General features: G+C 66.9%; 48 protein-coding genes (1 of these 48 running past the window's edge). 20 read left to right on the top strand and 28 right to left on the bottom strand.

What is annotated here, in order from left to right; all coding sequences use genetic code 11:
• Positions 1–243: magnesium chelatase domain-containing protein (locus ACYDAT_RS00760; RefSeq protein WP_461448209.1), on the bottom strand; the 243-nt coding region annotated here is incomplete at its 3' end.
• Positions 244–358: 115 nt separating this feature from the next.
• The gene (locus tag ACYDAT_RS00765; protein ID WP_461439994.1) at positions 359–619 is read right to left on the bottom strand and encodes an accessory factor UbiK family protein; all 261 of its coding nucleotides are present in this window, start codon (positions 617–619) and stop codon (positions 359–361) included.
• Here ACYDAT_RS00765 and ACYDAT_RS00770 point away from each other — a divergent pair.
• The 5 genes from ACYDAT_RS00770 to ACYDAT_RS00790 all read left to right on the top strand — a co-directional run bounded on the left by ACYDAT_RS00770 (position 609) and on the right by ACYDAT_RS00790 (position 5,438).
• Positions 609–785: a hypothetical protein gene (locus tag ACYDAT_RS00770; RefSeq protein WP_461439993.1), complete on the top strand. Its 177-nt coding sequence runs from the start codon at positions 609–611 to the stop codon at positions 783–785. The genes ACYDAT_RS00765 and ACYDAT_RS00770 overlap by 11 nt on opposite strands.
• A complete protein-coding gene (glnK, locus tag ACYDAT_RS00775; protein WP_461441290.1) occupies positions 782–1,120 on the top strand; it encodes a P-II family nitrogen regulator in 339 nt (112 codons plus the stop codon). The genes ACYDAT_RS00770 and glnK overlap by 4 nt, the downstream gene beginning before the upstream one ends.
• A 674-nt stretch (positions 1,121–1,794) precedes the next feature.
• Positions 1,795–2,280 carry a hypothetical protein gene (locus tag ACYDAT_RS00780; protein ID WP_461448210.1) on the top strand — a complete coding sequence of 162 codons (486 nt, stop codon included), beginning with the start codon at positions 1,795–1,797 and terminating at the stop codon, positions 2,278–2,280.
• A 291-nt stretch (positions 2,281–2,571) separates the two neighbouring features.
• On the top strand, positions 2,572–4,437 hold the full coding sequence (locus ACYDAT_RS00785) for a M1 family metallopeptidase (protein WP_461448211.1): 1,866 nt from the start codon (positions 2,572–2,574) through the stop codon (positions 4,435–4,437).
• Positions 4,434–5,438 carry an alpha/beta fold hydrolase gene (locus ACYDAT_RS00790; protein ID WP_461441287.1) on the top strand — a complete coding sequence of 335 codons (1,005 nt, stop codon included), beginning with the start codon at positions 4,434–4,436 and terminating at the stop codon, positions 5,436–5,438. Before ACYDAT_RS00785 ends, ACYDAT_RS00790 begins: the two co-directional genes overlap by 4 nt.
• A 13-nt stretch (positions 5,439–5,451) precedes the next feature.
• On the opposite strand, the gene ACYDAT_RS00795 is transcribed toward ACYDAT_RS00790, so the two are convergent.
• From ACYDAT_RS00795 to ttcA, 4 genes are all read right to left on the bottom strand, one after another.
• Positions 5,452–6,915 carry a YybH family protein gene (locus tag ACYDAT_RS00795; RefSeq protein ID WP_461448212.1) on the bottom strand — a complete coding sequence of 488 codons (1,464 nt, stop codon included), beginning with the start codon at positions 6,913–6,915 and terminating at the stop codon, positions 5,452–5,454.
• A 144-nt stretch (positions 6,916–7,059) separates the two neighbouring features.
• Positions 7,060–7,815, bottom strand: a complete 756-nt coding sequence (locus ACYDAT_RS00800; RefSeq protein WP_461448213.1) for a M48 family metallopeptidase — start codon at positions 7,813–7,815, stop codon at positions 7,060–7,062.
• 38 nt (positions 7,816–7,853) lie between these two features.
• Positions 7,854–8,771 carry a recombination-associated protein RdgC gene (locus ACYDAT_RS00805; RefSeq protein WP_461439325.1) on the bottom strand — a complete coding sequence of 306 codons (918 nt, stop codon included), beginning with the start codon at positions 8,769–8,771 and terminating at the stop codon, positions 7,854–7,856.
• Positions 8,772–8,831: 60 nt separating this feature from the next.
• A complete protein-coding gene (ttcA, locus tag ACYDAT_RS00810) occupies positions 8,832–9,701 on the bottom strand; it encodes a tRNA 2-thiocytidine(32) synthetase TtcA (protein WP_461439326.1) in 870 nt (289 codons plus the stop codon).
• An 83-nt stretch (positions 9,702–9,784) separates the two neighbouring features.
• Here ttcA and ACYDAT_RS00815 point away from each other — a divergent pair, with 83 nt between their 5' ends.
• The gene (locus ACYDAT_RS00815) at positions 9,785–9,991 is read left to right on the top strand and encodes a YdcH family protein (protein ID WP_461439327.1); all 207 of its coding nucleotides are present in this window, start codon (positions 9,785–9,787) and stop codon (positions 9,989–9,991) included.
• Between the two features lie 156 nt (positions 9,992–10,147).
• On the opposite strand, the gene ACYDAT_RS00820 is transcribed toward ACYDAT_RS00815, so the two are convergent.
• Together ACYDAT_RS00820 and ACYDAT_RS00825 are read right to left on the bottom strand one after the other, a co-directional pair.
• On the bottom strand, positions 10,148–10,708 hold the full coding sequence (locus ACYDAT_RS00820; protein WP_461439328.1) for a DUF4156 domain-containing protein: 561 nt from the start codon (positions 10,706–10,708) through the stop codon (positions 10,148–10,150).
• Between the two features lie 157 nt (positions 10,709–10,865).
• The gene (locus tag ACYDAT_RS00825; protein WP_461448214.1) at positions 10,866–13,748 is read right to left on the bottom strand and encodes a M16 family metallopeptidase; all 2,883 of its coding nucleotides are present in this window, start codon (positions 13,746–13,748) and stop codon (positions 10,866–10,868) included.
• Between the two features lie 211 nt (positions 13,749–13,959).
• Here ACYDAT_RS00825 and ACYDAT_RS00830 point away from each other — a divergent pair, with 211 nt between their 5' ends.
• The 4 genes from ACYDAT_RS00830 (at position 13,960) to ACYDAT_RS00845 (ending at position 18,462) form a co-directional block, all read left to right on the top strand.
• Positions 13,960–14,655 carry an SDR family oxidoreductase gene (locus tag ACYDAT_RS00830; RefSeq protein ID WP_461439330.1) on the top strand — a complete coding sequence of 232 codons (696 nt, stop codon included), beginning with the start codon at positions 13,960–13,962 and terminating at the stop codon, positions 14,653–14,655.
• Between the two features lie 73 nt (positions 14,656–14,728).
• Entirely contained in the window at positions 14,729–14,872 is a 144-nt protein-coding gene (locus ACYDAT_RS00835) for a hypothetical protein (RefSeq protein ID WP_461441282.1), read from the top strand.
• Between the two features lie 68 nt (positions 14,873–14,940).
• Entirely contained in the window at positions 14,941–16,473 is a 1,533-nt protein-coding gene (gpmI, locus tag ACYDAT_RS00840; protein ID WP_461439331.1) for a 2,3-bisphosphoglycerate-independent phosphoglycerate mutase, read from the top strand.
• A 114-nt stretch (positions 16,474–16,587) separates the two neighbouring features.
• Positions 16,588–18,462, top strand: coding sequence for an autotransporter domain-containing protein (locus tag ACYDAT_RS00845; protein WP_461439332.1), 1,875 nt, complete (start codon positions 16,588–16,590; stop codon positions 18,460–18,462).
• A 93-nt stretch (positions 18,463–18,555) separates the two neighbouring features.
• Here ACYDAT_RS00845 and ACYDAT_RS00850 read toward each other — a convergent pair whose 3' ends face one another.
• The 3 genes from ACYDAT_RS00850 to ACYDAT_RS00860 form a co-directional block, all read right to left on the bottom strand.
• The gene (locus ACYDAT_RS00850) at positions 18,556–19,377 is read right to left on the bottom strand and encodes a YbaY family lipoprotein (RefSeq protein ID WP_461439333.1); all 822 of its coding nucleotides are present in this window, start codon (positions 19,375–19,377) and stop codon (positions 18,556–18,558) included.
• Positions 19,378–19,519: 142 nt separating this feature from the next.
• The gene (gene folE / locus ACYDAT_RS00855) at positions 19,520–20,128 is read right to left on the bottom strand and encodes a GTP cyclohydrolase I FolE (RefSeq protein ID WP_461439334.1); all 609 of its coding nucleotides are present in this window, start codon (positions 20,126–20,128) and stop codon (positions 19,520–19,522) included.
• A gap of 194 nt (positions 20,129–20,322) precedes the next feature.
• Complete coding sequence (locus tag ACYDAT_RS00860; protein ID WP_461439335.1) at positions 20,323–21,795, bottom strand: DNA recombination protein RmuC; 1,473 nt, start codon at positions 21,793–21,795, stop codon at positions 20,323–20,325.
• A gap of 109 nt (positions 21,796–21,904) precedes the next feature.
• Between ACYDAT_RS00860 and ACYDAT_RS00865 the strand changes: the two genes are divergently transcribed.
• Together ACYDAT_RS00865 and ACYDAT_RS00870 are read left to right on the top strand one after the other, a co-directional pair.
• Positions 21,905–24,958 carry a WD40/YVTN/BNR-like repeat-containing protein gene (locus ACYDAT_RS00865; RefSeq protein WP_461448215.1) on the top strand — a complete coding sequence of 1,018 codons (3,054 nt, stop codon included), beginning with the start codon at positions 21,905–21,907 and terminating at the stop codon, positions 24,956–24,958.
• A gap of 101 nt (positions 24,959–25,059) precedes the next feature.
• A complete protein-coding gene (locus ACYDAT_RS00870) occupies positions 25,060–25,755 on the top strand; it encodes a rhomboid family intramembrane serine protease (RefSeq protein WP_461448216.1) in 696 nt (231 codons plus the stop codon).
• Positions 25,756–25,761: 6 nt separating this feature from the next.
• Here ACYDAT_RS00870 and ACYDAT_RS00875 read toward each other — a convergent pair whose 3' ends face one another.
• Positions 25,762–26,571, bottom strand: coding sequence for a BPSS1780 family membrane protein (locus ACYDAT_RS00875; protein ID WP_461448217.1), 810 nt, complete (start codon positions 26,569–26,571; stop codon positions 25,762–25,764).
• 101 nt (positions 26,572–26,672) lie between these two features.
• Positions 26,673–27,416, bottom strand: coding sequence for a glutamine amidotransferase (locus ACYDAT_RS00880; protein WP_461448218.1), 744 nt, complete (start codon positions 27,414–27,416; stop codon positions 26,673–26,675).
• Positions 27,417–27,511: 95 nt separating this feature from the next.
• Between ACYDAT_RS00880 and ACYDAT_RS00885 the strand changes: the two genes are divergently transcribed.
• Complete coding sequence (locus ACYDAT_RS00885; RefSeq protein WP_461448219.1) at positions 27,512–29,071, top strand: tetratricopeptide repeat-containing sulfotransferase family protein; 1,560 nt, start codon at positions 27,512–27,514, stop codon at positions 29,069–29,071.
• A gap of 150 nt (positions 29,072–29,221) precedes the next feature.
• Here ACYDAT_RS00885 and ACYDAT_RS00890 read toward each other — a convergent pair whose 3' ends face one another.
• The 4 genes from ACYDAT_RS00890 to glyQ all read right to left on the bottom strand — a co-directional run bounded on the left by ACYDAT_RS00890 (position 29,222) and on the right by glyQ (position 36,373).
• Positions 29,222–31,990 (bottom strand): TonB-dependent receptor domain-containing protein, encoded by a 2,769-nt coding sequence (locus tag ACYDAT_RS00890; protein ID WP_461448269.1) that lies wholly within the window; start codon positions 31,988–31,990, stop codon positions 29,222–29,224.
• Positions 31,991–32,260: 270 nt separating this feature from the next.
• On the bottom strand, positions 32,261–33,013 hold the full coding sequence (locus tag ACYDAT_RS00895) for an SDR family oxidoreductase (RefSeq protein ID WP_461448220.1): 753 nt from the start codon (positions 33,011–33,013) through the stop codon (positions 32,261–32,263).
• 62 nt (positions 33,014–33,075) lie between these two features.
• A complete protein-coding gene (gene glyS, locus ACYDAT_RS00900) occupies positions 33,076–35,259 on the bottom strand; it encodes a glycine--tRNA ligase subunit beta (RefSeq protein ID WP_461448221.1) in 2,184 nt (727 codons plus the stop codon).
• Between the two features lie 196 nt (positions 35,260–35,455).
• Complete coding sequence (glyQ, locus tag ACYDAT_RS00905) at positions 35,456–36,373, bottom strand: glycine--tRNA ligase subunit alpha (RefSeq protein ID WP_461439637.1); 918 nt, start codon at positions 36,371–36,373, stop codon at positions 35,456–35,458.
• 60 nt (positions 36,374–36,433) lie between these two features.
• On the opposite strand from glyQ, the gene ACYDAT_RS00910 reads away from it, so the two are divergent.
• The 3 genes from ACYDAT_RS00910 to ACYDAT_RS00920 are packed head-to-tail and all read left to right on the top strand — an operon-like array spanning position 36,434 to position 42,610.
• The gene (locus tag ACYDAT_RS00910; RefSeq protein ID WP_461448222.1) at positions 36,434–38,236 is read left to right on the top strand and encodes a GspE/PulE family protein; all 1,803 of its coding nucleotides are present in this window, start codon (positions 36,434–36,436) and stop codon (positions 38,234–38,236) included.
• 7 nt (positions 38,237–38,243) lie between these two features.
• Complete coding sequence (locus tag ACYDAT_RS00915; RefSeq protein WP_461448223.1) at positions 38,244–41,735, top strand: DNA methyltransferase; 3,492 nt, start codon at positions 38,244–38,246, stop codon at positions 41,733–41,735.
• On the top strand, positions 41,732–42,610 hold the full coding sequence (locus ACYDAT_RS00920; RefSeq protein ID WP_461440640.1) for a hypothetical protein: 879 nt from the start codon (positions 41,732–41,734) through the stop codon (positions 42,608–42,610). Before ACYDAT_RS00915 ends, ACYDAT_RS00920 begins: the two co-directional genes overlap by 4 nt.
• A gap of 64 nt (positions 42,611–42,674) precedes the next feature.
• Here the strand turns inward: ACYDAT_RS00920 and ACYDAT_RS00925 are convergent, their stop codons facing one another.
• The 7 genes from ACYDAT_RS00925 to aroE form a co-directional block, all read right to left on the bottom strand.
• Complete coding sequence (locus tag ACYDAT_RS00925; protein WP_461448224.1) at positions 42,675–43,094, bottom strand: hypothetical protein; 420 nt, start codon at positions 43,092–43,094, stop codon at positions 42,675–42,677.
• A 10-nt stretch (positions 43,095–43,104) separates the two neighbouring features.
• Positions 43,105–43,671, bottom strand: a complete 567-nt coding sequence (locus tag ACYDAT_RS00930) for a Panacea domain-containing protein (protein WP_461448225.1) — start codon at positions 43,669–43,671, stop codon at positions 43,105–43,107.
• A 337-nt stretch (positions 43,672–44,008) separates the two neighbouring features.
• Positions 44,009–44,395, bottom strand: coding sequence for a hypothetical protein (locus ACYDAT_RS00935; RefSeq protein WP_461440482.1), 387 nt, complete (start codon positions 44,393–44,395; stop codon positions 44,009–44,011).
• Positions 44,396–44,701: 306 nt separating this feature from the next.
• Positions 44,702–44,893 (bottom strand): hypothetical protein, encoded by a 192-nt coding sequence (locus tag ACYDAT_RS00940; protein WP_461448226.1) that lies wholly within the window; start codon positions 44,891–44,893, stop codon positions 44,702–44,704.
• Complete coding sequence (locus ACYDAT_RS00945) at positions 44,890–45,042, bottom strand: hypothetical protein (RefSeq protein ID WP_461440484.1); 153 nt, start codon at positions 45,040–45,042, stop codon at positions 44,890–44,892. The genes ACYDAT_RS00940 and ACYDAT_RS00945 overlap by 4 nt, the downstream gene beginning before the upstream one ends.
• 49 nt (positions 45,043–45,091) lie before the next feature.
• Entirely contained in the window at positions 45,092–45,346 is a 255-nt protein-coding gene (locus tag ACYDAT_RS00950) for a YkgJ family cysteine cluster protein (protein WP_461440485.1), read from the bottom strand.
• A gap of 10 nt (positions 45,347–45,356) precedes the next feature.
• Positions 45,357–46,196 (bottom strand): shikimate dehydrogenase, encoded by an 840-nt coding sequence (gene aroE, locus ACYDAT_RS00955; protein WP_461441271.1) that lies wholly within the window; start codon positions 46,194–46,196, stop codon positions 45,357–45,359.
• Positions 46,197–46,503: 307 nt separating this feature from the next.
• On the opposite strand from aroE, the gene ACYDAT_RS00960 reads away from it, so the two are divergent.
• On the top strand, positions 46,504–46,770 hold the full coding sequence (locus tag ACYDAT_RS00960) for a hypothetical protein (protein WP_461440487.1): 267 nt from the start codon (positions 46,504–46,506) through the stop codon (positions 46,768–46,770).
• 27 nt (positions 46,771–46,797) lie between these two features.
• On the opposite strand, the gene ACYDAT_RS00965 is transcribed toward ACYDAT_RS00960, so the two are convergent.
• Positions 46,798–47,427: a hypothetical protein gene (locus tag ACYDAT_RS00965; protein ID WP_461440488.1), complete on the bottom strand. Its 630-nt coding sequence runs from the start codon at positions 47,425–47,427 to the stop codon at positions 46,798–46,800.
• 252 nt (positions 47,428–47,679) lie between these two features.
• Between ACYDAT_RS00965 and ACYDAT_RS00970 the strand changes: the two genes are divergently transcribed.
• Together ACYDAT_RS00970 and ACYDAT_RS00975 are read left to right on the top strand one after the other, a co-directional pair.
• Positions 47,680–48,501: a hypothetical protein gene (locus tag ACYDAT_RS00970; protein ID WP_461448227.1), complete on the top strand. Its 822-nt coding sequence runs from the start codon at positions 47,680–47,682 to the stop codon at positions 48,499–48,501.
• A 160-nt stretch (positions 48,502–48,661) separates the two neighbouring features.
• The gene (locus tag ACYDAT_RS00975) at positions 48,662–49,246 is read left to right on the top strand and encodes a methyltransferase family protein (protein ID WP_461448228.1); all 585 of its coding nucleotides are present in this window, start codon (positions 48,662–48,664) and stop codon (positions 49,244–49,246) included.
• Between the two features lie 128 nt (positions 49,247–49,374).
• On the opposite strand, the gene ACYDAT_RS00980 is transcribed toward ACYDAT_RS00975, so the two are convergent.
• The 3 genes from ACYDAT_RS00980 to ACYDAT_RS00990 all read right to left on the bottom strand — a co-directional run bounded on the left by ACYDAT_RS00980 (position 49,375) and on the right by ACYDAT_RS00990 (position 55,396).
• Positions 49,375–50,502 (bottom strand): hypothetical protein, encoded by a 1,128-nt coding sequence (locus ACYDAT_RS00980; RefSeq protein ID WP_461448229.1) that lies wholly within the window; start codon positions 50,500–50,502, stop codon positions 49,375–49,377.
• A 265-nt stretch (positions 50,503–50,767) separates the two neighbouring features.
• Positions 50,768–54,004, bottom strand: coding sequence for a VPS10 domain-containing protein (locus ACYDAT_RS00985; RefSeq protein ID WP_461448230.1), 3,237 nt, complete (start codon positions 54,002–54,004; stop codon positions 50,768–50,770).
• Between the two features lie 108 nt (positions 54,005–54,112).
• Complete coding sequence (locus tag ACYDAT_RS00990) at positions 54,113–55,396, bottom strand: acetyl-CoA C-acetyltransferase (RefSeq protein WP_461440416.1); 1,284 nt, start codon at positions 55,394–55,396, stop codon at positions 54,113–54,115.
• Positions 55,397–55,700: 304 nt separating this feature from the next.
• Here ACYDAT_RS00990 and dnaG point away from each other — a divergent pair, with 304 nt between their 5' ends.
• Positions 55,701–57,212, top strand: partial view of a DNA primase gene (dnaG, locus tag ACYDAT_RS00995; protein WP_461441265.1) — the 5' portion only. The gene runs 207 nt beyond the window's last position; only the first 1,512 of its 1,719 coding nucleotides appear in the window; it begins with the start codon at positions 55,701–55,703; its stop codon lies off the right edge, out of view.

A 57,212-nucleotide genomic window follows, 5' to 3' on the forward strand; every position in this document is an offset into this window, starting at 1 on the left:
CAATGTTGTTGTCACCTTGGGCAGATCGGCCGGCGCCAGATTCACCGTCACGCGGCGCGCCGGATATTCGAACAGCGTGGCCTGGATGGCGACACGCACGCGATCGCGCGCTTCGCGCACCGCGGCTTCGGGCAGGCCGACGATGGAAGTGCCGGGCAGGCCGCCGGAAAGATGTACCTCGACCATCACCTGCGGGGCCGAGACGCCTTCCTGGGCGCGGGTGAGGGTGACGGCGAGACTCATGCAGCACTCAAAAATATTTCGCTCCAGGTGTATCGGGGCGAGGTGACGGACCCCGGCGCGTCCAGGGAAACGCCGGGCGCAGCGCGGCCTGCGCGTGCGCCGGGCAGGGCCATGCTCAGCGCGCCGGACGCTCGCCGGCGAGCTGCTCCAGCGCGGCCAGGCGTTGTTCCATCTCGGCCAGTTGCGTGTGCGTGCGCTGCAGCAGCAGGCGCTGCACGTCGAACTCCTCGCGCGTGACCAGGTTGATGCGCGCCAGCCCGGCCTGCAGCACCTCGCGCGCGTTGGCGGCGAAATCGGCACGCGCCTGCTGCAGATCGGGTGGCAGCAGGCCGGCCAGACGCTGCGCGATGCTATCGATGTTTTGCGTGTCCCACATAGGTCTCACCTCGTTGCCCGGCAGTGTGCCCGGCTGCGCGCAAGAGTACGCGCAGTGCACACCGTGGGGATTTTCCTACAGCGCGCGCCGCGCCGTGGCCGGCGCGCCGGCGCAGCCTGCCGCGCAATGGCAGAATGGCCCGGTCCAACAGGAAGCGCCGCCATGAAGCTAGTTACCGCCATCATCAAACCGTTCAAGCTCGACGACGTGCGCGAGGCGCTGGCCGAGGTCGGCGTGCAGGGCATCACCGTCACCGAGGTCAAGGGCTTCGGCCGCCAGAAGGGCCACACCGAGCTGTACCGCGGCGCCGAGTACGTGGTCGATTTCCTGCCCAAGATCAAGCTGGAAGTGGCGGTCACCGATGATCTGGTCGAACGCGTGATCGAGGCCATCCAGCACAGCGCGCGCACCGGCAAGATCGGCGACGGCAAGATCTTCGTCAGCAACCTCGAGCAGGTCATCCGCATCCGCACCGGCGAGCTGGACGGCGACGCGCTGTAACGCCATGAAGTCGTTTAGTCAGCGTGTGGGGCTAAGGAAACTCTGATTTTCCCTGTGGTCAAAGCGAAGCCTCCACGGACTAAATGATGTTCTATCGACAAAGCATCTAATTAGTACGTCCGATTTCAACAATTAGCACAGGAGACAGGGCGATGGCGCTCGGAAGATGCACGGCTCTTTTGGGGTTTGTGCTTGCTGGCATGAGTGGTCTAGCTGCATGCCGAACTCTCATAAAATACAATACATCGATTACGCTATGCGGTACGCTTGGTAAAGGCTCGTATTGGTCTGATTATGGGCATGAGCGTGCTCACTAGTCGAGTTATTTCAAGATGCACCTTAATAATCCGATCGACATAGAACCAGACATAAAACAAAAAACTGTATTTGCTCCGAAATTGCATGATGTCGTAATAGTGGGAGTGGCGACCCAAGTGAGCGGTATTGCTGGTAAAATCCAGGCCGGTTGGATGAAGGATGTCTGTCTTAGTGGTTATCTTTACCCCATACTTGCCGGCAGATGGAGTCAATACGTTTCAGAGAAAGTTTTCTTTAGGGTTCGTCAAGTTAGTGCTGCGCCATCCAAACCGCACTCCGATTAGTCAATGCGTAGCCAGTGCCGTTGCGTATGCAGCCATGATACATGAGCACCGCCAGACATATCGGAGAGACCGGTGAAAACGTTCAAATTTGCGACATGTTTTATCTTCCTTTGTGCTGTTACAGGGATGACCCAAGCCCATGCTTCGGTCGGTTCAAAATTTTGGGACAGCCGCGCGCCGGAATTGGCATACCGTGACAAAAACACATGCTTGGTAGGCAAGATTGAAACCGGGCGTGCTGGCTACGGGAACAAAATCGAAAAATATCTTTATTTGCATACCGCCACACCCTACAACTTCGTGCCTGGCGGGAAGAGTCTTTTTGATCAGCAGTCCGAACTCTTCACCGGGCACCAATATGACTTCTCGATAGTCTCAAAGCGCACTGTGCTGATATACCAAGCCGAAAGCTTGATTGGTAGAAATGTGCGAATTACCGGGCCGGTTTACATACCGATAACAGGCAGCCAAATCATGCCAACTTTCCTTCAAATTTCTACATCCAAAATTAGCTTGGCAACTCCTTCTGAGTTGATATCCGGAAGTTGCGATAGTTAAGGAAACTCTGATTTGATTGCTCGATGAGCTGCAAATTTGACTGTGGGAGCGGTTTCAAGATCCAGGTGCAAGAGGGTTAATGCATGGTGCCGAGCTTGGCCTCGGCGAGTCGTAGATGCTGGTTGTAGACCTGCAACGGCGTGTGGAATCCATACCGCTGGTGCAGGCCGGATGCCTGCTGGCCCTGATGCAATCTGTCCCATCCACCGCCCGCGCGAATGACCTTTGCCGCATGTGCGTCCCGTGCACGCAGCGCATAATCGCGCGCTGATTCATCGCACGAGATGCCCAATGCGTTTGTCCGCCCTGCTCGCGCTGGTCGCGATCGCGCTGCCGTATTCGGTGGCCGAGGCCGCGCAAGATCCGTATTCCTATGCCGAGCCGGACCGGGTGCGCGTGCGCCATGTCGATCTGGACCTGGCGCTGGATTTTCCGGCGCGGGCGATCGCCGGCACGGTGACGCTGGAGTTGGACTGGCGCGACGCGCAGGCACTGACGCTGAATCTGGACACGCGCGATCTGGCCATCGAGCGCGTCGAGGCGCTGGATGACGTCGGCCATGCGCAGGCGCTGCGCTACACGCTGGCCGCGCCCGACGCCGAGCTGGGCAGCAGGCTCAACATCGCCACGCCGACGCAGCTGGCGCGCGTGCGCATTGCCTATCGCACCGCGCCCGCGGCCAGCGGCCTGCAGTGGCTGGACAAGGCGCAGACCGCCGACAGGCACGCGCCGTTTCTGTTTTCGCAGTCGCAGTCGATCCACGCGCGCTCGTGGATTCCGCTGCAGGACACGCCCGCGGTGCGCTTCAGCTACGCGGCGCGCGTGCGCGCGGCGCAGGGCATCACGGTGCTGATGAGCGCGCTGCGCCGGTCGGCGCAAGGCGACGTGCAAAGCTTCAGCCAGCCGCACCCCATCCCCAGCTATCTGATGGCCATCGCGGCGGGTGCGCTGGCCGAGCAGGCCACGTCCCCGCGCACGGCGGTGTGGGCCGAGCCCTCGCAGGTGCGGACGGCGGCGCGCGAGTTCGGCGATATCGAGCAGATGATGCGGACCACCGAGCATCTGTACGGTGCGTATCGCTGGGGCCGCTACGACATGCTGGTGCTGCCGCCGAGCTTTCCCTTCGGCGGCATGGAAAACCCCGAGATGACCTTCCTCACGCCGACGGTGATCGCCGGCGACAAGTCGCTGGTGTCGGTGGTGGCGCACGAGCTGGCGCATTCATGGTCGGGCAATCTGGTGACCAGCGCGACCTGGCGCGACATCTGGCTCAACGAGGGTTTCACCACGTATGTGGAAAACCGCATCGTCGAGGCGGTATATGGCAAGACCCAGGCCGATGAGGAGTTCGTGGTCGCCGCCGGCGAACTCAAGCACAAGATGCAATCGCTGTCGGAAAACCAGCAGCGCCTGGCACCGGCGCCGCGCGAGGTCGGCGCCGACGACGCGCTGACCGACGTGGCCTATGTCAAGGGTGCGTGGTTTCTGCGCTTTCTCGAAGCGCGTTTTGGGCGTACGGTGTTCGACGCTTACCTGCGCGGCTATTTCGATCACTTCGCCTTTCAGAGCATCACCACCGAGCAGATGCTCGATTACTTGCGCGCGAACCTGATCGAAAAACATCCGGGCAAGGCGAGCTGGGACGAGATCGAACAGTGGGTGTACGCGCCGGGTCTGCCGGCCACCGCCACCCTGCCCGCGGTGCCGGCCTTCGTCGCCATCGACGTGGCGCGCGCGCGTTTCCTCGATGGATCGCTGGTCGCCGCCGCGCTGCCGGCCACGGGTTGGAACACGCACGAGTGGCTGTACTTTCTCGATCATCTGCCCGAGGCGCCCACGCTGGCCCAGGTGCAGGCGCTGGATGCGGCGTGGCAGCTCACGCAAAGCGCCAATGCCGAGATCGGCATGCGCTGGCTGCCGCGCGCGATTCGCGCCGGCGACAGCACCGTGTGGCCGGCGGCGCGCGCCACCATGCTGCGCATCGGCCGCATGAAACTCACCCTGCCGATTTATCGCGCCTTCGCCGCCACGCCCGCGGGCCTGGCCTACGCCGAGGCCGCGTTCAAGGCGCACAAGGCCGAGTATCACCCGCTGACCCGGCAGGCTATCGAAAAGGTGCTGCGCAAGGCGCACGCGCAACCGGAAGCGATCCGATGACTTCCGCGCCGATGGCATCCGCGCCACGCCCCGGTTTCAAGTCCATGTTCCTGCGCCGCCTGCGCGCGCTCGGCGTGCTGATCGTGCTGCTGCTGCTGGTGCTGCTTGGGCTGTACCTGTTCGCGCCGCAGTGGCTGCTGCGCGCCGGTTACACCCTGCAGGCGTGGGACGCCAACCTCAGCAGCCGCAGCATCGATGTGCATGGCGTGCGCTGGGTGTATTACGCAGGCGGTCACGGGCCCACGCTGGTGCTGCTGCATGGCTTCGGCGGCTCGCGCCAGAATTGGGTGCCGACGGCCAAGTATCTGGCGCACGACTTTCACGTGATCATCCCCGATCTGCCGGGCTACGGCAGTTCCTCGGCGGTGCCGGCGAGCGCGGGCGGCATCCACGGCGAGGCGCGGCTGCTCGCCGGTTTTGTCGATGCGCTGCGTTTGCAGCACTTCGGCCTGGTTGGGCACTCGCTGGGTGGTGCCATCGCCGGCGTGTATGCCGCGGCGCATCCGCAGCAGGTGTTCGGGCTGGCGCTGGTGGACTCGGCCGGATTGCCGTATCCGCTGACGCCGTTCGCCAGGTCGATGTTGGCCGGCCACGACCCGTTCGTGTTCGACGATCGCGCCGGCTTGCGCAAGCTGCTGGCGCTGGTGTTCGTGCATCCGCCGTATCTGCTGCCGCGCCTGGCCGATGTGCTGGTCGCCGAAAACAAATCCCGGCGCGCGTTTCTCGAAGGCGTGTTCGCGCGCCTGCGCACGCCCGCGGATGCCACCGCGCTGGTGCCGGTGCTGCCCAAGCTGACCATGCCGGTGCTGGGCCTGTGGTGCAAGCACGATCAGGTGGTTCCGCCCAGCGCCATGGCGGCGCTGCGCAAGGGCCTCAGCGCCACGCCGCAGATCAGCATGACCCAGCTTTCCGGTTGCAATCACATGCCCAATGTCGAGCAGCCGCAGGAAACCGCGCAGGTGCTGACGCAGTTTTATCTGCTGCCGGCGACCGGCGGCTGAGCGCGGGCGGAACTCATTCGCTGCGCGCCGCTGACGCGGGCGATGTGGTGGCGGCCAGCCGGCGTAGGCCGACGATGCGCCAGTTGCCATGCTCGCTTTGCATGTCCAGCGCCAGCGCGCCGCGATATAGCGCGGGCGTGGCGGCGCCATGCTCCAGCACGCGTGCCTCGTAGCGCAACAGCACCCGCGCACGGGTGGCGCTGGCGGGTGCGATGCGTACCTCGCTGAGATGCAAACTGCGCGATTCGCTGCCGGCGAACAGGCGCGTGTAGGTCTCGCGCAACGCGGCGAAATCGCGCGTGCCATCGCGCACCTGCGGTGCAAACAAGGCCATGAAGGCGGACAGGTCGCCGCGCGCGTAGCTGTCACTGAACGTGCGCAGCAGACGGGCGATGGCGGTCGTGTCGGCAGCGGGCGCCGGCGACGTCGTGGTTACCGGCTGGGGTACTGACGTACGTTGCGGCGCCGGTGTTGCCGCTGACGGGATCGGCAATCGCAAGCTCGGTAACGCGGGTCGCGGCATGAGCAGCGGCGCGGCGCGCACTCGCGCACGCACGGAGAACGTTTGTCGCAACGGCGGCCATGCCACCGCCAGTGGCGCGATCATCGATGCCTCCGGTACAACCATGGCCAGCGGCTGCGGCATGGGCGCGGTTTGCACGCGCATGGCCGGCATGCTGATTCCTTGCGCAAGCGCAGGCATGACGATGTGCATGCGCGGTGGCGGCAACGGCAGCGCGGCGGGCCACGCCAAGGCTGGCGCAACCGCGGCAGGCGCCATGCGCAGCGGTGCGGCGTGCCATTGCCGCGACAGCCACAGCAGGCCCAGCGCCAGCGCCACGCCGATCAGTGCCAGAACGAACAAGCGCAGTGCACGCGTGCCGGTATGCGTCGGTCGCAGCGCCGCACGCGCCTGCTGCACGCGTCCTGGCTGTAGCGCCGGCGGTGGCGTGCGCGCATTGTATTCGCCGGTCGGCGGTTGCTGCCGCAAGTCCTGCTGCGCGCGCCGCACTTGCGCAATGTGCAGCGCAACCAGCGGATTCTGCGCGCGCGTGCGCGCCAGCCACAGCAACATCAGTCGCGCGTGCTCGCGAACCTGGCGAGCGTCAGCACTCGCATGCAGGCCGAGCACGCGCCAGGCGCTGGCAGCCGGCACGAACAACACCTGCACGAGGTAAAAATCCAGCGCCGATTGCAGCGTTTGCGGCGGTGTGCGCAATACGGCGGCGACCTCGCTCAACTCCGCCGTACCGGCCGCGCAGTGCAGCAGCAGATCGAACTCGGCGTTCGGCAGCGCGGCGCGGCGCAGCGCCGCGGCGTGTTGTGGCTGCTGGTAGAGCTCCAGCGCCAGACGCAGCGTGTGCAGGGTTTCCGATTGCAAGGCACGCACACTCGCGGGCAGATCAGTGTCCGCGGCAGCGGGCGCAGGCGTAGCGGTGCGCTTGTGCGGCAGCTCTGGCTGAACCAATGCGTTCATGTGGCGGGGTGCCAACGGATGCGGCAGGTGACTACGCTAGTGCGCGTGCAGACGAAAAGCCACGATGCGCGCAGCCTGACACATATTCGAGCCACTCGCCGCGGCTGCGCGGCGCGGCCGCGGCCCGATATAGGCCGCGTTCGTTCAGCCGCGCGCCGCTGTGCCGATCAGGCGCATCAGCTCCAGCTTGAGCTGCGCGCCGTGTTCGCGCAGCCACGCGCGCTGCTGCGCGAAGTCGCGATCCAGCGTCTGCACCTGCGTCCAGAAACGCGCGCTGTGGTTGCGCACGCGCAGATGCGCCAGTTCGTGCGCGACCACATAGCGCGCCACCGCCGGCGGCGCCAGCGCCAGCGCCAGATCGAGGGTGATGCGGTCGCGCGTATCCAGGCTGCCCCACAGGCTTTTCAGCGGGCGCACCTGCAGCGCGCTCGGCGCCAAACCCAGATGCGGCACCAGCGTGTGCAACGCCCGCGCCGCATCGCGTCGCAGTTCGGCCTCCAGAAACCCGCGCAAGAGGCCTTGCGCCAGCGCCAGTGGACGCGCGCTGTGCGCCGGCAACTGCAACTGCACGCTGCCGGCACCGTGCGCCAGCGCGGGAAAGCGGCCCTCGCGCCAGCGCAGGTGCAGGCTTTCGCCGCGCAAGTGCAATTGATCCGGATGGCCGACGCGCAGCGCCGGCACGATTTCGTCGAGGTGCAGCTCACTGAGCTTTTGCCGCAGCCACGCGGCGTGCTGGCGCACGAAGGCCTGCGCCTGCGCCGGCTGCGTGCCCGGTGGCCAGGTCAGGCGCGCGCCGTTGATATCGACGCTCAGGCGCAGGCGCCGCGCGCGCGGATGCACCGCGCGGCGCAAGCGCAACATGCCGCCGGGCGCGGCCACCTCGAACCAATCTTGCTGCATTGCCGGCATCGCTATCTCCGCGTCCCGGCGCAGGGCGCTCAGGCGTCCTGCGGCCGGGGCAAGCCGAACCATGTGTCCAGTTTGTCGAACAGGCGCCGAAGTTCAAGTGCCATCAGCGTAAATTGTGCATCCAGCTCGGCCTCGGCCGAGTCCAGCGGCTGCTGATTGAGCTCTTCCTGGATCACATCGAGGAATTTCAGCTTGCGCAGCACCAGATCCTCGCCCAGCACGAAGGCGATGCGGCCATCGAACACCAGACCGAGTTGCGCTACCTGCTTGCCGGCGCGCAGGTGTTCCTGCATCTCGTCGGCATCCAGTGCCTGGCGCCGGCAGCGCGCGATGGCGCCGGTGTTGCCGCTGGCCTCGCGCAGCTCGCATTCGTCGCCCAGCTCCAGACCCTCGGGCGGGCGCTTGGCGGTGAGCCATTCGGTCATCAGCAGACGCGGCGCGCGCTCCGCCGCCAGCGGTAGCGCCGGAAAACTGCCCAGCGCCTCGCGCAGGCCGCTGATCGCGGTTTCGGCGGCCTTGCGGCTGGTGGTGTCCAGCGCCACCCAGCCCTGCGCCAGATCGAGATAGCCGGGCAGCTGCGAGGGCCGTGCGAAGGCACGTGGCAGCAGTTCGTCGAACAGCTCCTGCTTCATGCGTTTGCGCTCGCGCCCGCCCACCGGCCGGCCCAGTTCCTCGGTGCGCGCCTGGATACGTCGCCCCAGCTCGGCGTTGATCACCGCCGCCGGCAGCAGTTTGTCCTCGTTGCCGGCGCTGAACAGCACGCAGCCCTGCAGCGCGCGCGTGAGCGCGCCTTGCGGCCGCCCCAGCGGTGACACGAAACCATGCGTGGCCAGCTCCAGCGGCCCGCAGGGGCGCAGGCGGTGCGCGCCCAGCGCGGTTTCCAGCTCGCCGAGCGTGGCGGCGACCGCGGGGGAGAAACGAAACAGGCTGAGATTGCGAAACAACATGCGTGGGGTCCGAAGGAATGGGAAATGCAGCCGCGCCAGCGGCTGCGCGATGCGGCGCGCTCAGGCCGAGGCTTCGGCCAGCTCGTAGGGCACGCCGGCCAGCCAGGCGTGGGCGTCGGGCGCAGGCGTGTTGCCGCGCGCGCCCAGCGCAGCGAAGTCGAACAAATTGTGATCGGCCAGCTGCGAGGGTACGACATTGCCCAGCGCGCGGAAGATCGTCTCCAGACGCCCCGGATATTCGCGCTCCCAGGTGTCCATCAACGCGCGCACCTGCTTGCGCTGCAGGTTCTCCTGCGAACCGCACAGGCTGCACGGGATGATCGGGAACGCGCGCAGTGCGGCGTACTCGGCGATCTCGGCCTCGGCGACGTAGGCTAGCGGCCGGATCACGATGTGCTGGCCGTCGTCCGAGCGCAGCTTGGGTGGCATGGCCTTGAGGTTGCCCTGAAAAAACAGGTTCAGGAAAAACGTGGCGATGATGTCGTCGCGATGGTGCCCCAGCGCGATCTTGTTGAAGCCCGCCGCGCTGGCGTGTTGGTAAATCGCGCCGCGGCGCAGGCGCGAGCACAGGCTGCACAGCGTCTTGCCCGCGGGCACCACGCGCTTGACCACGCTGTAGGTGTCCTGCTCCAGCACAGTGAACGGCACGCCGCGCGCGGCCAGGTAATCGGGCAGCACGTGCGCGGGAAAGCCCGGCTGCTTCTGGTCCAGGCTCACCGCGACCAGCTCGAACGTGACCGGCGCGCGCGCCTGCAGCGACAGCAGCACATCCAGCAGCGTGTGTGAATCCTTGCCTCCGGACAGGCATACCATCACCCGGTCGCCGTCCTCGATCATGTTGAAATCAGCGATCGCCTGGCCGACTTGATGGCGCAGGCGCTTGGCCAGACGCTGGCTCTCATGCTCGCGTTTGCGGGGATCGTTGGACATGCGAGGGCGCGGCTGGCCACAGCGAAAGGCCGTGCATTCTAGCGCCTCGCCGCGGCGCTACACTGCGGCGAAGACCCGATACCATGCACTACGACGATCCTTCCGCCATCGCCCGCGAACTGATTGCGCTGCGCACCGAGCATCGCGACATCGATGTGCTGATCGCGCGCCTGCAGGCCGATCCGCACGCCGACCAGTTCGCGCTGGCACGCATGAAAAAGCGCAAGCTGCGGCTCAAGGACATGATCGGCTATCTGGAAAACAAGCTGATTCCGGATCTCGATGCCTGAACTGAGCGGGGACTCGGGACTCGGGACAAAGCGTTGCGCGACGTCACAATGTCCTCGTCATCCCCGGGCGCGCGCAGCGCGAGCCGGGGATTCAGTGGCCTTGTCGTGCACGGCGCTGGATGCCTGCCGACGCGGGCATGACGATGCCCAACCCGGCTACCGGTCCTGCGCTGGTGCGCCCACGCTGCTGCCCGCGGCAGGCCAGGGCGCGGTGGCGGGCGTGGCCGGGTTGGCCGGCTGTGCGGGCACGGTTTCGATCTGCAGCGGCTCGGCGCGCAGCGGCGCGGTTTGCGCGGGGCCGGTCGGCGGCAGCGGCGCGGATTGGGCCGCGGGTGTTGCGGGCACGGCAGCGGGTGCACCCGCGCCCACATCGCGCGGCAGCTTGCCGGAGCAGCGGTAAGCGCCCCACGGCTGCTGGCCGTTGACCGGCGGCCCCAGCGGCTTGACGGTATTCGCGCCGAGGCCGGCGCCGGCGTTGCGCGCCAGCACTTCCAGCTCGTCACGCACGGTGAGATTGTCGCGCGCGAAGGGACCGACGTGGTTGGTGACCGACACCGTCGCCGTGCCCACCTGCGTGCAGCCGGCGACGCTGTCGACGTAGGCGGCGACCACGCCGTGAGCGGCGGGTGTGAGGTGCACGTTGAAGCTGGCGCAGCCGGCCAGCAACAGTGTGGCGGCGAGGGTCGCGGCGAGGGACAGCAGGGGTATGGCGCGCATGACGGTTTCCGGGCAGGGGCGGGATACGGCGCGGGCATGACGCAGCCGTGGTATGGCCGCGCGGGCCCGAACAGGCGTGCAAAAATTCGGGCGGAAAGCTCCGCCCGACAAGCATAGCGACTGCACCGGCACCGCGACATGCGCGGCGACACAACGTTCAGCGCAGGATCGCGCCTTCGCTGTCGATCACCCGCACCTCGCCGAGGTTCAATGCGCGGATCGGCTGCTCGATCTTGCCCAGATCACCGACCACGACCCAGGTGTAGTGCGCCGGTCGCACCACCGCGCGCGCGGCGGCCTGCACCTGCGCATCGTCGAGCGCCTCGATGCGCGTGCGCAGTTGTTGCACGTAGTCATCGGGGCGCCCGTATTGCACGATGCCCTCGACCGCGGCCAGCACCGCGCGCGCGCTTTCGTAGGTGCCGGGCAGCTTGCGCACTTCACTTTGCTTGACCTTGGCGATTTCCTCGCGGCTGGGCGGCTGCGCGCCGATCAGCGCCTGCGACTCGCGCAGGATCTCGGCCACCGATTCGGCGGTCTTGTCGGTCTGCACCGGCGCGTAGGCCAGGAACGGACGCTGGCCTTGCGCGTCGCGCAATAGCGTTCCGGCGCCGTAGGCCCAGTGCTTGTCCTCGCGCAGGTTCATGTTCAAACGCGAGGTGAAGCTGCCGCCGAACACCTCGTTCATGGCGCGAATCGCCAGATAGTCGGGGCTGGCGGTGGGCGGCGCCAGCAGGCCGGCGAGGATCAGCGACTGCGGCGCGCCGGGGCGATCCATTAGCAGCACGCGCACGCGCGGCGCGGCGGGTACCTCGGGCACGCTGACCTGCAGGCGCGGCGTGGCCGGCGCCTGCCAGCGGCCGAACGCCGCCTCGAGCTGCGGCAGGATCTCGGCCAGCGTGGTGTCGCCGGCGATCAGAATCTGCGCGTTGTCCGGGCGCACCACGGCGGCGTGATACGCGCGCAAGTCCGCGGCGCTGAGCGCCTTCACCGCGGCCTCGCTGCCGGTGCCACTGAACGGGATCGCGTACGCATGTCCGGCGCCGTACAGCAGCGGCGGCAAGATGCGCAACGCCAGTCCGGTCGGCTGCGCCTTTTCTTGCGCGATGCCAGCCAGCCACTGCTGGCGCACGCGCTCGATGTCGGCAGCGCGGAAAGCAGGCTGCTGCACCACCTCGGCCAGTAGCGCCAGCGCGGGCTGCAACTGGTCCTTCAGCGCCGACAGATAAGCCGTGGAGCCATCCAGGCTGGCGCCGGTGCCGAGCTCCGCGCCCAGTTGTTCGAGGCGCCGCGCGATGGCGATTGAATCCAGCGTGGCGGTGCCCTCGTCGAGCATGGCCATGGTGAAGCTGGCGCGGCCAGGCTTGGCCGCGGCCGGATCGCTGGCGTAGCCGCCGCGAAACATCAGCTCGACATTGACCACGGGTACTGCGTGGCGCGCGGCCAGCACGACAGGAATGCCGTTGCTGAGCGTGGCGCGCTGCAAGGCAGGGAAGTCCAGATCGGGGAAGCGCGCGACTCCAGGAACGCCGGACTTGCGTGCGACGCTGCTGGCCACGACGCTCCAGTGCGCCGCGGCATCGGCCTTGGGCGCCGGCGCGCCGGCCGTTGCCGACAGGCCTGTTTGCAGTCGCGCGTAAGCGGCATCGCTGGCGGCGGCGTCACTGCCCGACGCAACCACCAGGGTGAAATCGCCCTGCCCCAACCAGCGTTGTGCCGCGGAGCGCACGCTCTGCGACGTGGCCGCGTGCATCACCGCGAAATCCTCGACGTAGGCCACCGGGTTGTTGCGGTACACCTGACCCTCGGCCAGCACCGTGGCCTTGCCGCCGAAGCCGCCGACTTTCTCGATGCCGCGGATGAAATCGGCACGCGCCCCGGTGCGTGCACGCGCCAGTTCGTCGGCATCGGGGCCAGTGGCGAGAAATTTGCGCAGCTCGTCATCCAGCGCGGCCTCGACCTTGGCCGGGTCGGCACCCTTGCGCACGCTGGCTTGCAGCATGACCATCGAGGCCAGTTCGAACGGCATCACCGACATGCTCACGCTGTCGACGAGCTGGTCCTGGTACACCAGCCGCTGATATAGGCGCGAGGTCTTGCCGCTGCCCAGCACGGTGGTCGCAAGGTCGAGCTGCGTGGCGTCGGCGTCGGTCAGACCGGGCGCGTTCCATTCGCGGTAGATGCGCGTCTGCGGCACCTTGTCGGGAAACACCGCGCGTGTGGACGCCGTGCGCGCCGCCGTCCACGGCTGCGGCCGGCTCAGGCCCGGGCCAGGATTGATGTCGCCGAAATAGCGCAGCACTTTTTCGCGCGCCTGCTCGGGAGTGATGTCGCCAGCCAGCACCACGGTGGCGTTGGCCGCGCCGTAGTACTCGCGAAACCAGTTCTTGACGTCGTCCAGCGTGGCGGCGTTGAGATCGGTCATCGAGCCGATGGTGGTGTGGTGGTAAGGGTGGTTGGCCGGGAAGGCATTGGCCTGCAGCACGGTGAACACGCGGCCATAGGGCTGGTTCTCGCCCTGGCGCTTCTCGTTTTGCGCCACGCCGCGCTGCTCGTCGAGCTGCGCCTGGCCGATCGCGCCAAGCAGATGACCCATGCGATCGGATTCCATCCACAGCGCCATGTCCACCGCGGTGCTCGGCACGGTCTGGAAGTAATTGGTGCGATCCAGCCAGGTGGTGCCGTTCTGGTCGGTGGCGCCGGCCAACTCGTACGGACGGAAGTATTCGTCGTCGTGATTCTCGGAGCCCTGGAACATCAAATGCTCGAACAGATGCGCGAAACCGCTGCGTGCAGCCGGTTCGTTCTTGGAGCCGACGTGGTACCAGACGCTCACCGCCACCACCGGCGCCTTGTGGTCCTCGTGCACGACTAGGGTCAGGCCATTGGGCAGCACGTAGCGCGTGTAAGCGAGGCTTGGCACTACGGCATGGACGGGCGCCACGGCGGTGGCGGGGTGGTCGCGTTCGGTCTGGGCGTGGGCGTGACCGACTCCGCCCAGCAGCAGGGCGACGACGAGCAGTCGATGAAGGCGAAGCATGCATCTCTCCTGACAAGGCCGCGACGGCGCTGGGCGGATGACGGCGCGCATTTCCGCTGCGCCGCGCCGGTGAACACCATGCCCTCGCGCGCTACCGTGCTGCATGTGCCACAGGATGGGTGCCGGAAGTCGGGGTACGCGCGGTGCCCACGCTCGCGCGTCCGCCGCCGCTGGCCTAGCATGGGCCGCATCCACCCACGAGGACACGCCGATGCGCAGCGCACTGATCACCGGCGCCAATCGCGGTCTCGGCCTTGAGTTCGCCACCCAGTTGCTGGATGCCGGCTGGCAGGTGACCGCGTGTTGCCGCGCGCCGCAGCAGGCGCAGGAGCTGCACGCGCTGGCCGCGCGCCACGCCGGGCGCATCGAGGTACAGGCGCTGGCGGTGGACGATGCCGTGGCGCTGGCTGATCTGCCTGCGCGCCTGGGCGCGCTGCGGCATCTGGACTTGCTGATCAACAACGCCGGCGTGCTGGTGTCGGGCGAGCGCTTCGGCAACGTGCGCAGCGACGATCTGGCGCGCAGCTTCGCCATCAACGCCAGCGCGCCGCTGCTGTTGACCCAGGCGCTGGCACCGCTGCTGGAGCATGCGCACGCGGCCAAGGTGCTGTGCATCAGCTCGCAGTTGGGCTCGATCGCGCAGGCCAGCACGTTTCGCACGGTCAGCTACGCGATGAGCAAGGCCGCGTTGGACATGGCGGCGCGGCGCCTGGCCGCGGAACTGGGACCGCGCGGCATTACCGTGCTGGTGATGCATCCCGGCTGGGTGCGCACCGATATGGGCGGCGCCAGCGCGCCGCTGTTGCCGCGGGCCGCCGTGACCGGCATGCTCGCGGTGCTGGCGCGCGCCACGCCGGCGCAGGGTGGACACTTTTACGCTTACGACGGCACCGAGCTGCCGTGGTGAGCGCGCGCTGCAGGCGCGGGGCATTGGACGTGCGATCACGCGGGCTTGGCGATGCGCGCGCGAGGCTCGGGCCATGCGCCTGATCGCCCGCCGCCGCCGCCGCCGCGCAACCCGAAGCGCTGCGCGGTCTGTCAGCGATGCCCATGATCGCGCCGGCGCGCTGCGCTATCGCGAGCAGCGCATCACTAGGCGTGAACACGGCCACCGCGCTGATTGAAAAGCGCTCGGCCCAAAGCATTTGCGCCTGCTAGCATCGCGCCTCCACTTGCTGCCGCGCGCGTCGCCATGAGTCCAGTTCCCAAGCCCGTGCTGTTGCTGATTCTGGATGGCTGGGGCGCGCGCGAAGAGCGCGCCGACAACGCCATCGCCTTGGCGCATACGCCGCACTGGGATGCGCTGCTGGCGCAGCATGCGCACACGCTGATCGACACCCACGGTCTCGCCGTGGGCCTGCCTGCGGGGCAGATGGGCAACTCCGAGGTCGGGCACATGAACATCGGTGCCGGGCGCGTGGTATACCAAGATCTGACGCGCATCGATCGCGCCATCGGCGATGGCAGCTTCGCGCGCAATCCGGCGTTGCTGCAGGCTTGCGCCGCGGCCAAGGCCGGTAGCGGCACACTGCATGTGCTCGGCTTGCTCAGCCCGGGCGGTGTGCACAGCCACGAGGAACACCTCTTCGCCATGCTGCGTCTGGCGCATGCGCAGGGCGTGGCGCACATCGTCATGCACGCGTTTCTGGATGGTCGCGATACGCCGCCGCGCAGCGCGCGACCGTCGCTGCAAAAACTGCAGGCGCTGTGCGATGCCACCCCCGGCGCGTGCATCGGCAGCGTCGGCGGGCGCTACTGGGCGATGGATCGCGACCAGCGCTGGGAGCGCGTGCAGCGCGCCTGGCAGGCCATCGTCGCCACCGAGGGCGTGCATGCCGACAGCGCGTTGGCCGCGCTCGATCAGGCCTGGGCGCGCGGTGAGAACGACGAGTTCGTGGCGCCCACGGTTATCGGCGCCGCGCCGGGCGTGGGTGACGGCGACGCGGTGGTGTTCATGAACTACCGCGCCGACCGTGCGCGCCAGATCAGCCGTGCCTTCGTCGATCCGACTTTCAGCGGCTTCACCATCGCCGCGCGGCCAAAGCTCGCGGCCTTCATCACCCTCACCGAGTACGCGCAGGATCTGCCGGTGAGCTCTGTGGCCTATGCGCCGGACGATTTGCGCGACGGTCTTGGCGAAACGCTGGCCAGGCAGGGCCTGACGCAACTACGCATCGCCGAGACGGAAAAATACGCGCACGTGACGTTTTTCTTTTCCGGCGGCCGCGAGCAGCCCTACCCCGGCGAGTCGCGCATTCTGGTGCCCAGCCCCAAGGTGGCCACGTATGACTTGCAGCCGGAAATGAGCCTGCCGGAACTGACCGATAAACTGCTACAGGCGATCGTCGGCGGGCAGTTCGATTTCATCGTGTGCAACATCGCCAACGGTGACATGGTCGGGCACAGCGGCAAGCTGGACGCCGCGATATGCGCCGCCGAGGCTGTCGACGCGGCGTTGGGGCGCATCGTTCCGGCCATCGAGCAAGCCCACGGCGCGCTGCTGATCAGCGCCGATCACGGCAACCTCGAACAAATGCGCGATGCGCACGGCCAGCCGCATACCCAGCACACCGTCGGCCCGGTGCCGCTGGTTTACGTCGGCGCGCAGCGCTACATGCTGCGCCACGGCGCGTTGTGCGATCTGGCGCCCACCGTGCTGGCGCTGCTGCGTCTGCCGCAGCCGACAGCCATGACCGGCCACAGTCTGCTGGCATCTGCCGACTGAATCCGGTGGCGCCCGCCCGCGGCGCAGCATGCGCAAGCGTACGGATTGCAGTACCGTGGCGCCCCGGCTGCGACCGACGCGCCGACAGAACATCCCACGCACAAGGAGCCCCGCATGCTTCGTACCCGCAATCTGGCCGCAGCCGTCGGCCTCGCCCTGGCCCTCAGCGCCGGCGCCGCACAGGCCTCTCCCTTCAGCAAGATCTTCGTGTTCGGCGATAGCCTCAGCGACGATGGCAACCTGTCACTGGCGATGTCGGGCGGCACCGTACAGAACAGCTTCACCACCAATCCCGGTCAGGTCACCCTGCAGGATGTGGCCAAGTACTACGGCTACGGCTTGACGCCTTCGCTGCTGGGGGGCACCGACTTTGCCTGGGGTGGTGCCGGCCTTCTCAACAACTCACCCGGCACGCCGAGCACGGTGCCGCTGCTGACCGCGCAGTTGCAGCAATACCTCACCGCCAGCGGCGGCAAGGCCGATCCCACCGCACTGTATTCGGTGTGGGGTGGCGCCAACGACATTTTCTACAACGCCTACGTCGCCGGTATCGGCGGACAAACCGCGCAGCAGGCGCAGCTCAACATCATCGCCGCGGCGCAAACCGAAGGTGGCATGCTGGCCACGCTGAAGAGCGCTGGCGCGCAATACATCCTGGTGTTCAACCTGCCCAATATCGGCGCCACGCCCTCGGCGGCGGCGCAAGGGCCGGCGGCGCAGCAGGCGCTGACCGGGCTGACACTGACTTTCAACAACACGCTCGATCAGGCCATCCAACAAGTCAATCCGGGCGTCAACATCATCCCGGTGAACGTGTACGGCGTGCTCAACGAGCTGCTGGCCAACCCGGCGCTGTATGGCTTCACCAACGTCACCACGCCGGCCTGCGGCATCACCGCCAGCGCCGTGCAGTGCGGCCCGGCTGGCTCCGGCGCGCCCTACACCTACGCGCCGGGCACGCAGAACACGTATCTGTTCGCCGATGGCGTGCATCCGACCACCGCCGGCTACGCACTGCTGGGGCAGTACGTCGAGTCGATCATCAATGCGCCGGCGCAGATGTCGCTGCTGCCGCAGGCGCCGCTGGCAGCCTACGCCGCGCACCAGCGCGCGCTGCGCGATGAAATGCTGGTCGACAGCCTCGGCGAGGCGCGCAAGGGCGTGCATTTCTTCGCCAATTTCGATTACGGCCACCAGACCTACGACGCCACCGCCAACACCGCGCGCAGCACCAGCAACAACAATGTGCTGACCATCGGCGCCAACGCCGCGGCCAACCGGAACTTCTCCGTGGGCATGGCCATCGGCGCGGCCCAGCTCAACACCGGCGGCGTCGGCGCGGTCAATTTCAAGACCCAGGATCTGTTGTTCAGCGGTTTTGCCAACGCGCGTTTCGGCGCGGCCTACCTGAGCGGCGACGCCAGCGTCGGCCAGTTGTCGTATACCAACATCACGCGCTACATCCCGCTGGGTCCGGCGCTGCGCGTGGAAAACGCCAAGACCAGCGGTTCGCAGCTGGCGGGCACGTTGGAAGGTGGCTACTGGTTTGATTGGGGCAATATGCGCACCGGGCCGTTCGCGCAACTGGGTTATCAGCGCATCAGCGTCGGTCAATTCAACGAGAGCAGCGGCGATGCCAGCGCGATGTGGTTCGGCAAGCAGGTGCTCAAGTCCGCCACGGCGGAGTTGGGCTGGCAACTGACCGGCCGCACCGCGTTGGGCGGTGTGCCGCTGCAACCGTTCGCGCGCGTGTCCTACGAGCACGATTCGGATGCACAGACGCGGCTGGTGAGCGCGGGCCTGACCACCATGCCCGGCACCTTTGCCCTGCCTGGCTTCATCCCGGGCAAGAACTGGGTCAACGCCAGCCTGGGGCTGAGCGCGCACTTCTCGTCCAGCCTGACTGGCTTTGCCAGCTACACCGGCATGTTTTCCAACAGCAGCCAGAAGCTCAACAGCATCGATCTGGGCGTGAGCATGACGTTTTGAGTTCAACCCGGCCGGCGGCGGTGCGCGCCGGCCCACGGCCCACGAAAAGCCGTCCGCGAGGACGGCTTTTCGTGGTGCGCCGATTGACTGTGCTTACTTTCTGCCGCCGGCCCGCTTCAGCATCGACTCGGCGTCTGCATACAGGCCTCGCGCGTCGGACCCATCGAGCCGGGTCGTCGTGCCGTTTGCGCTGCGCTCGTGCAATACCAGGGCGCCCTCGGCATCCCAGCCGGCGCGCTCGACCAGATTGGGTTTCTGCCCGCGCGCGGCGCTGCGCGATTGCACCACGACCCATGGCTTGTCGTTGCGGTAGGCGATTTCGGTACTGGTGAAGCCCTTGTTGCCGGCGTCCTCGAGTTCGCGCACGAACACCACCTTGCCACCCGTGTCGCGGAACACCTGCCAGCCGCGCGACATGCCGACTTTGCTCTGATCGCCTTGCGTGTACTTGAGCCCGCCGATGCGTGCCTTGAGCGCCTCGTAGCCGGCCAGCGCCTGCTCGCCGGCTGTCGGCAGCGGCTTCAGTTGCACGCTGATCTGTGCGGCGTTGCCACGTGTCAGCACCGGGTACTGAATCGGGGTGACGTACTTGCGCTGCGTATCGCTCATGCTGGCGCTGAGCACGTACAGATCGCTGCCATTGATCGCACCGGCCGCGAACGGCAGGCTGAAATCAACGGGCAGCGCGGTGACGGTCTGCGACTTGCTGGTGACCACCACGTTGGGTTGTTTGCTGACATCCACCAGTTCGAGCTTGAGATCGCCCTGGCCATCCAGCGCGGTGGTACCGAGCATGCTCACCGTGCCGCTGACCGCCGTGGGCGCGGCTGCGACCGTGGGCGTGGACGAGGAGCCGCTGCAGCCAGCGGCAAGCAAGATAGCCGCGATCAGCAGCGGCAAGGCATAGCGACGCATGGGAAACCTCTCTGGACATGAAAAAGGCCTTCCCGCGCTTGGCTCGCGGGGGCCACAAGTCAATCACTATAGCGCCCCGCGCGCGTGCTTGAAAACAAACGAAATTTTGACATCGCGATGCCGTGCGCGCCGTGCGCGCGACTCACGCGCCGCGCTTGCTGCCATCGATATCGACGAAGCGCAGGAACTCCAGGCGCGTGCTCGGGTTGTCGCGAAACGCGCCGCGCATGGTGCTGGTGACCATCGACACGCCGCGCTTGCGCACGCCGCGCGTGGTCATGCACTGGTGCTGCGCATCGACCACCACGGCCACGCCGCGCGGCGTCAGCACCGACTCGATGCAATCGGCAATTTCGGCGGTGAGTTTCTCCTGCACCTGGAAGCGCCGTGCGTAGGCATCGACCACGCGCGCCAGCTTGGAGATGCCCACCACGCGCCCGTTGGGCAGATAGCCCACGTGGGCACGCCCGATGATCGGCGCCATGTGGTGTTCGCAGTGGCTCTCGAAGGCGATGTCGCGCAGCACGATCAGCTCGTCGTAGCCGGCGACTTCCTCAAAAGTACGCTCCAGATAAGCCTTGGGGTCTTCGGCGTAACCCGAGAACCAGTCGCCATAGGCCTTGACCACGCGCTTGGGAGTTTCGATCAGGCCTTCGCGCGTGGGATCCTCGCCGGCCCAGCGCAGCAAGGTGCGCACGGCTTCCTCGGCGTGGGCGCGGGTGACGCCGTTGTGTTCGTCGTTGCCATGCATGGGCTTGCTCCACTGGCTTGAATCGAGAGTCTAAAGAGGTTTGGGCGCTGGCCACGCGTTGCACCGCGCCAGCGCGGCGGGTGTTGCCGTGCTGCCCACCATGCCCGTGGCGCTGACCAGGGTCCATGACCACGGCCAGATCATGGACCCTGGCGCATCATGGCCGCGTCATGCCGCGCGCTGCGTGTGCGTGCTCAGATCACCGTGGGCCCATCGCCGGCTTGCTCGGCATCGGCGGCATCCGCATCAAGGTTATCGCCATCAATGCCGAGCAGCGCGTGGCTGTCGCCGGGTTCGAGTGATTCGACGTCGCGCAATTTGCGCGTGATGGCACGGCTGCGCACGCCGGTCTTGTCGATCTCGGCGCTGGCCTGTTCCAGCCGTTTCCTGACGGTTTCCAGCACCGCGCTGAACTTGCCGAACTCGGTCTTGACCGCGCCCAGGATTTTCCATACCTCGCTGCTGCGCTTGGCGATGGCCAGGGTGCGGAAACCCATCTGCAGGCTGTTGAGCAGCGCGCTGAGCGTGGTGGGCCCGGCCACGGTGACGCGATGTTCGCGTTGCAGCGTCTCGAACAGTCCTGGGCGGCGGATGACTTCAGCATAGAGGCCTTCGGTCGGCAGGTAGAGCACGGCGAAATCGGTAGTGTGCGGTGGCGATACGTACTTGCCGTGGATGCGCTTGGCTTCCTCGCGCACGCGGGTTTCCAGCGCGCGGCCGGCGGCGTGGGCGGCCTCGGCGTCGGCGGCTTCCTGCGCGTCGAGCAGGCGCTGGTAATCCTCCACCGGAAACTTCGCGTCGATCGGCAGGTAGACATGCTCGCCTGCGCCCTGGCCGGGCATGCGGATGGCGAACTCGACGCGGTCGTTGCTGCCGGGCACGGTGACCACGTTGGAATCGTACTGCTCGGCTGCAAGCATGTCCTCCAGCAGCGCGCCCAGTTGCACTTCACCGAAGATGCCGCGCCGCTTCACATTGCCCAGCACGCGCTTGAGATCGCCCACGCCGGTGGCCAGTTCGCGCATCTCGCCGAGTCCTCGCTGCACGGCCTCCAGGCGTTCGGAAACCAGCGTGAAGGACTGGCCCAGGCGCTGTTCCAGCGTGGCCTGCAATTTTTCATCGACCGTGGCGCGCATCTGTTCGAGCTTGGCGTTGTTGTCGTCCTGCAGCGCCTTGAGGCGCGTCTCCAGCGTGGCGCGCAGCTCGCCCAGGCGTTGCTCGCCGGATTGCAGCAAGGCTTGCAATTCGACGCTGAGGCGCGCGCCGAGCTGCTGCTGCGCGACAGCTTGCTCGGCACGCGAATTGCGCGCCTCCTCGCCGAGCGTCTCGCGCAGCGTGGTCTGACTGCGCTGCAGGCGCTCATCCATTTGCCCCAGCCGCGTGGCGAAGGATTCCAGACGCAGATGCTGCTGCTGCGCCAGTGCAACGCCCTGTTCCTGCTGCTGCGCCTGCGCGCGCGCCAGCGCCTCGGACTGCTCGCGCCGCGCCGTGCGCAATTCTTCTCGCAGCGCGGCCTCGAGCCGTGCCAGCGTCTCGCGCTGCTCGTTCCAGCGCGCTTCACCCGCGGGATCGCGGCGCGCGCGCCGGCTCAGCAGCAGCGCCAGCAGCAGACCCAGCGCCAATAGCGCCAGCAGCACGCTTATCCACAGACCAGGATTCATTGCCATCTCCGCGCTCACTGCCGCCGCCAGTGCGCAGTTTAGGCTTTTGCCGATCGCAAACCTTGCGACGTCGCGGCGCTGCTAGGCTGATGCACGGGTCCATCGGGGGAATCTCATGCACAGCGCATCCGCAGTATTTTTGCTCGCAGCCTTGGGTTTGGTCACGGCGCCAGCGCTGGCGCGCCAGGCGGGTGCGTCGCCGCCGGATACCGTGCAGCGCGAAGCCGCCTGGCAGCAGCACGAACACATGGCGCAGGACTCGCTGTTCCGCGCCATGCACTGGAACAGCATCGGCCCGGTGGCGCAGGGTGGGCGCGTGGTGGCGCTGGCCGGCATGCCTGGTCAGCCGTATACGTTCTACGTGGCGTATGCCACCGGCGGGGTGTGGAAAACCACCGACAATGGCCAACACTTCACGCCCATCGGCGCCGGCTTGCCGACCGAAGTGATCGGCGCGATCGCGGTCGATCACGAGCATCCGCAAACCTTGTGGATAGGCACCGGCGAGGCCAACTCCTCGCGCTCGTCGTTCGGCGGCATGGGCGTGTTTCGCTCCGACGATGGCGGCAAGACCTTTCGCGCCGCGGGGCTGGCCAGCTCCGACCGCATCGCGCGCATCGTGATCGATCCCAAGGACAGCGACACGGTGTACGTGGCCGCGCTGGGCAAGCTCTATTCCACGGGCGGCGAGCGCGGCGTGTACCGCACGCGCGATGGCGGCAAGACCTGGCAACGCGTGCTGGCCGGCAGCACGCCGTGGACCGGGGCCATCGATCTGGCCATGGACCCGCGCGATCCCGACGTGCTCTACGCCGCGCTGTGGGACCGCCAGCGCAGCACCTGGAATTTTCGCGGCAACGGCCCCGGCTCGGGCCTGTGGAAAAGCAGCGACGGCGGCGATCATTGGACGCAACTGACGCGGGGCTTCCCCACGGGTAGCGAGGTTGGTCGCATCGGCATCGCCATCGCCGCCAGCAACCCGGACATCGTTTACGCCAGCGTGGATGACTGGGGTACGCTGCCGCCAGATCAGCGCGCGCTGGGTGACGCGCCGCTGTCCCCGGCGCGCCTCGCCAGCATGAGCAAGGCCGAGTTCCTGCGCCAGTCGCCGGATGCCATCGAGGCCTTCATCCGCGCCAACGATCTGCCCACCGATCTGACTGCCGAAAAACTCAGCGCCATGATCCGCGCCGGCAAGCTCAGCATGGAGCAACTGCGCGCGCGGCTGAAAGAGGCCGAAGCCGACCTGTTCGATACGGACCACATCGGCCTGGAGGTGTACCGTTCCAACGATGCCGGCGCGCACTGGGCACGCACCAACGAAAAGCCGCTGCGCGAGGTGTATTACACCTACGGTTACTACTTCGGCCAGGTCCGCGTCGCGCCCGATGATGCGCAGCGTGTGTATGTGCAGGGCATGCCGATGATCGTCTCCGACGATGGCGGCAAGACCTGGGCCGGGCTCAACGCGCCGAACATGCACGTGGACTACCACGACCTGCTGATCGACCCGGCGTTTCCGCGGCGCATGCTGGCGGCCACCGACGGCGGTCCCTACATCACGTACGACGGCGGCAGGCACTGGCAGGCGCTCAACGCGCAGGCCGTGGGACAGTTTTATTCGGTCAGCTATGACTTCGCCAAACCGTTCAACGTCTACGGTGGCCTGCAGGACAATGGCGTGATGATGGGTCCGTCCACGGCCGATCCAAACAATCCCGACGGCGACGGCTGGAAAGCCATCAACGGCGGCGATGGCATGGATGTACAGCCCGATCCGCGCGACAACGGCGTGGTGTATTCCGGCTACCAGTTCGGCTGGTACCAGCGCAGCGGGCCGCACGGCGTGCACGAGGTGCGCCCGCGCGCGCCGCTGGATGCGCCGCCGCTGCGCTTCAACTGGACCACGCCGATCGAGCTGTCACCACAGCAGCCGGATGTGCTGTATTTCGGCGCCAACTTTCTGTATCGCTCGTTGGATCGCGGCACACACTGGCAGGCGCTGGGGCCGGATCTCGCGCCCACGACAAAACACGGCAACGTCCCCTACGGCACCATCACCACGCTGGCCGAGTCCCCATTGCGCTTCGGTGTGCTGTGGGTGGGCACCGATACCGGTAAGGTGTGGACCAGCAACGACGGCGGCGTGCACTGGCGCGAGGTCGATGCGCAATTGCCCCGGCGCTGGGTCAGCCGCGTGGAGCCTTCGCACTTCGACGTGCGGCGCGCCTACGTGGCGCTCAACGGCTACCGCGACGACGACAGCAAGGCCTACCTGTATCGCACCGACGATGACGGCGCGCGCTGGACCGATATCGCGCGCGGCCTGCCCGCCGAGGCGATCCACGTGGTGCGCGAAGATCCGCACAACGCCGATGTGCTGTACGTGGGCACCGATCGCGGCGTATACGTGTCACTGGATCGCGGCGCGCACTGGCAATCGCTGCAGGCCAACCTGCCCACGGTGCCGGTGCACGATCTGGCCATCCAGCCGCGCGATCGCGTGCTCATCGCTGGTACCCACGGGCGCAGCGTGTGGACGCTCGACGTGCTGCCGATCGAGGATCTCACCGCGAGCCTGATGGCGCAGCCGCTGCACCTGTTCGCGGTCGCCGACATCAAGGCCGGGCGCGACTGGTGGCGGCGCGGCTCGCCGTGGTTCGACGAGCGTCGCGACGAACCACAACTGAGCGGCAGCTTCTGGGCGCGCAGCGCCGGCAGCGCCACGTTCACCGTGCTCGACGATGCCGGATTGCCGATCCAGCACTGGAGCGCGCCGGCCGTGCACGGCATGAACCTGTGGCGGTGGAATCTGTTGATGGACGGCAAGCTCGCGCTGGCGGCGGAAAATGCGCGGCTGGCGCGCGAACACCTCGCCCCGGCCACGGCCAACTGGTCGGCCATGCCCGTGCGCCAGGCGCTCGAACTCGGTCAACCACTGCGCCTGATGCCCGGCAAGTACACGCTGCGCGTGCAACTGGGCGATGCGCTCAGCACCTCGGCGTTCGAGGTGAAACCGCCGCCGCCGTTCAAGCCGCGTGTAACCCCACCGTGGACGCCGCGCACGCGTGATTTCTGGACGCGGCGCGCGCCCGGCCATGGCGATTCCGGCGTGGATGCCGCCGCGGCAGCGGAGCATCAGCGCGAAGCCGCGGGGGCTGGCCAGTGACACAGGCTTGGCAAATTCGTCCGGCACATGGATGTGCGCGCTCACATGCATACTGCCACTCGAGGCCCGGTTTTGCAGACTGATCAGGAGCCACGCGCGTCATGCTGATCCGCCTCGAATCGCGGCACCGACGGCTGGGGCCGCGCTGGGCCACGCTGCTGTTGACGCTGATCTGCGTGCTGGTGTACGCGGCGCTGACCCTGCAAGCGCCCGGGCAGCGGCTGGCGCTGCTGCTGGATTGGGGCAGTATTCCGCGAACCCTGCTGCAGCCGCCACCGGGTCCGTGGTGGCGGGTGCAGGGCAATGCCGCGCTGCATTTGTTGACCGCGCTGTTCATGCACGCCGATGTGCCGCATCTGGTCGGCAACATGGCGTTTCTGCTGATTTTCGGCTTGCCGGTGGAGCGCGCCATCGGCTCGCTGCGCCTGCTGCTGCTGTTCCTGATCGGCGGCATGCTGGCCAACTTCGCCGGCGCGCTCAGCCTGCCGCAGGCGGTGATGCCGATCATCGGCGCCAGCGGCGCGGTGTCCACGATCGTCGGCGCTTACCTCGTGCTGTTTCCGCGCGCGCATCTGGGCGTGGTGCTGCCGCTGGGCGCGTACCTGGAATTTCTGCGCGTGCCCGCGGCGCTGCTGATCGGATTGTGGGTGCTGCTGCAAGTCGTGTTCAGCCGTCTCGGACCCAGCTTCGGCGCCATCGCCTGGTGGGCGCATCTGGCCGGCTTCGCCTGCGGCCTGCTGGCCGGGCTGGCGCTGCGCCCGCAGGCGCGCGCGCGCCTGCGGCGCAGTTTGCGCTGAAATCGGTTACATCTCGGCGTGCACCATGCCGGTGGCGCTGGGCGGTGGCGGCGTGGCCTCCGCGAACACATCGCGCCAGGCCACGTACATGAGCACAGCGAAGTAGCTGTAGCTGAGCGCCATGAACAACACCAGCAACGCCAGGCGCCACCAGCCGCCCAGCGCGGCACCTGCGGCGACCAGCGCGGTCAGCAACACGCTGATCGCCAGCGCCAGCGCGATCAGCCCCAGCAGCATCAGCGCGAGGGCGCCGAGGTTGTGCCACACCGCGCGCAGGCTCTGGCCCATGGCGGCAAAACCGCCTTGCTGGCGCAGGATCACTTGCGGCACCGCGAAAAATGTCAGGGCGGTATTCAACAGTGCGCCGGCGAGCACGATCACCAGCAGCGGCAGTGCGTGCGCGCGCAGCAGCGCAAGCATGGCGGTCGGATCGGATTGCAGCGCCTGCAGTTTGGCCGGGTTATCACCGTGCGTGCCCAGCACGATGCTGGAAAATGCGATTGCGACCAGAAACAACAAGCCGAATTGTGGCAGGCACAACGCCACCAGGCTGGGCAGGCGATGGCTGCCATCGAAGCCCTTGAACAGCATGCCAGGGCCGGGGCGCGTGCCTTGCGCCGCCTGCGCCGCGGCATAGACGATGCCGGCCAGCAGCGCGGGACCCAGCAGCAGGATCACGATGGTGCCCAGGTAGGGGATCTGCGAGATCAGCACCAGCAGCAGGCCCAGCATGAAAAACACCGTGAAGTGACGGCCGAACAGGCGCAGCGCCGTGGCGATCCACTGGATGCCTTGCGAGGCGGTAACTTTGCGCATGTGCAGACACACTCGATGATGCCGCTCGCTGCGGCGGAGGGATGCTAGCACCGGCCCCCGGCGCGTCCGCGCGCTGGAGCCGGGTCGATGTACGCAGGTCGTCAAGCGGCCTGGCGCGCCATGGCCGCAATCTCGGTGCGGCACAAGCGTCCGAAGCCGCGCAGCAGGCGTCGCGCCCACGGTGTGGGGCGCACCTCATGCAGCAACGCATCGAGGTCGTAACCCTCGGCGCGCAAATCCGCGGCACGGCGCATGATCAACGCGCGCATCACCGCGGTGCTGAACTCGGGATGGAATTGCGTGCTGAACGCACGTGCGCCGTAGGCCAGGATGTGGTGCGCATCGTGCGCCGAGCGCGCCAGTACGCGCGCGGTGCGCGGTGCCTCCAGCACCGATTGCCGGTGCGTGGTGTGCGCGGGGAAATGCGCGGGCAGGGGCGCCAGCGCGCGCAGCGCGGCGTCCGCCGCCAGCAGTTCGATCGTTTGCGTGCCGATCTCGCGGCCCTGGGGGTGGTAGTCCACGCGCCCGCCCAGCGCGTGCGCCAGCAGGTGATGGCCATAACACACGCCGAACAGCGGCAGGTCCGCGTCCACGGCCGCACGCAGCCAGCCTGCGGTGCGCTCGCTCCAGTCGCTGCGTGCGCTGACCATGGCCGCCGAGCCGGTGATCACCGCGCCGGCGATATCGCGTGGCGCTGGCAATGGCTCATCACGATCGACCTGCACCACCCGCGCTTGCGCACGCGGCCAGCGCAGGGCGTGCAGAAACCAGTCGGCGTAGTCGCCGTGGCGCGCGCGAATTTCAGGCGGCGGCGTGCCAGTCGACACGATCATCAGTGGGCGCATGCAAGATCCTTCACCCACGGCTGCCGCGGGCAATGCGGCGCATTGTAGCCAGCGCTTCCGGCACAATCCCAACCTGGCCTGACTCCGGCACCTTCATGCATACCCAACGTCTGTGGCTGCGCGCCCAGCAACACATCGCCGATGGTCATCTCGACGCTGCGGCCAGCAATCTGCAGGCGCTGCTCGAACGCGAACCGCGCAACGCGCAGGCACGCATGCTGCTGTCCAGCGTGGCGCTGGGGCGGGGCCAGTTGCGGCAGGGTTGCGCCGAGGCGGTCGCAGCGGCGCAGGCGCTGCCGGACGATGCGGAGATGGTCGCCACCGTGGCCATGTGCCTGTTTCGCGTCGGCGAAACCGTGGCCACGCGGCAATGCATGCAGCATCCGGCCATCGCCAGAACGCGCGACGGCGCAGCGCTGGCGCGTCTGGCGCACGTGTGGCAGATGCTGGGCGAGCACGCTTCAGCGCTGGCGCTGATGGATCGCGCCAGGGCGCTGGGCTTCGACAATCCCGAGTTTCGCTACTTCCGCGCGCTGCAATTGCAGTTCAACGGTCGCCTGCACGAGGCCGAGCGCGAAATCGAGGATTGCCTGCGACTAGGCCCCACGCACGGCCGCGCCTCGCTCACGCTGGCGCGTCTGCACCGGCAGAGCGCGCAACACCACCATCTCGATTACATCGCGCGGCAATTGTCGCGCGTCGAGCCGGGCAGCGAGGATCACGCCGCGTTCGAGTTCGCGCGCTACAAGGAGCTGGAAGACCTCGGGCGCTTCGACGAGGCATGGTCGGCGCTGCTGCGCGGCAACGCCATCATGGCCGCGCGCAATCCGCACGATGCCACGCTGGAACAGCGCCTGTTCGCGCGCCTGCAGCAGCACTGCACACCGGCATTTCTTGCCGAGCTGGCCAGCGACAACGACACTACGCCGCAACCGATTTTCGTGCTCGGCCTGCCGCGCTCAGGCACCACGTTGCTGGAGCGCTTGCTGGGCAAGCACACAGCCATCGCCGTGCCTGGCGAGCTGCCGGATTTTCCGCGCCAGTTGCGCTGGTGCGCCGATGTGCACGGCGTCAGTCTGCTGGACGAGCGCGTGCTGGATCGGCTCGATGTCATCGACTACGCGCAACTGGGCCAGCGCTATCTCGCGCAAACGCAGTGGCACGCTGGCGCGCAGCCGCGTTACGTCGACAAGCTGCCGTCCAACTACATGCTGGCCGGGCTGATCCACAAGGCGCTGCCGCGCGCGCCGATCCTGCACTTGGTGCGCGCGCCGCTGGACGTGTGTTTCTCCAACTACCGCGCGCTGTTCGGCGATGCGCACAACTACAGTTACAGCCTCGATGACATGGCCGCGCACTACCATCGCTATCGCGCGCTGATGGCGCACTGGCACGCCGCCATGCCGGGGGTGATTCTTGATGTCGATTACGCCGTGCTGGTCAACGACACCGAGGCCGTGATGCGTCGCGTGCTGGCGCATTGCGGCCTGCCCTTCGATGCCGCCTGCACCGAGTCCACCGGCGCCAACGCGCCGGTGTCCACGCTCAGCAGCGCGCAAGTGCGCGAGCCCATCCACCGCCGCGGTGTGGATGCATGGCGCCGCTATGAATCGCAGCTCGCGCCGCTGCGTGCGGCGCTGGCTGATCTGCTGTAACGCGGGTGCGACCTCGAAGTACGGCGCCGACTCGGCTGCCGCGTGATGACCCAGCGCCTTCAGAATTCGTCATTGCCGAGCGCTGGCATAGCGCACCAAAAAAGCCGGCCCCCACGGGCCGGCTGTATACGATCGCGATGTTGCTTGGAATTACTTCTTGCCGGCGCCGAAGCGCACGTTGAACTCCAGCCAGTAGGCCCGGCCGAACGCGTTGTAGTTGAACACGTTGTAGTAAGGCCAGCCGATCCATGTGTTGTCGCGCGGTGGCATCGAGTTGCGGATGTTGTTGACGATGAACCCGACGCGTGCGTTCTCGCCGATGCGGTACTCAATGCTGCCGTTGTAAAGAATCCACGGTGCGACCGTGCCGGCACCCTTGGCCGCGTACCCCGTGGTGTTGACCTGGGCGGTGTAGTTGGGCGTTGCCCCATAACGGATGCCGTAGAGCGTGCTGGTCCAGTTGCCGATATCCCAGGTCAGATTGCTGCTGAAGATCGACTTGTACTCGCTGGAGTAATAGGGGTTGCGCAGCAGATCGATATCCGGGTCGCCCGCATACTGCTGGTAGGTGTGCTTGAGCGTCACGTTGTATTGCGCCCCCAGGCCGAAATCACCCCAGCGCCCCGCGTCCCAGCGGTAATTGGCCGAGGCCACGATGCCGGCGACCATCTCCTTGGAGACATTGATCGGCTTCACCGTGATGCCCAGCAGGTTGTACGGCAACGGACCGGTCGCCGGCGCGCGCTGCACCTGCGAAATAGCCGCCTGGCAGGTGGGCGAGTTGATATCAAGCTGGCCCAGCAGGCAGGCCGAGTCGTCTTTCATCAACTGGTCCACGCTCTGGTAACTGACTTCATTGTCGATCTTGATGTTGTAGTAATCAGCTTTGAAATCGAGCTTGCTGGTTGGCGACCACACCACGCCAAAACCATAGGACTTGGCGGTGATCGACTTGAGGTCCGGATTGCCCAACTGCGTGCCTTTGTACTGCACGCCCGTATAGGTGCACTGGTCGATCGGGACACCTGGTTCGAGCACCGCGCAGCGATAGTAGTCGGTGGTGGTGCTGTAAAAGCCGCTGGGGCCGATGAATGCGTAGCCGAGATCTGGCGCGCGGAACGCCGTGGCGAAGTTGCCGCGGAACAGCAACGATTCGATCGGCCGGAACTCGAGGCCCACCTTGTAGGTGGCCTTGCTGTCCGCGCCGCCATTGATATTCTTGTAATGATCGTAGCGGCCGGACAGGTCGGCGGTGAGCATGCTGAAGATCGGCACCTTGAACTCCAGCGCGGCGGCGTAGTTGTCGCGCTTGCCCGCACCCGAGGAGCCCGTGATGCCCCAGAAGTCACCAGCCACCAAACGTGGATCGGCTGGCAGGCTCCACGATGAATTGCCTGCCTGCAGCACGCCCGCCACGCCCACCGGCCCCGCCGGCAGATCGAACAGGTTGGTGTTGGTCACCTGCAGATTGAGGTTCTGGGTGTAGGTTTCGGATTGGGTATTGATCACCCCGGTGAAGCTCTGGTACTGCGCCGGCGTGACGCCCTGGTAGAACTTGCTGTAGTCAGGTGCATACACCGGATAGCCATAGTACGTGCCAAGGTTCGGGCCGAGGAATTGGCTCTCGAAAAAGGCATCGACCTTGGCGCCCAGGGTGCGGCGTTGCTGGCTGGAAAGGTTGTACTGCGAGCGCGCGAAATAGGCGTCGTAGGCCCAGTCGGACTGGCCCACGGTGCCGCGCACACCTCCGCTAAAGCTGTAGGCCCGCGACCACAAACGCTCCGCGCTGACATCCAGCCCGCCCATTTCCTCGGGCGCGAAGGTCTGCTGCACGAGATCAAAGCTGCCGGTATTGGCGTTGACGAAATAGTTGCCGGTGTTGGCGCCCCACCAGGTGTAGCTCGGTCCGGCGTAAGTCTTGCTCTTGACGAAGGAATACAACAGGGTGCCGTAGACTTGCGTCGTATCGTTGATGCGGTAATCGGCGTTCAAGTAGCCGCTGTAGGACGTGCTCGGATTTTGCAAGGTGGCGTAGCCGACACTCTCCTTGCTGCCGCAGTAGTAACCGGCGCCTTTCCGGTACTGGTAGCTCATGGTGCCGCCGAACTGATTGGCGATGGGTGCGCAGGGGTTGGCCCCGGCCAGGCTCACCGGATCCACATACGGTGGATGCGCTCCGTAGCGCAACACCAGATAGTTGCGTGGTGAATAGCGCGCGTTGGGGTTGGGATTGCTGTTGGTGCTACTCGAGATCGGCCGCTGGAAGCCCCAGATCGGCTGGGTGTCGCTGATCTGCAGGCCATACACCATGTTGAGCTTGTCGGTGTTGTAGCCACCGACCAACTGCAGGCGCTGGTTGCTACCGCCGCCATCCGAGGTGCCGCCGGCGCGATAGTCCAGCGTGACGCCCTCGACGTGTTGCTTGAGCACGATGTTGACCACGCCGGCGATGGCCGAGGAACCGTAGATCGAGGACTGGTTGCCGGGCAGGATGTCGATGTGATCGACCATCGCCATCGGCACCGTGGACAGATCAACGAAGTTGGACTGGCCGTTGTACAGCAGCGGGTAGTCCGCCATCGGCCTGCCGTTGATCAGGAACAACGTGAACCCCGGCGACAGTCCCAGCAGGCTGATGGTCTTGGCGCCGGGCGTAAATCCGGCCGAGAACTGACTGTCCTGCACCGCGCCGGTGGCCAGTGGCTGCGCGCGCAGGGCGTCGTAGACGTTGCTGAAACCTTCGCGCTGCATCTGCGCCGCGGTGATGGTGATCACCGGCGAGGCGGTTTCGATCTGTGCCTGCGGGATCAGCGAGCCGGTGACGACAACCTTGTCGAGCTGCTTGCCTTCCTTGCGCGCGCTCTCGATTTCCCGGTCCTGCTTCTGCGCGTCCTGATCCTGCGCCAGCGCCGAACCCATCGGCATGAACAAAGCGGTGGCGATGGCCGCCACGAGGAACTTGTGCTTCATGGTGATCCCCTTCGAATACAGTTTTGGCAACGGCGCCGCCGCCACCCCCATTCGCAACGCGGCTCCCCTCTGGCTGCGAAGCAAGCTCGTATCACACGAACATTACGTAACCGTAAAGTCACCGGAATAGTACTGTCAAGGCCCTTTGGTAATGGCCTTGTTTACGGGTTACATGGATGCGCGTAGGCCGTCGTGTTCATCGCGCGCTGATGGAGCGCATCAAAGATGCGTGCTGCGCCCACCATCGACCGGCAGCACGCTGCCGGTGACATAGCGCGCGCTGGCCAGATAGCGCACGGCTTGCGCGACATCGGCGGGGCTGCCGATATGACCCAGCGCGGTGCCGCGTGCGAGCAGGGCATCGGTTTCGCCGCGCTGCGGATCCTCGGCCCACAGCACCGTGCCCGGCGCCACGGCATTGACGCGGATACCCTCGCTGCCGAACGCGCGCGCCAGCGCCTGCACCAGCATGGCACCGGCGGCGCGGCTGATGCTGTAGGCCTCGTAGCCGGGCAGCGGGTGCTGCGCGTACACATCCAGGATCACCACGACGGCGGCATCGCCGCGTGCATTCACCGCCGCGGCCAGCAACGGTCGCAGACGCAGGGCCAGGTCCCAGCTGGCGACGAGGTTTACCTCGAGGAATGCGCGTAGCTCGGCATTGCGCAGCTCCGGCGCGGCGGCGAGGTCACTGCGCGCATAGCGCGAGGCGTTGCACACCAGCAGATCCAGCGGCCCCGTGCCCAGCGCATCGGCCAGTCGCGCGCGCGCGGACTCATCGCCCAGTTCACCGGTGAGGATCTGCGCGCTGTGTGCGCGTGTCGTGTTGAACTGCGCGGCCAGCGCCTCGGCGTCGGCGTGCGAACGCCGCGCATGCAACAGCAATTCGTGGTCGGTATGCAACTGGCGCGCGATCTCGGCGCCGACGCGGCGCGTGGCGCCGGTGATCAGGGCTCGTGGCGGAGTATCCATGGACATCCCTGCACTGGGCTATGCGCCGAGAGTATGGCGCGACAGCGGAAGTCCGGCGTGTGCTACAGCCGCGAAAAGTCGGCAACGGTAGCGAAGACACGCTGGAACTCGGCAAGAATTGCCAAACGGTTCCGGCGGATTGCAGGATCTTCGACGACTATCATCACCCGCTCGAAATAGTCGTCGATGGCTGCGAGCAGACTCGACGGATCAAACGGCGCGAAAAACGCCGGAACCAACTGGAACAGATCCACACGGGCCGGAATCGCAAGAGCTTCACCATAGTCGTGTCTGCGGACGGCTTGGTCGATTCTGTCGCGAGCGATTTGCAGCGCGAGCACCATGGTTTTCTCGGAAGGCACCTGAATCAGTGATTGGTCAATGTTTGCGGCTGGGGACTCGCCGAGTTCAGTCTGCTTGCGCAGGATGTTGCCAACGCGCTTGTTGGCCGCGACCAGCGCGGCGCATTCCGGTATCCGGGTGAAGGCAGCCAGCGCGCGCAGCCGGCGGTCGAAGTCCACCAGGCTGGATGGCGCCACCGCCAGCACCGCCTCGAACACACCGGCGGCGATGCCCTGCTCGGCGTAGTAGCCGCGCAGGCGCTCGACGATGAAGCGCTCGATCTCCTCGGCCAGCGCCGCGCGGCGCGCGCCAGCATCCAGCGCCGTCGCAATCTTGGCCGCCTTCAGACCCGCGGCCAGCGCCGCCTCGGGGATGGCATCCAGCGCCTCCAGCAGCAGGCCGCGCGTATCCAGTTGCAGGCCGCCCTCGATCAGCGTGCGCGCCAGGCCCAGCGCGGCGCGGCGCAGGGCATACGGATCCTTGGCGCCGCCGGGTTTGCTGCCGATGGCGAACAATCCGGCCAGCGTGTCGGCGCGCTCGGCCACGGCCAGCACGCGGCCCAGCGTGCTGCTGGCGATGGCGTCGCCTGCGCCGCGCGGCATGTACACCTCGTCCAGCGCGCGCGCGATCTCGGGCGACTCATCCTGCGCCAGCGCGTAGGTGCGGCCCATGATGCCCTGCAGCTCGGGGAACTCGCCGACCATGCGCGTGAGCAGATCGCACTTGGCCAGACTGGCGGCCTGCGCGGCCTGCGCGGCATCGGCGCCGACGCGGTTGGCGATGACGCGCGCCAGTTCGGCGACACGCAGGCTCTTGTCCCACAGGCTGCCCAGCGCGGGCTGGTCCACGACCGCGGCCAGAGCTTTCTGATGCGTAGCCAGCGGGGTTTTCAAATCCTCGTCGAAGAAAAACTTCGCATCGGCGAAGCGCGGGCGAATCACGCGCTCGTAGCCGTGGCGGATCTGCGTCTCGTCCCGACTTTCGATATTGGCCACGCCGATGAAGCGCGGCAGCAGGTGGCCATGACCATCGAGCAGTGGCACGAATTTCTGGTTGGCGACCATGGTGCTGATCAGCACTTCCTGCGGCACCGCCAGGAAGGCTTCGTCGAAACTGCAGCCGATGGCTACAGGCCACTCGGTGAGATTGGCGATCTGATCGAGTAGCGCGTCATCCATCTGCGGCATGCCGCCGAGCTGCGCCGCCACGCGCGCCACATCGCCGCGGATGTGTTCACGGCGCGCGCCCGGATCGGCGATCACCTTGGCCGCGCGCAGCGCCTCCGCGTAGGCATCGGCGTCGGTGATCCACACCGGTTTGTCGGCCATGAAGCGGTGTCCGCGCGAATGCCGCGTGCCGCGGATGCCGAACAGCTCGGCCTCGATCACCTGATCGCCATGCAGAACCACCAACCAGTGCAGCGGGCGCACGAAGCTCCATGCGTGATTGCCCCAGCGCATCGGTTTGGCGATGGGCAAGGCCTTGATGGCTTCGGCGAGGATTTCCGGCAGCAACACCGCCAGCGGCTGGCCGACGCGTTGCGTCACGTGCACAAAGCGTTCGCCCTTGTCGGTGACCTCGCGCGTCAGCGCCGCGACATCCACGCCCTGCTTGGCGGCGAAACCGCGCAGCGCTGGCGTGGGCAGGCCCTCGGCATCCAGCGCCGCGGCCAGCGCCGGCCCCAGCGCGCGCGATTCGCCATCGGCCTGCTGCGCGGCCACCGCCGGCAGATGCACCGCCAGTCGCCGCGGCGTGCAGTAGTGCCGCGCGTCGCCCAGCGCGAAGCCACGCGCCGACAACCCGGCGTGCACGGCCGCGGCCAGTGCGCGCGCCAGCGTATCCACCGCGCCGATCGGCAGTTCCTCGGTGCCCAGTTCGATCAGCAGGGGTTGGGCGTTACTCATGGGCGCAAACACTCAGTAAAAGCTGTGCGCAGCGGCGTGCGCATGCGCACTCGCGCTGCGTGTACCCTCACCCGCCCCCGCGGGGCACCCTCTCCCGGTGGGAGCGGGGCCGCAGGATTATTCCCCACCGGGAGACGACCAACGGAAGTCTCCAAGGGAGGGGCAGGGGTGAGGGTTCGGTTCGCCGCGCGCGTATTCATGCGGAGTGCTCGTTGCCAACTGCCGCGCGCTGCAGCCCCGGAAAGCCAAGCCTTGCGCGCTGTGCCACATATTCATTCGCGACAAGCCACGCCAGCGCGCGCACGCGCAAAATGGTGCGCTGACGCTCGCTCACGCTGATCGCGCGACGCGCATCCAGCAGATTAAAGCTGTGGCTGGCCTTGCACACCTGCTCGTAGGCCGGCAGCGGCAGGCCCAGCACGATGAGATTTTTCGCCTCGGCCTCGCAGGCATCGAAGCGATGGCGCAGCTCGTCCACATCGGCGTGCTCGAAGTTGTAGGCGCTCTGCTCGACCTCGTTCTGGTGGAACACATCGCCATAGGTCACGGTGCCATGCGGCGCCACCGTCCACACCAGATCGAACACGTTGTCCACGTTTTGCAGGTACATGCCCAGGCGTTCCAGCCCGTAGGTGATCTCGCCCAGCACAGGCCGGCATTCGAGGCCGCCGGCCTGTTGGAAGTAGGTGAACTGGGTCACTTCCATGCCGTTGAGCCACACCTCCCAGCCCAGACCCCAGGCGCCCAGCGTGGGCGATTCCCAGTTGTCCTCGACGAAGCGCAGATCATGCACCAGCGGGTCGATGCCCAGCGCCTTGAGCGAGCCGATGTAGCGCTCGAGGATGTCGTCCGGGTTGGGCTTCATCACGACTTGATACTGGTAGTAGTGCTGCAGGCGGTTGGGGTTCTCGCCATAGCGGCCGTCGGCGGGCCGACGCGAGGGCTGCACATAGGCCGCCGCCCAGGGCTCCGGCCCCAGCGCGCGCAGGAACGTGGCCGGATGAAACGTGCCGGCGCCGACCTCGGTATCGAACGGCTGGATCAGCACGCAGCCCTGCTCCGCCCAGTAGCGGTTGAGGGTCTGGATGACATCCTGGAAACTGAGGCCCGACATGGCGGCTCCGGAGGCGCGCGCAAAGCGGGCTAGTATACGGAGCGACTGCACGAGGTGTTGATGGCCACGCAACCGAACGCACCGATGTTGCTGGGACGACGCGGACGTCTGGAGCTGGACGAGGTGCTGGCGGCGTTGATCGTCGACGGTCGCATCAGCGCCGAGGACGCCAAGCTGCTGCGCCAGAAGGCGCGTCCGCAGCGCGCGGTGCGCAATGTCATCGACGTGCATCCGCTGGTGCTGATCGCCAACGCCGAGATGCTCGATCGCAGCGAGCCGGTGCGCCCGCTGAGCCTGGAGCGACTCACGCAGTGGCTGGCGGACAAGGCCGGGCTGGCGTATCTGAAGATCGACCCGACCAAGATCGACGTCGCGCAAGTCACGCAAATCGTCAGTCAGGCCTACGCGCAGCGCCACCGCATCCTGCCGGTGAAGGTCACGCCCGAGGCCGTGCACTTCGCCAGCGCCGAGCCGTTCGAGGCCGCCTGGGCCAAGGATCTGGCGCCGATGCTGCGCCGCGACATCGTGCGCGTGGTCGCCAACCCGATCGAGATCAACCGCTATCTGGCGCAGTTCTACGGCGTGCAGCGCTCGGTGCAGATGGCGCGCGATGGCGCCGAGAACAGCCCCGCCACGCTGTTCAACTTCGAGCAACTGGTCGAGCTGGGCAAGGGCGGCGAGATCGGCGCCGACGACCGCCACGTGGTCAACATCGTCGACTGGCTGTTGCAGTACGCCTTCGAGCAACGCGCCTCGGATATCCACCTGGAGCCGCGCCGCGACAGCGGCCGCATCCGCTTTCGCATCGATGGCGTGCTGCACGGCGTGTTCGAGCTGCCGCCGGCGGTGCAGAACGCGGTGACCGCGCGCATCAAGATCCTCGCGCGCATGGACGTGGCCGAGCGCCGTCGCCCGCAGGACGGACGCATCAAGACGCGCTCGGCCGGCGGCCGCGAGGTGGAGCTGCGCATCTCGGTGATGCCCACCGCCTTCGGCGAGAAGGCGGTGATGCGCATCTTCGATCCCGACATCGTGGTGCGCAGCTACGCCGAGCTGGGCTTCGACCCGCACGAGGAACAACTGTGGCGCACGCTGGTCGAGCGCCCGCACGGCGTGGTGCTAGTCACCGGCCCCACCGGCTCGGGCAAGACCACCACGCTGTATTCCACGCTCAAGCAATTGGCGCGGCCCGAGTTGAACGTGTGCACCATCGAGGACCCGATCGAGATGGTCGCGGCCGAGCTCAACCAGATGCAGGTGCAGCCGGCCATCGATCTGGATTTCGCCGCCGGCGTGCGCACCCTGCTGCGCCAGGACCCGGACATCATCATGGTCGGCGAGATCCGCGACCTGGAAACCGCGCAGATGGCGGTGCAGGCCGCGCTCACCGGACATCTGGTGCTGTCGACCTTGCACACCAACGACGCGCCCAGCGCGATCACGCGCCTGCTCGATCTGGGCGTGCCGCATTACCTGATCCAGTCCACGCTGGCCGGCGTGGTCGCGCAACGCCTGCTGCGCACGCTGTGCCCGCACTGCAAGCGCGAGGATACGCTGGATGTCGATGTCTGGCAGGCGCTCACGCGCGGCCACAGCATGGCGCTGCCGACGCGCGTGTTCGTGCCGGTCGGCTGCATCGAATGCCGCCACACCGGCTACCGCGGGCGTATCGCGGTGTACGAAATGCTGCGCCTTGGCCCCAGCCTGCGTCCTCTGGTGGGCGCCAGTTTCGATTGCGCGCGGCTCACCCAGCAGGCCGAACGCGAAGGCATGCGTCCGCTGCGCATGGCCGGCGCCAGCGCCGTCGCGCGCGGCATCACCGCGCTGGACGAGGTGCTCACCGTGCTGCCGCTGGCCGAGTGAGGCGCGCGTGCCGCTGAGCTGGAACGAAATCAAGGACCGCGCCCTGCGCTTCGCGCGCGAATGGGCGCTGGAATCCTCCGAGGACGCCGAGGCCAAGAGCTTCTGGGACGGCTTCTTCGAGGTGTTCGGCGTGTCGCGCCGCCGCGTCGCCAGCTTCGAGCGGCGGGTGAAGAAGATCGACGGCAAGAACGGCTACATCGACCTGCTGTGGAAAGGCGTGCTGCTGATCGAGCACAAGTCGCGCGGCAAGGATCTGGACCGCGCCTCGGCGCAGGCGCGCGATTACTTCCACGGCCTGACCGAAGCGGAACTGCCCAAGTACCTGCTGGTGTCGGACTTCGCGCGCTTTCGCCTGTACGACCTCGATGCCGGCGATGAGTACATCGAGTTTCCGCTGCTCGATCTGCACAAGCAGGTGCGCCGCTTCGGCTTCATCGCCGGCTACCAGGCGCGCGCGTTCAAGGAGCAGGACCCGGTCAACATCGAGGCCGCCGAGCGCATGGGCCGGCTGCACGATGCGCTCAAGGCCTCGGGCTACAGCGGCCACGCGCTGGAAGTGCTGCTGGTGCGCCTGCTGTTCTGCCTGTTCGCCGACGACACCGGCATCTTCCCGCGCCTGGCCTTCTACGAGCTGATCGCGCGGCGCAGCGCCAGCGATGGCAGCGACGTCGGCGCCTGGCTGGCGCAACTGTTCCAGACCCTCGACACGCCGCCCGCGCAACGCCAGAAAGCACTCGACGCGCAGCTCGCCGAACTGCCTTACGTCAACGGCAAGCTGTTCACCGAACCGCTGCCGCTGGCCGCGTTCGACGCCACCATGCGGCAACTGCTGCTGGACGCCTGCGCGCTGGACTGGAGCCGCATCAGCCCGGCCATTTTCGGCTCGCTGTTCCAGTCGGTGATGGACGCCAGGGCGCGCCGCAACCTCGGCGCGCACTACACCAGCGAGAGCAACATCCTCAAGCTGATCCAGCCGCTGTTTCTCGATGAACTCAAGGCCGAACTGGAGCGCATCGGCCACCACGAGGGCCGGCTCAAGAGCTTCCACGTCAAGCTGTCGAACCTGCGCTTGCTCGATCCGGCCTGCGGCTGCGGCAACTTTCTGGTCATCGCCTATCGCGAGCTGCGCCTGCTGGAAATCGAGGTGCTGGGCCGCCTGTACGCGCGCCAGGCCTCGGTGCTGACGCGCGTCGCCGAGCACGTCGCCGTGGACGTGGACCAGTTCTACGGCATCGAGATCGAGGAGTTCCCCGCGCAGATCGCGCAGGTCGCGCTGTGGCTGATGGACCACCAGATGAACCTGCGCGTGGCCGAGCAGTTCGGCGAATACTTCGCGCGCCTGCCGCTGACCAAGTCGCCCACCATCGTCCACGGCAACGCGCTGCGCATCGACTGGAACAGCGTGGTGCCGCGCGAGCAGTTGAGCTACATCCTCGGCAATCCGCCGTTCTCGGGAAAGAAGGAACAAGACGCCGCGCAGAAAGCCGACATGGCGCGGGTGTTCGCCGGCGTGAAGGGCGCCGGCGTGCTGGATTTCGTATCGGCGTGGTATCTCAAGGCCGCGGATTACATGCGCCCCTCTCCCGCCGGGAGACGACCAACGGAAGTCCCCAAGGGAGGGGCCAGGGGTGAGGGTACGGCGCTTGCAGCAGCCTCCACGCAGGGCGAACCCTCATCCGGCGCTGCGCGCCACCTTCTCCCGGGGGGAGAAGGAAACGAAGTGCGCTGCGCCTTCGTGTCGACCAATTCAATTACTCAGGGCGAACAAGTTGGCGTGCTGTGGTCCGAGCTTTACCGGCGCGGCATGCACATCCAGTTCGCGCACCGCACCTTCAAGTGGAGCAACGAGGCGCGCGGCAAGGCAGCGGTTTACTGCGTGATCATCGGTTTTGGCAACAAGCAATTTTCATCACCGCGGCTCTTCGATTACGACCGCGCGGATGGTGAACCGCACGAAATCGACGCAAACAATCTGAATCCATACTTGGTGAACGCACCCAGCATGATGCTGCCCACGCGCAAGGCTCCAATTTGCGACGTCCCGGTGATGATGGAGGGCAGTGCGCTGATCGATGACGGGCATTTGGTTCTGTCGGCTGACGAGGCGGCCATGATCATGGAGCGCTTTCCTGTCGCCAAAGCCTGGATCAAGCCACTTGTCTGGGGAGAGGGCTTCATCAACAGGCAAACGCGCTTTTGCCTTTGGCTGGAAGGCGCCGACCCGACCGAAGTTAGAAGTGTGCCGCCGGTGTTGGATCGAATCGATCACGTTCGAGCCTTTCGCGAACAAAGCGACAGACAGGCCACAAGAATGCTCGCGGCGTTTCCGATGCGGTTCGGAGAGATCAGGCAGCCGCGCTCCAACTACATCTTCATGCCGAAAACCTCGTCGGAAAGACGCTCCTTTATTCCGATGGGATTTCTAGGCCCGGACCATATCGTCAACAACACGAGTCTTGCCATAGAAGCAGCAACACTGATGCACTTTGGCGTGCTGACATCGACCATGCACATGGCTTGGATGCGCACTGTGTGCGGTCGTTTGAAGAGCGACTATCGTTACTCGGCTGGCATCGTCTACAACAACTTCCCCTGGCCCGAGCTGCCGCTTGAACCCCTCTCCCGCCGGGAGAGGGGCAGGGGTGAGGGTTCGGGCCGCCGTGAGGGTTCGGTCTGGTGCAGCGCGCCTGCGCAAAGCTCAACCGCGCACAGCCCGCCCCTGCCGCAAGACGCGCGCGCCTTCGCCCGCGACTTGCGCCAGCACGGCAGCGATGCCGAACAGCAGCTCTGGTTTCTTCTGCGCGACCGCCGTCTCGGCGGCTTCAAGTTCCGCCGTCAGCATCCGCTGCCGCCCTACACGCTGGACTTTTATTGCCACGACGCGTGCCTGTGCGTGGAGGTGGACGGCGGTCAGCATGCCGATGACGTGACGCGCGATGCCCAGCGCGATGCCGCTCTGGCCGCAGCCGGCGTGCGTACGCTGCGGGTGTGGGCCGATGCGGTACTGCGCGAGCCCGAGGCGGTGCTGGAGGCGATCTGGAATGCGCTGCATGACAAGGATGCGCGGCGTGACGCCGAACCCTCACGGCAGCCCGAACCCTCACCCCCTGCCCCTCTCCCGGCGGGAGAGGGGAGCTACAGGCACCTCACGGAGAGGAGCAACAAATATCGCGCTGCGATCGAGGCCGCGGCGCAGGCCGTGCTCGACGCACGCGCGCGGTTTTCCGGCAGCACGCTGGCCGACCTCTACGACCCACTGACCATGCCGCCCGCGCTGATGCAGGCGCACCACGCGCTCGACCGCGCCGTGGACGCGGCCTACATCGCCGCCGAAAAAGCCGCCGGCCGCAAACCGCCCAAACTCGGCAGCGACGCCGAGCGTGTCGCCTTCCTGTTCGAGCGCTACCAGGCGCTGACCTCACTGCTGCCGGCGGCCAAGGCCAAACCGGCGCGCAAACGCACGTCCGCATCCTCGGCCAACGCGCAGGAACCGAGATGATGGAAAGGCACGCACTGGAGCAGGCGTTCCGAGCCTTCCTCGACGCTCGCGAGCAAGTGCCGCTCGCGCCCGATTTCCCTTTTCGCTACGGCCTTGTCGACGAAGTGAAATCCGGATCGTGGCGGTTCATGCGCGGTGAGATGATCGCGGATCACCTGCGCGAAACCACCAACCTGATGAACGAGTGGTGGTCGCGCCTGCGCGATTGGAATGCCTGGCTGGCCGTCCTGGATGCAATCGCCGATGAGCAAGAAGCCTGGAGGCTGCGGCAGGATCTCGTCGAGCCACTGGTGTTCTGGTGCATGCTGCGCCCCAGCGCGATGCGCGAACTGTTCGGCTTCATCGCGACGCATGCGCTGCATCAGGCGAATCTCGTAGTCGATCGCAATTATCGCGACCGTCTGGATGAAGACGCCAAGAATCGCCACCTGAACAGAGATCAGCGCGAGCAACAACTGCGCCGCATCGGTGCGCGCTGGCCTGGCTGCACGCGCTTCGCGGCATGCCTGACCAAGGCTGACTGCAAGGGTTACCGCGATCTGACCTTCGACTACCGTAATCTCGCCAGCCACGGCATGGCGCCCCGGTTCGAGTTTGGCCACACCAACTTTGTGCGCAGGGCAGCCGTCCCGAAGTCCGAACTCGTACCGCAAATGGACGGCAGCTTCTCGTCCGAAGCGACAAGCGGTATGAAAACAGTGCGCTATGACTTCGGGGGAACTCCACCGCTCAGGCTGCGCGAGATGCATGCAGCCAATCAAAGCGAGTTCGCTCACGCGCGCGCCGCTTTCGAGGCCTACCGGGATTTGCTGCGCGAACTTCAGGCCGCGATCCGGTCGGCTGCAGCGGAAGGGCCATACGCAGCCCAGCAATAGCAAGCTTGCGCGGTCACGCGGGTGGTAGCAGCCCCGAAACCTGCACGCAAACGCGCAGTACGGCCTATCTCAAGCCAGCCAGCACATCACGCATCTTGCGTGCCTGCGCGTTCGTGGCGTCATCGCTGGCTGCGGTGCATGCCAGTACTTCAGCCAGCACGCTGTTTGACAGTTGCCCCGCCGGGGTGATGACTTGCTTGCGCACGCCTGCGGCAAAAATATCGACATCGAAATCCGGCTGCCTGCGCAGATCCACCCAGGTTTTTTGCGACAACAGTCCACCGACGACGCCGAGGAAGTAACTCGGATAGGGTGCGCCGTGATGGCACGCGGGCACTTCGGGCCGTGGCTTGCTGGTCAGAACGCGAAACACCAGATCGTCGCCGGCCGGTGCAGCGAGGATCAGCATGAACTTGGGCAGCAACGTGCCGTTGGCGGCATCGGCATAGAACTGCGCGTGCCGGTGGATGGAGCCGGGATGCACGGTTGCTGGCTCAGCGCGTGGAGCCCAGCGCGGCCATCATCCCCGCGTAATCCGCTGCGGCTTCGAGAATGGCATCGCGGTGCGGGTCATCATCGGCGACGGCCAACGCATACGGAACCTGTTGATGCTTGCCACGGCCGTTGTCCCAGATCTTGGCCCATGGACTTTTCTCGGCATGGGTCACGTTGATCATGGGCTGCGACAAGTCGTCATGAAAGCGCGCGGCCAGCTCCTGCATGATGCGCAACTCGCGCTGGGTGAAGTGCTCAGGATTGAATTCGCGTTTGGGCACCGCACGTTCGCGCACGTAGTCGATGACGCGCTCGGGCTTGATGTCGATGGCGGCGGCGAGATCCGGCTCGAGCGCGTCCCACTCCTCGTATAAGTCCGTCGGTACCGGCCCCATTTTCCAAGCGTGGTACTCCATGCCGGTCACGCTGTAGCCGGTCTGACGGAAGTGCTCGAAGTCGAGAAGATAGAGCAGCTTGATCAACTTGATCTTGCCGCAGTGCTCGGTGTTCTTGGCGAAGAACACGATGGCGTTGATCAGCTTCTCGCGCTCGTGGGTCTTGATCATGGCGAGACCCCGCACCCGCAGTGGGTTTGCATGGTGTTGCCAAGGTATCGCGGGCGATCCGCCCGAAGCAAGCCGCGCGCCATCGTTGATGGCCAAACCCGCGCGCAAGCGCACGTCCGCATCCTCGACCAACGCGCAGAAACCGAGATGATGGAAAGGCACGCACGCGCCGCTTTCGAGGCCTACTGGGATTTGCTGCGCGAACTTCTCGCCGCGATCCGGTCGGCTGCGGCGGCCGCGCAGTCAGACCCGCAATGACCAGCGCGTGCAGGCACTCTGGATTGCAAGCAGCCAGCACCCGTGGCAGGGCGATATGCAGCAGAATCCGGCGGGTTTGCTATTTGGTCGCGCCTGACTCGGGCTCGACTGACTGACGCAGCCATTCCTCGACAATCTGCGCGAAGTCGAGGTAGTTCAACGCCGCGCGATCGATCCGATGCTGGTCGCAGATGATCGGCAGGGCTTCCGCGAAGGCCTTGTATTGATCACGGATGAAGTCATCGCCCGGAACCAGGCGTCGCGATGTCGTCCTCAACCAGTCCCGCACCACCTGCAAAATTCGCTCGGGGCGCGCATCGTGACTGCGGATGTCATGCCCGGAAATATCCGAAAGGCATTTCTGGTACCGATAGCTATCGCTGTCGAGGACGAGAAGCTTCTTCGCGGCATATGCCGATCCACCGAACTGCCTGCAGCCCAGGTCGAGCCCGAGTTCAAAAGGCATGTTGAAGCGCGGCAGCTTGTTGGCAGGATCCAGTTCGACACGCGAGATGTCGTGGATGGCGTAACGCGACTCGCGGATAAGCCGGATGATCTGTCGACACGCACATCTCCCGAGTCGGCCTCCTCAAGAGCGCACCGTGGCCGGAAGCCACAGGCATAGACCGTGAAGACAAGAACCTCGAAGAGCGGCGCGTAGCCGGCATCGAACGGGCAGTTGGGGAAGACGTCGCTCGGATCCGGGCGGGTGGGTTTCCTTGCCATGCAGCTTCATGCGCCCGTGCGGGAGCGCGGCGCTACCGCGATTGCCTCAGGCTCGACAAAGCGCACGTTGACCGCTCCCCGCCGCCGTGGCGGACTTGCGCAGAGCCTTGACGCCCTTGATCCCGGACTTTTCTCGCGCATCCCGGACCGTCACCTGTAGCTTGGCAGCAGAAATGTTTCCACTTTTGCGTCCCAGACGCTTGATGACGATTTTGGCTGGCGTGGACTTCTTTTTCATGTCTTCATGTTACTCCGGGAGCAACGCTGGAAAGACAGATAGAGCAGCTTGGTCTTGCCGCAGTGCTCGGTGTTCTTGGCGAAGAACACGATAGCGTTGAATCGTCTCAAGCTTGGCAAAGCCAGGCCAGCGCTGAATGCCATCACCATGCCGTCATCCCCGGATTCAGGTCTGCCGCCTGCATCCGGGATACTCGCTTCATGGCCGCGTCGCCACCTCCAGCGCCGCAAGCCAGTCCAGCGCCTGCTCACGCGAGGCGCCGCACATCGCTGGCTCGGGGCGCAGTGCGACGCACACGGCAGGGCGCCCGGAGCGACCGAACAGAGCGCAGCGCAGATCGTCGGTGAGCTGTGCGCAGCGTATGCCGACCGGCTTGCCGTGCGGCATGCCGGGTATTGGCGAGCTGATCGAGGGCGCGATGCAGCAGGCGCCGCAGACGGGGCGGCACTGCATCGCGCCGGGCTCAGGCTTGTGGCTGTTGCGCGCGCAGCGCGGCGAACACCGGCTCGGTGTCGGGCGTTTCGCCAAACCAGCGCGCGTAGGCCATGGCGCCGCCTTCGATCAGCATGCCGAGGCCATCGAAGGCGTAGCGTGCGCCGGAGGCGTGCGCCCAGCCGATGAAGTCGGAGGCGGCACGGCCGTAGGACAGGTCGTAGCAGGTGGCGCGCGGCGTCACCAGCTTGAATGGCAGCTCCAGATGCTCGCCGAGCACGCCGGTGCTGGTGGCGTTGATGATCAGATCGAACACGCCGATGTTGGCGAGGTCTTTCCAGTAGCGGCTGTGCACGCGGCCGGGCATGCCGATGGCATCGACCAGCGCATCGGCGCCGGCCGGGTGACGGTTGACCACGGTGATCTGGCGCGTGCCGGCATCGAGCAGGGCCCACACCGCCGCGCGCCCGGCGCCACCGGCGCCCAGTACCAGCGCATCGTGGCCGCGCAGGTCGACGCGATAGCGCTCGGTAAGGTCGTGCACCAGCGCCGCGCCATCGACATTTTCGCCGCTGATGCTGCCGCCGGCCTCGCGCGTGAGCATGTTCACCGCGCCGAGACGCTGCGCCCAGGGTCCGAGGTTGGTGGCCAGGTGTGCGGCTGCGCTCTTGTGCGGCAGGGTGATATTGAGCCCGGTGCCGCCCGCGGCGAAGAACGCGCGCACGCCTGCCTCAAGCTGTTCGGGCGCGAGATCGATGCGTTGATATTCAAGGCGGCGGCCGAACTGCGCGGCAAAAGCGTGATGGATATCAGGCGACAGGCTGTGCGCGATCGGATGTCCGACCACGCCGCAACGGGCGATCTGGGTCATGTGGCCTCCGGCCGTGGGTCCGCGCGCATTGTAGATGGCCGCGACCTGTTGCCACGTGCCCATCGGCCTGCGTCACAGCGCACCGGCTTGCTGAAAGCCCGGCTTGCCCACTTGCTCGCCCAGCATGCTGACCAGCAGCAGGGCAAGACGTGCGAGGCGTGAGGGAATGGCGTGGCGCATGGGGATCCTCCAGTGGGTGCACGTCATGCTTGCGTGGCGGTCAAGCAGCATCAAGACGTCCGGGACGTCGCAGGCTTTGCGACAAGCCACGCGCAGGCTGTGGCGGTCCTCAATCCGGAGCCACGCCATGTCCTTCTCGTCGATTCACGATCAAGCCACCGCCAGTGCCACGCCCAGCCTCGGCGCGCTGATGTTCATGGCCGCTGGCGGCCTGCTGCTGCTGCCGTGGTTGCCGCAGGGTTGGGGGCTGGCGCTGGCGCTGAGCGCGCTGCTGCTGATGCCGGTGCTGCATGCGCGTCTGCGTCAGTTGCTGCTGCTGGCCGGCGTCGCTGCGCTGCTGTGGTCACTGCGCGCGCTGGCGCGGCATCAGGCCCGCCGTGGCGCCGCGCGCTGAGCACTTCATTCGCCACGTCCACGCGGTTTACGTCGTCGTCGCGGTGATCACGATGACCGCATCGCCATAGCTACCAGCGGCCTTGGCCTTGGACAGATTCATGCGCATGCGCAGCGCACCATTGCGCGTCTGCGCCGCGCCCAGCCCGGTCGGCTTGAAACGCTTTGGCGTGACGCCCAGCTTGCGCAACACGATGCTGGCACCGCTGCCGCTGGGGCCATTGAGCGTGGCCGTGCTGCCGCTTTGAAAGCGCGCGCTGACGCTGGTTTTCGCGTTGCGTGAGCCCAGCGCGCGCACCGCCCAGGCATTGTCGATGGTCAACTGCACGTTGGTCATCGGGTTGGCCTTGCCCGGCGTGATCGCGGCATTGGCGCTGAGCGTGGTGCCGCTGGCGCTGGCGGTCAGCGCCTTGGCGGGCAAGCGCGTGCCGGCCGCGGGCGTGGCCAGCTTGCTCAGCACGGCGGCATCGATATTCAGTTCGATGGCGCTGTAGTAATAAAGCAGCGTCACCGGTTGCAGGGTCACCTGGAATCGCGTGGCGGCCGGGGCAGCCTGCGCTGGGGCGCCAGGCAGCGCGGCCAGCAGCAGGGTGGCAAGCCCGAGCGCGTGCAAGAGATGATTGGGCCGTGCGTGGCCAGGCATGTTGGCGTGATCCATGGGATCCCCCTCGTCCATGCCCATGATGAAGCAAGGTCGGTGCCATTGACCGCAAATACACGCGGGTGGCGGAATCCGGGCGCGATGCGGCTCTCGCTAGAACGCAGCGCGGTTGACGCGGCGCGCGCATGTGTGCCGCATCAGGTCGCAAAGTGCATGCAAGCGCCTTGCCGTAGCCGCTTGTGCGCGTGAAACTGCGCGGCGGCGCCAACGCTGTGTTTGTGGCCTTGCCATTGATGCGCGGAGTCCTTCATGAGTACCCGCAAGAATCCAGTCTTCATGGTTTTTTTGCTGCTGCTGGCCCCGCCGCTGGCGATGTCAGCGGCATCGCCAGCACCCGCAGCATTGCCCGATGGCCTCGCGGCGACGCTGCCCAAGCTGGCCGGCAACGCGCCCATCGCCGGCACGCTGGTGGTCGACCAGACCAGCATTGATGGCGAGGATGCCAAGGCCAAGCACAGCCAGGCCAGCATCACGCTCGATGTTTCCGCCGCGCGCGGCATCGATCTGCACGTGCCCGGCAGCGTGCTCGAGGAAGCCGATCAGCAGATCGCCGCGCATCAGCTTGATCCCGAACGCTCCATGCCCACCGCCGAGCTGCTGGGCAGCGTGGGTATCGTGCAGACGCAGCGCATGCTCGATCCGGCCGCCGCGCTGCGCGTGGTGCTGATCGGCGCCAGGCTGCTGCAGCAAGCGCCCACCACGCTCGATGGCGCGCCGGCCACGCTGCTGCGCTTCGATTTGCCGCTGCATGCAAGCAAGTCCGAACGCGACAAGATCAAGAGCTATCACGACGAACTCTCGCTGTGGCTGGATGCACAAGGTGTACCGATTGCCTTCACGCGCACAACCAAGACCGACCTCGGCTGGTTCGTGCTCAACGTCGATACCGATCGCAGCGAGCAAGGGCGTTTCCAAGTCGTCGATGGACGCCTGATCACCACCCAGCTCGACGTCCAGCAGCACACCAGTGCCCTCGGCCATCACGGCACCACCACCACGCGCTACACGTTGCATGTGACTGCACCGGCGCCAAGGCGTGCGGCAAATCCGCGTGCCGCGGCGGGCGCGTGAGCCACGCGCGACGCGCGTGGCGATGCACGCGTTGCTTGCGCGCGGTGGCGCGTGCGCGGCGTGCGGCGGCACAGTCCGCGCCTTGGGTTGTAGCAATGCCTGCGCGCACGCTGCGCTGCAAGCAATCACTTGCGTTCACTTCGCGGCCGCTGGAGTACCCATGAATCCGCTGCTGCGCATCTTCCTGCTCGAATGGATTCCACTGCTGTGGCTGGCGTGGCTGTTGTACTGGTTGCTGGGTGCTGGGCGATTGAAGGCGGTGGAGCGCCGCGAGTCGCGCCTGCAGCGCGCCAGCCACGGCGTTCCGCTGGCGCTGGCCGTACTGCTGTTTGTGCTGCCGGGGCATGCACTGGGCGCATTGGCGGCGCCGTTCATCGCGCGCAGTTGGACCGGCTACGGCATCGGCGTGGCGCTGGTCGCGCTGGGTCTGGGTTACGCCGCGCAGGCACGTCGGCACCTGGGCGCCAACTGGAGTGCCACGGTCACACTGAAACAGGAGCACAGCCTGATTCGCAGCGGCCCGTATCGCCATGTGCGGCATCCGATCTACACCGGGATGCTGCTGGCCTTCGTCGGCAGCGCGCTGGCGTTGGCCGAGTGGCGCGGCGTGCTGGCCGTGCTGCTGGCGACCGTGGCGCTGATCTTCAAACTGCGCCGCGAGGAACGCTGGATGCTGGAGCGCTTCGGCAACGATTACGCCGAATACCGCAAGGCGAGCTGGGCGCTGCTGCCGGGCGTGTATTGATGCCGCGCACGCGGTGCATCCGCGTCGTGACACGCCTGCGCCGCCGCGACTTACGTCGCGTCGAACAGCGCGCGATACACCCAGCCGCTCAGCATTTGGGCCGCGCGATGTGCTGCGTGCAGCGTGATTCAGTGCCGCAGCGGCGCACGCGGCCAGGGGATGCCGTGCGCATCGACCTCGGTGAGTGGCGCCTCGTGGCGTTGCAGCGCGTGGCCGACGCGCGCGCCCAGCGCGGTGATCAATGCCGGCAGGGCGGTGGCATCCAGCGGCGTGGCCAGCGCGCGTGCATCGCGCGCAGCGCTGTCGCCCAGCAGCAGCGCCACGATACCGAGGCCGGGCGCGCTGCAGGCATGCAGCGTGGCTGCGGCCTGAGCATCCATCGCATCCGGCGCACGCAGGGTTTCGATCACGCCCTCGGGCACGAACTGCACGCCTGGCGCATCATCCAGCGCGGTCAGCGACAGCGCGTGCGCGCGGAACAAGGCCGCGGCCTGGCGCAGCTCGAACACCGCCGCGGCATAGGCGTGCACGCGCGCGTCAGGGTCCGGCTGGGTGCGCGCCACGAACGCGCGCGGCGTTTCCAGTGCCACGTGTGCGCCGGTCCATTCCCAGCGCGCGCCGCGCGGGCTCAGCGTCGCCTCACGGCGCGTCGGCGTCAGCAGCGCGGCTTCGAGCAATGGCCAGTGCGCGGCGAAGCCGGCGTGTTCGTATTGCACGCAGGTCAGCGCCAGCAGATCGGTGAGGCTCAGATAGCGCGCGTGCTGCAGGCGCAGGCCGTAGCTGCGCATCAGCACGTCGGCGCTGTGCGCGCTGGCCTCGCCGGCGTTGGCCAATACCTGTTCGAGGCGCGCGCCGAGTGCGTCGGCGTGCTCGGCTTCGGCCTCGATCAGCAGCGGCAGATAGCGCATCGGCGCGTCGGAGAATTCGGCGGCGGGTGCCAGCGCCGCGGCCGGCATGCGGCCGTGGTGCGCGCCGATGGCGATCACCGCGCCATGCGCGCGCGGCAGGCGCAGGCCGAGTTCCGCCAGCGCCGCGTGCGCGGCAAAGCCCGGGCGCAGGATCTCCGCCGCATCGAGCAGCCCGGTACCCAGCAGCAGGCGCGCGTGCTCGATGCCGGGCAGCAGACGCTGCAAATCATCGGCGATGGCGCCAGCCAGCGCGTCGCCGCCAGCGCGTTCCAGCAGCAGGTGCTCGGACGCGGGTTGCGGACTCAACTCGCAGGCAAGCACGGCGTGCAGGGTGACGATGGCGGACATGGATCGCTCGTGGGGATGACAGGGGCGCGCGCCGCGGCGCACCCCGGGAGTGTGCGGGAACGCTCGTGCGCGCGCGGTGCTTTGATGTCGCTACCCGCGTTCTCTCATGTGGGTCGGTGAGCGCGAAGACGCGCGGGCCGGTTCTTGCACTCGGGAAACGCCATGTCGGTTGCCACATGCTACGTACAGGCCAAATGCGCAAGCAGCGTGAACGGAGAAGCTGGAGACAGCGCGCAAACCGCGCTGTCTCCGCTGCAATCGCGTCTCAGGCGCCCGCCAGCGGCGGCAGCGCCGGAGCGGGCTTCAGCGTCAGTGGCGAACCGGTAGGCAGCGTGGCCACGCCCGCCGCGTAGGCCGCGGCGTTCCAGGTTTTCACGTTGCTCATCAGGCTGCCGTTGTACTGCACCAGCAATTGCTCGATCAGCGCGCGATCACGGGTGATCAGATCGCGCACCTGCGCGCGCGGCGGCTCGCCCCAAGCGGAAGCGGCGAGCCCGTACAGCGTGCTGACGTGCCGGTGCAGATGGCTGAAGTGACGCAGGAAATCCTCCGCGACCTGGTGCTGGGTGTGCGGATTCCACAGCACGTCCTGGTAATCGCCGAGCTGCTTGTCCAGCGCCTTGGCCTGGGTGATCAACGCGGCGTGCTGCTGCGCCCACGCGACATCGCCATGGCCGCGCGCCAGTACCGTGCCGAGGCCCTTGCGCATGGCGGCGACGTGGTTGAGCACGCGGTTCACCGCGGACAGCTCGGTGCGCGCCTGCAACCCCGCGGCGGTGTCGGCGCGGTAGGTCGCCAGCGTGACTTTGTAGCGCGCATCGGGCAGCACGCGCAGCGCGATGGTCTGGCTGGCGCCAGCGGCGGTGAGGGTGGCGCTGTAATCACCCGGCGCCACCGACGGACCGAAACCGCGCCCGTGCGGACCGGCCTTGCCCAGCGGCGGGTCGAGCCTGGCCGGACCCGCATAACGCAGGTTCCACGTCAACTGGTTGACGCCAGCCTTGCCGGGACCGTGCATCGTGTCGATGAGCTGACCGGCCGCGTCGTGGATGACGATTTTCACCGGCGCGTGGTGCAAGGCTTTTTGCGCCGCGGTCGGCTTCAGCGCCTTGGCCAGGGAATAGCTGATCACGGTGCCGGTGGGCGCGTTCGGCGCGACGAAGGCGCTGGGGCCAACGCCGTTGCTGCCGCTGGCATGCAGCAGCGTGCCGGGCGAGGCGGGGAACACATGCAGCGGGGCCTTGGCGATGGCGGCGTCGTAATCCTCGATCGGGCGCAGATTGTCCAGCACCCAGATGCCGCGTCCGTGCGTGGCCAGCACCAGACTGTGGCTGGCGGGCACGAAGGTCAGATCCATCACCGACACGCCGCCTGGCAGGTTGGCGTGCAACGCCTGCCAGTGCGCGCCGTCATCGCGCGAGTAGTACAGACCGGCGGACAGCGTGCCGGCGAACAGCAGGCCGGCGCGGTCGGGGTCTTCGCGCACCACTTCCACCGAACTGTCGGGCAGTCCGCTGCTGATGTTGGTCCAGCTCTTGCCGTAGTCGCTGGTGCGATACACATAGGCGTGGTTGTTGCCCAGCTCGTGCGCATCGAACGCCGCATACGCGGTGCCGGCGTGGAACGGCGACACCGTGACGTTGTACACGCGCGCCCACTCAGGGGCGCCGCTGGGCGTGACCTTGTTCCAATGCGCGCCGCCATCGCGACTCACCCACACCCAGCCATCGTCGGTGCCGACCCAGATGACCTTGGCATTGGTCGGCGCCAGCGCCAGCGACTGGATGGTGTCGTAGGTTTCGGCGCCGGACATGTCCTTGGTCACCGGGCCACCGCTGGGCGCCTGCCTGGCCTTGATGTCGCGGGTCAGATCGGGGCTGATGATCCGCCAGTGCAGACCGCCGTCGGTGCTGTGAAACACCACATTGGCGCCGAGGTACAGACTGTTCGGATCGGTCGGTGATACCGCGATCGGCGTGGTCCAGTCGAAGCGGTATTTCTGCGCCGACATCGGTTTGCCCGACAGCAGCAACCCGGCGAGGATGTCCTGCACATACGGATTGATGCTGCGCTTGCGCTGGGTCAGGCGGTCGTAGCGCGTGGCAAAGCCGTCGTCGGTGGTCGCGTAGATGATGTTGGCGTCGTTGGGCGCGGGCACCACGTACTGACCATCGCCACCGGCGACATCGAACCAGTCCTGGTAGCCGGTCACGCCGCCGCGGCGGTAATCGCTGGAAGCGCCGCACCAGGCATCGTTGTCCTGCAGGCCGCCGCAGATCAGATAGGGCGTCTGCGTGGTGCTCACCGCCACCTGGTAGAACTGCTCGATCGGCAGGTTCTCCAGATAGCGCCAGTGCTTGCCGGTATCCAGCGTCAGATAGACGCCGCCATCGTTGCCCTGGATGATGCGCCGCGGATTGCGCGGATCGATCCAGATCGCATGGTGGTCCACGTGCACGCCCTTGTCGGCATAGAACACGGTCTTGCCGCCGTCCTTGCTCTCCATCATCTTCATCGACAGCAGGAACAGACGGTCGGGGTCGTTGGGCATCACCGCCAACTGGGTGAAGTAGAACGGACGCACGTCGTTGTCGTGGTCATCGCTGACCTTGCTCCAATGGCTGCCGAGATCGTGCGATACCCACAGCACGCCGCCCTTGGCCTGGATCACGGCGTACACGGTCTCGGGTGCGCTGGGCGCGAAGGCGATCGCGCTGCGGCCGATATCGCCCTTGGGCAAGCCGTGCGTGAGCTTGCTCCAGTGCAGGCCACCATCGGTGGAGCGGTACAGCCCGCCGGACTTGCCGCCGCTGGTCAGCATCCACGGCCGCCGCTGCAGCGGCCACATGCCGGCGATCAGCACCTTGGGGTTGCCCGGCTCGTAGGCGAGGTCGGCGCAACCGGTGTGATCGTTGAGGTACAACACCTTCCGCCAGTGCGCGCCGTCATCGGTGCTCATGAACACGCCGCGCTCGGGGCCGCGCTTCCACACATCGCCCGCCGCGCAAACAAACAACGTGTCCGGATTGTCCGCATCGACCGCGATGGCGCCGATCTGCCCGGCATGGCGCAGGCCCTTGTCCACCCAGGTCTTGCCGCCGTCGGGGGTGAAGTACACGCCGTCACCGTTGAGGATGTCATTGCGCGGATTGGCCTCGCCCGTGCCGACCCACAGCCAGTTCGGATTGTTGCCGGCCAGCGCCATGGCGCCGATGGATTGCGTCGGGCCGTGGCTGAAAATCGGTTTCCAGGTGCTACCGCCATCGGTGGTTTTCCACACGCCGCCGCCGGCGCTGCCGACGTAATACAGCGCCGCATCGCCAGCCACGCCGAGCACGCTGGTCACGCGCCCGCCGGCCACCGCCGGGCCGAGATTGCGGAACGCAAGATGGTGAAACGGGCCGTGCGGCGTGGCCGCCTTGGCGGTGTCGGCAGCATGCGCGGCGGGCAACAGCACCGCGCCCAGCAGCGCGGCGGTGGCAATCAGGGACGCAAAGCGCATGACAGGGCGCTCCATGGCGGGGGAGCAGATTTGGACCACAGCGCTCAGGTTTCGTTCATGCGCGCCGCACGCCGTAAGCAACCCCCCAAGCTTCATGCCGTCCACGCATCAGCGCTCGACGATGGCCGCCACGCCCATGCCGCCAGCGGTGCAGATCGAGATCAGGCCGCGCCCGCCGCCGCGCTGCGCCAGCAGCTTGGCCAGCGTGGCCAGGATGCGCGCGCCGGTGGCGGCGAAGGGATGGCCCACGGCCAGCGAGGAGCCGTGCACGTTGAGCCGGGCTTGATCGATGCTGCCCAGCGGCGCGTCCAGGCCGAGGCGCCGCGCGCAGTATTCGGCCGATTCCCAGGCGCGCAGCGTGCACAGCACCTGCGCGGCGAAGGCCTCGTGGATCTCGTAGTAGTCGAAGTCCTGCAGGGTCAGGCCATTGCGCTTCAGCAGGCGCGCCACGGCGATGGTCGGCGCCATCAGCAAGCCCTCGCCGGCGACGAAATCCACCGCGGCCACCTCGGCATCGCGCAAATATGCCTGCGCTGGCAGGCCGCGCTGCGTGGCCCAGTCCTCGCTGGCCAGCAGCACCGCCGCGGCGCCATCCGACAAGCCGGTGGAATTGCCCGCGGTCAGCGTGCCGAGGCCCGAGCTGGTGTCGAAGGCGGGCTTGAGCGTGGCGAGTTTTTCCAGCGTGGTATCGCTGCGCAGGAAGCCGTCGCGCTCGAGGCCGCGGAACGGCACCACCAGGTCCGCGAAGAATCCCGCGGCATAGGCCGCGGCCAGTTTCTGGTGGCTGGCCAGCGCCAGGCGGTCCTGATCCGCGCGCGCGATGCCCCACTCGCGCGCCATCAGCTCAGTGTGCTGGCCCATGCTCAGCCCGGTGCGTGGCTCGGCCACGCCGGGGAACGCCGGCTTCAGCTCGCGCCAGCGAAACCCGTGCAGCGCGGCGCGCAGCTTGGCGCCAGTATCCCTGGCGCGATTGATCGCCAGCAGGCGCTTGCGCAGCGGCTCGGACAAGACCATCGGCACGTCGCTGGTGGTGTCGCTGCCACCGGCCATGCCGGCCTCGATCTGTCCGCAGGCGATCTTGTTGGCGATCAGCACCGCGTTATCCAGCGACGTGCCGCAGGCGCGCGCGGTGGTGATCGCCGGCGTGGTCGCGGACAGCCCCGAGGACAGCGTGATCTCGCGCGCCAGATTCCAGTCGCGGTCGAGCTTCAGCACCGCGCCGAACGCCACTTCGCCCAGCTCGACGCCAGAGAGATTCATGCGCTCGACCAGCGCGCTGATGGCCTTCACGCCCATGCCGAAATTGCCGACCTCGGCATACGCCGTGTTGTTGCGGCAGAAGGGAATGCGCGCGCCGCCGAGGATGGCGACACGCCGTGCCGATGTGTTCATGAGTGTAGTTCCGCGGCGAGGGACGCAAGGCTAGCGCGCGGCCGTGCGCAGCGATACCCGGCGCGTGGCAACGCGGGCTGCCGTATCCTGGGCGCAGGCGCAATGGCATGCGCATCGCGCAGCATCCCGGCGCACAAGCGTGCATCATCGGCGGTGCGAGCATTGCGTGGCACTGACCGCCGGGGTGCTTCGGTCTGCGTCCTCGGCGCGGCAAAATGGCGCGGCATGACGATACGGAACGGCCACAATGATCAGGATTCACCCTCCCGCAGCATCCACTGCCGCGCGCTGGCATGCTTGACGCATGCCGCGCATTCCCGACCGTTTCATCGATGAACTGCTGGCGCGCGTCGACATCGTCGAGGTGATCGAGCGCCGTGTGCCGCTGAAAAAAGCGGGGCGCGAGTGGACCGCGTGCTGTCCGTTTCACAACGAACGTTCGCCGTCGTTCTTCGTCAGTCCGCAGAAGCAGTTTTTCCACTGCTTCGGTTGCGGCGCGCACGGCAGCGCGATCAAGTTTCTGATGGACTACGAGCGTCTGGAATTTCCTGACGCGGTCGAGGAACTGGCGCGCAGCGCCGGCATGGAGGTGCCTCGCGAGGGCGGCAGCGAACACGCACGCGACGATTTCGGCGAGCTCTACGCCGTGCTGGAGGAAGCCGCGTGCTGGTTCCAGCGCGAACTGACGCAAAGCCCCGCGGCGCAGGCCTACTGCACGCAACGCGGGCTGAGCGCCGACACCTTGCAGCGCTTTCGCATCGGTTGGGCGCCGTCCGGTTGGGATGGTCTGCAACGCGCGCTGGGCGGCAACGCGGCGCGCATGCAGTTGCTGGAGCAGGCCGGATTGCTGGCCAGCAACGAGCAGGGGCGACGCTACGATCGTTTCCGCGAGCGTTTGATGATCCCGATCCTCGATCGCCGCGGGCGCGTGATCGCCTTTGGCGGCAGGGTGTTGGAAGGGGATGGTCCCAAATACCTCAACTCGCCGGAAACCGCGCTGTTCCACAAAGGCCGCGAGCTGTTCGCGCTGTGGCAGGTGCGCCAGGCGGCGAGCACGCTGCAGCGCATCGTCGTGGTCGAGGGCTATCTCGACGCCATCGCCCTGCACCAGCACGGCCTGCCGCAGGCGGTGGCGACGCTGGGCACCGCGACCACGCCGGAGCACACCGAGATGCTGTTCCGCGCCACGCCCGATGTGGTGTTCTGCTTCGATGGCGACCGCGCCGGCCGCGGCGCTGCCTGGCGCGCGCTGGAAGCCACGCTGCCGCGCCTGCGCGATGGGCGCCAGGCGTATTTTCTTTTTTTGCCGGAAGGCGAAGACCCCGACAGCCTGGTGCGCAAGGAAGGCGGCGCGGCGTTCGCGCAGCGCCTGGCCGCGGCCATGCCGCTGTCGGAATACTTTTTCGAGCACCTCGCCGAGGATGTGAATGTCGCCACGCTGGATGGCCGCGCGCGCCTGGCCGAGCGCGTGCGCCCGTTGCTGGCGCGGCTGCCCGATGGCGCGTTTCGCGATCTCATGCAGCAGGCGTTGCAGGCGCGCACCGGTGTCAGCGCGCCGGCACCGGCGCAAGCCGCGTCCGCGCGCGTGCCGGCGCGGCGCGCATCCGCGGTGCGTCGCAGCCTGGTGCGCGAAGCCATCGCCGTGCTGCTGGCTGATCCGGCGCTGGCCGCCGAGGTCGCGCCGCCATGGTCGTTCGCCACCGCGTCGCAGCCTGGCGTGGCGCTGCTGATCGAGCTGCTGGAGCTGGCGCGTGCGCGGCCCGGCGCGCCGGTTGCCGCGCTGCTCGAGCATCTTTCCGGGCGCAGCGAGGCCGAT

It is taken from the genome of Metallibacterium sp. (assembly GCF_054637675.1).

Coding starts and splice junctions, on each gene's coding strand:
- ACYDAT_RS00835 (WP_461441282.1), top strand. CDS start 14,729: ATGCGCCTGATCGCCCGCCGCCGCCGCCGCCGCGCAACCCGAAGCGCT.
- ACYDAT_RS00920 (WP_461440640.1), top strand. CDS start 41,732: ATGATGGAAAGGCACGCACTGGAGCAGGCGTTCCGAGCCTTCCTCGAC.
- ACYDAT_RS00825 (WP_461448214.1), bottom strand. CDS start 13,748: ATGCTTCGCCTTCATCGACTGCTCGTCGTCGCCCTGCTGCTGGGCGGA.
- ACYDAT_RS00850 (WP_461439333.1), bottom strand. CDS start 19,377: ATGCGTCGCTATGCCTTGCCGCTGCTGATCGCGGCTATCTTGCTTGCC.
- ACYDAT_RS00965 (WP_461440488.1), bottom strand. CDS start 47,427: ATGGATCACGCCAACATGCCTGGCCACGCACGGCCCAATCATCTCTTG.
- ACYDAT_RS00815 (WP_461439327.1), top strand. CDS start 9,785: ATGCACTACGACGATCCTTCCGCCATCGCCCGCGAACTGATTGCGCTG.
- ACYDAT_RS00990 (WP_461440416.1), bottom strand. CDS start 55,396: ATGAACACATCGGCACGGCGTGTCGCCATCCTCGGCGGCGCGCGCATT.
- ACYDAT_RS00765 (WP_461439994.1), bottom strand. CDS start 619: ATGTGGGACACGCAAAACATCGATAGCATCGCGCAGCGTCTGGCCGGC.
- ACYDAT_RS00885 (WP_461448219.1), top strand. CDS start 27,512: ATGCATACCCAACGTCTGTGGCTGCGCGCCCAGCAACACATCGCCGAT.
- glnK (WP_461441290.1), top strand. CDS start 782: ATGAAGCTAGTTACCGCCATCATCAAACCGTTCAAGCTCGACGACGTG.
- ACYDAT_RS00980 (WP_461448229.1), bottom strand. CDS start 50,502: ATGTCCGCCATCGTCACCCTGCACGCCGTGCTTGCCTGCGAGTTGAGT.
- ACYDAT_RS00865 (WP_461448215.1), top strand. CDS start 21,905: ATGCACAGCGCATCCGCAGTATTTTTGCTCGCAGCCTTGGGTTTGGTC.
- ttcA (WP_461439326.1), bottom strand. CDS start 9,701: ATGTCCAACGATCCCCGCAAACGCGAGCATGAGAGCCAGCGTCTGGCC.
- ACYDAT_RS00950 (WP_461440485.1), bottom strand. CDS start 45,346: ATGCAGTGCCGCCCCGTCTGCGGCGCCTGCTGCATCGCGCCCTCGATC.
- gpmI (WP_461439331.1), top strand. CDS start 14,941: ATGAGTCCAGTTCCCAAGCCCGTGCTGTTGCTGATTCTGGATGGCTGG.
- ACYDAT_RS00785 (WP_461448211.1), top strand. CDS start 2,572: ATGCGTTTGTCCGCCCTGCTCGCGCTGGTCGCGATCGCGCTGCCGTAT.
- glyQ (WP_461439637.1), bottom strand. CDS start 36,373: ATGTCGGGCCTCAGTTTCCAGGATGTCATCCAGACCCTCAACCGCTAC.
- ACYDAT_RS00845 (WP_461439332.1), top strand. CDS start 16,588: ATGCTTCGTACCCGCAATCTGGCCGCAGCCGTCGGCCTCGCCCTGGCC.
- ACYDAT_RS00795 (WP_461448212.1), bottom strand. CDS start 6,915: ATGAACGCATTGGTTCAGCCAGAGCTGCCGCACAAGCGCACCGCTACG.
- ACYDAT_RS00870 (WP_461448216.1), top strand. CDS start 25,060: ATGCTGATCCGCCTCGAATCGCGGCACCGACGGCTGGGGCCGCGCTGG.
- ACYDAT_RS00880 (WP_461448218.1), bottom strand. CDS start 27,416: ATGCGCCCACTGATGATCGTGTCGACTGGCACGCCGCCGCCTGAAATT.
- folE (WP_461439334.1), bottom strand. CDS start 20,128: ATGCATGGCAACGACGAACACAACGGCGTCACCCGCGCCCACGCCGAG.
- ACYDAT_RS00895 (WP_461448220.1), bottom strand. CDS start 33,013: ATGGATACTCCGCCACGAGCCCTGATCACCGGCGCCACGCGCCGCGTC.
- ACYDAT_RS00875 (WP_461448217.1), bottom strand. CDS start 26,571: ATGCGCAAAGTTACCGCCTCGCAAGGCATCCAGTGGATCGCCACGGCG.
- ACYDAT_RS00940 (WP_461448226.1), bottom strand. CDS start 44,893: ATGAAAAAGAAGTCCACGCCAGCCAAAATCGTCATCAAGCGTCTGGGA.
- glyS (WP_461448221.1), bottom strand. CDS start 35,259: ATGAGTAACGCCCAACCCCTGCTGATCGAACTGGGCACCGAGGAACTG.
- ACYDAT_RS00890 (WP_461448269.1), bottom strand. CDS start 31,990: ATGGGTTCGGCGCTGGCGCAGGATCAGGACGCGCAGAAGCAGGACCGG.
- ACYDAT_RS00975 (WP_461448228.1), top strand. CDS start 48,662: ATGAATCCGCTGCTGCGCATCTTCCTGCTCGAATGGATTCCACTGCTG.
- aroE (WP_461441271.1), bottom strand. CDS start 46,196: ATGACCCAGATCGCCCGTTGCGGCGTGGTCGGACATCCGATCGCGCAC.
- ACYDAT_RS00790 (WP_461441287.1), top strand. CDS start 4,434: ATGACTTCCGCGCCGATGGCATCCGCGCCACGCCCCGGTTTCAAGTCC.
- ACYDAT_RS00830 (WP_461439330.1), top strand. CDS start 13,960: ATGCGCAGCGCACTGATCACCGGCGCCAATCGCGGTCTCGGCCTTGAG.
- ACYDAT_RS00945 (WP_461440484.1), bottom strand. CDS start 45,042: ATGGTGATGGCATTCAGCGCTGGCCTGGCTTTGCCAAGCTTGAGACGA.
- ACYDAT_RS00970 (WP_461448227.1), top strand. CDS start 47,680: ATGAGTACCCGCAAGAATCCAGTCTTCATGGTTTTTTTGCTGCTGCTG.
- ACYDAT_RS00985 (WP_461448230.1), bottom strand. CDS start 54,004: ATGCGCTTTGCGTCCCTGATTGCCACCGCCGCGCTGCTGGGCGCGGTG.
- ACYDAT_RS00910 (WP_461448222.1), top strand. CDS start 36,434: ATGGCCACGCAACCGAACGCACCGATGTTGCTGGGACGACGCGGACGT.
- ACYDAT_RS00800 (WP_461448213.1), bottom strand. CDS start 7,815: ATGCAGCAAGATTGGTTCGAGGTGGCCGCGCCCGGCGGCATGTTGCGC.
- ACYDAT_RS00820 (WP_461439328.1), bottom strand. CDS start 10,708: ATGCGCGCCATACCCCTGCTGTCCCTCGCCGCGACCCTCGCCGCCACA.
- ACYDAT_RS00860 (WP_461439335.1), bottom strand. CDS start 21,795: ATGGCAATGAATCCTGGTCTGTGGATAAGCGTGCTGCTGGCGCTATTG.
- ACYDAT_RS00935 (WP_461440482.1), bottom strand. CDS start 44,395: ATGCCTTTTGAACTCGGGCTCGACCTGGGCTGCAGGCAGTTCGGTGGA.
- ACYDAT_RS00805 (WP_461439325.1), bottom strand. CDS start 8,771: ATGTTGTTTCGCAATCTCAGCCTGTTTCGTTTCTCCCCCGCGGTCGCC.
- ACYDAT_RS00930 (WP_461448225.1), bottom strand. CDS start 43,671: ATGATCAAGACCCACGAGCGCGAGAAGCTGATCAACGCCATCGTGTTC.
- ACYDAT_RS00960 (WP_461440487.1), top strand. CDS start 46,504: ATGTCCTTCTCGTCGATTCACGATCAAGCCACCGCCAGTGCCACGCCC.